The following is a 44,414-nucleotide window of genomic DNA, read 5'->3' as shown; positions in this document are numbered from 1 at the left end:
AATCAGGTGCACAATAGAAAAGGCCAGCTACAGGAGCTGGCCTAAAAACTGTCAACCTATCTTAGGACGGGACAAGTTTGTTTTAGGTTTTTTAGTGTGAATGTATTGAAAATAGAGGGAAGGGAAAATAGTGGGTTTTAAAACGTTTGGTATCTAATGGCGCGGATTGAATAAGGCTGTATTGAAAGGGGCTGTTTGTCTTAAAGCTACTCTTTGTTTAAAAGCTCATTTTTGTTTTAAAGCGATTTTGGGTTTTAACGCCACATCTTGTTTAAAGCAGCTTATTGAACAATCGAGTTTTGCCGTTATGAGTCTTCAAACACTGCCTGTTTCTGCGTGCGTATGTCACTTGCTACATTTTGTGTTTGCTTTGACTTAGCCAAACTGGGTTTGCTCTGATGAGGTTGACATGCATAGGTGACCACAGCCGCACCTTCAGGTGACAAGTCGAGCTCTAAATCTTCGGTAGGCACACAGCAGCAGGGCAAACATTCATCATGTTTGAGTTCAGCTAAGGGTTCGTTTAAGTAGCTGACTTTTCCGCTGATGACCCGTGTTTTGCAGGCGCCGCAGAAACCGTTGCGACATTCTGAGAAGATTTTGACTTTTTTTGCTTCGAGCGCTTGCAACAAGGTGCCTTGTTGCTCTGTAAAGAGCAACACCGGTTGACCTTGAAGGCGCACAATTGGCGCCTTCGCGAACAGATTTTGTGGCCGTTTTTTCGATGTCACTGTTGTAATGCCATTATTAACGTCACTTTTGAGCGTCTTAGAGATCGAAGTCGAGGAATTCATCGCCATCAACCGCTGAGTCGATTTGACCGACTAAGTATGAAGACACTTCCACTTCCTGTGGTGCGACTTGCACCGCATCGCTTTCTAACCAGTTTTTCATCCAAGGTAATGGATTGGTTATTTCAGGATAAGGTTGTGGCAGATTCACCGACTTCATGCGTTGATTAGTAATAAATTCAACGTATTGGCAAAGGATCTGTTCATTCAAACCTATCATAGAGCCGTCTTTGAACAGGTATTTTGCCCATTCTTTTTCTTGCTCTGCTGCCTTGAAGAATAAATCGAAGGCTTCGTGTTGGCATTCTGCGGCAATTTCACCCATTTCAGGATCGTCTTTACCACCTTGCATAATGCTTAAAATATGCTGAGTGCTGTTTAAGTGCAGTGCTTCATCACGGGCGATAAGGCGAATGATTTTCGCGTTACCTTCCATCAGTTTACGTTCAGCAAAGGCAAAGGAGCAGGCAAAGCTAACATAAAAACGAATCGCCTCTAGTGCGTTGACTGACATCATGCACAGGTACAAGGCTTTTTTCAGGGTGCGGGTGTTGACTATGACTTCTTTGCCATCAATAACATGGGTCCCCGCGCCGAGTAAGTGGAACACTTGAGTTAATTTAATTAAGTGATCGTAGTAAGCCGCGATATCGGTCGCACGGCTTAAGATTTCTTTGTTCACGACGATATCGTCGAAGATCACTGACGGATCGTTAACGATGTTACGAATGATATGGGTATATGAGCGCGAGTGAATCGTCTCAGAGAAAGACCAAGTCTCAATCCAAGTTTCTAACTCAGGTAGCGACACCAGTGGCAAAAAGGCCACATTGGGCGAGCGACCTTGAATCGAGTCGAGCAGGGTTTGGTATTTCAGGTTCGAAATAAAGATGTGTTTTTCATGATCGGGCAATGCACCGTAGTCAATCTTATCGCGACTGACGTCTACTTCTTCTGGGCGCCAAAAGAAAGATAACTGCTTTTCTATCAGTTTTTCGAACACTTCATATTTTTGTTGATCATAACGAGCCACGTTGACCGATTGACCTAAAAACATAGGTTCACGGGTGGCATCGTTGGGTGTTTGACAGAAGGTAGAGTAGGCCATGGTGCTATTTTCCAATGGATAGGGATCCACTCAATCGGGATCCCTATACTTTTTATTTGTAAGAGCCGCGTTAACGTTAAAGACTAGATTTTACACGCGCCGCCGGCGCAACCGTCATCTTCTTTCTCTAAATTGGTGATGTCATCGTGTGAATCCGATGCACCATCGCGAGTGTTATGGTAGTAAAGCGTTTTCACACCTAACTTGTAAGCATTGAGCAAATCTTTCAGCAGAGTTTGCATCGGTACTTTACGGCCTTCAAAACGTGAAGGGTCGTAGTTAGTGTTAGCCGAAATCGCTTGGTCAACGAACTTCTGCATGATGCCCACTAGCTGTAAGTAACCATCATTACTTGGCATTTTCCATAGTAATTCATAGCTATCTTTCAGCGTATCGAAATCAGGTACCACTTGTTTTAGCTGACCGTCTTTGCTCGATTTCACGCTGATAAGGCCACGCGGTGGTTCGATACCATTGGTCGCATTGGAGATTTGCGACGAGGTTTCTGATGGCATTAATGCCGACAGCGTCGAGTTACGCAGGCCATATTGCTTGATATCGCTACGCAGTGATTCCCAGTCTAAGTGCAATGGTTCGGCACAAATTTTATCTAGGTCACGTTTATAAGTATCGATTGGCAAAATACCTTGAGCGTACGTGGTCTCGTGGAATAACGGACACGCACCTTGTTCTTTGGCCAAGTTCATCGAGGCTTTCAGTAAATAAAACTGAATGGCTTCGAAGGTTCTGTGGGTCAGATCGTTCGCGCTGCCATCGGAATACTTCATGCCATTTTTCGCTAAGTAGTTAGCGAAGTTAATCACGCCTATACCTAAGGTACGGCGATTCATCGAGGCAAGTTGTGCTGCCTTGATAGGATAATCTTGATAATCCAGCAGATTATCCAGTGCGCGTACCGCGAGGTCGGCTAATGGCTCAATATCAGATAATTCTTTGATTGAACCTAAGTTAAGTGCTGACAGCGTACAAAGCGCGATTTCACCATTAGGATCATCGATGTTGTTCAATGGTTTTGTCGGCAGGGCGATTTCAAGACACAGGTTAGATTGTCTGATCGGCGCGACTTTAGAATCGAACGGGCTATGGGTGTTGCAGTGATCCACGTTCTGAATGTAGATACGGCCGGTTGAGGCGCGCTCTTGCATCATCAGTGAAAACAGCTCAACTGCCTTTATGGTTTTCTTACGAATACTGCTGTCTTGCTCGTATTGCACATATAAACGTTCGAATTCGTTTTGATCTTCAAAGAACGCATCGTACAAACCAGGTACATCTGATGGGCTAAACAGGCTGATATTTTCGCCCTTGATCAGACGTTGATACATGACTTTGTTCAACTGCACACCGTAGTCTAAGTGACGGATACGGTTATCTTCAACGCCGCGGTTATTTTTCAATACCAGCAGAGATTCGACTTCTAAGTGCCAAATCGGGTAGAAGAGGGTCGCAGCACCACCACGCACGCCGCCTTGAGAGCAAGACTTAACTGCGGTTTGGAAATACTTATAGAAAGGTAAACAACCTGTGTGGAAGGCTTCACCACCACGGATTGGGCTACCTAAGGCGCGAATACGACCGGCGTTAATACCGATACCCGCACGTTGACTGACGTATTTCACTATCGACGAAGCTGTCGCGTTGATTGAATCTAAGCTGTCACCACATTCGATCAGTACGCAAGAGCTGAACTGACGTGTTGGCGTGCGCACACCAGCCATGATTGGCGTTGGCAGCGAAATCTTAAAGGTCGATACCGCGTCATAGAAATCTTTAACGTATTTCAGGCGAGTTTCTTTTGGATAACGGGCAAACAAACAGGCCGCGACCAAAATGTAGAGGAACTGCGCGCTCTCGTAGATTTCGTGTGTCACACGGTTTTGAACTAAATATTTACCTTCAAGCTGCTTTACCGCTGCGTAAGAGAAGTCCATATCGCGCCAATGGTCGATATAGGTATCCATCACGTCGAGTTCTTCGCGGCTGTAATCTTGCAGAATGTGCATGTCATACTTGCCAAGCTCAACTAATTTCGTCACGTGGGTATACAGTGCTGGCGGCTCGAATTGACCGAAGGCCTTCTTACGCAAATGAAACACCGCTAAACGGGCGGCGAGGAACTGATAGTCCGGTGATTCTGGAGAAATTAAATCCGCCGCCGCTTTGATAATGGTTTCATGGATGGCTTCGGTTGGGATGCCATCGAAAAACTGTAGGTGCGAGCGCAGTTCAACTTCAGAAACAGAAACGTTTTTTAATCCCTTGGCTGCCCAAGTAATTACGCGGTGTATTTTTTCGAGATCGATATTCTCACGATCGCCACAGCGTTTTGTGACTGTCATAGTGCTATTCATTTGGAGATAGGCCTTGGTTCTTATATCTATTTAGGTGAGCAAGTTCACCGTACGTATCCTTGTAAAACAATCAATAACCGTCCCTTAAATACTGCTGACTGGTTGAAAACGAGTCAATTAAGCGGCGAGCTTCTAGTGTGTCTGATTGCTACCTATACACAAGATATGGTGTTTTAAATTATCTGGGATACAAGATAGTGAGGTTTGCCCCTATTTGCAAGTCTGAATTCAGGGGACATCTTGTGGATAAGTTGAGGATAAGCTTTCGCGTTAGTAACGACTAACCTTGAAGCTCAATTTCAGGTTAGCGTGTCGCACTCATGGGGGATTTTTAGGCGATCTTTTCTTTAGATCGCGATCGCGCACAAGTGCCGATCTTTTATCCGCCGACCTTTCGCAGCCTGATTTTATTCGCAGGTAAAAATCAGGCAAACACACTTATGTGCGTCTGCATAGTCACTTTAGCAAAAGGTTTATCTTTGAGTGTCATGGTGACGTCTGTTCGCCGTTTTATTAGCGAGCTTTTCTAGGAAAATGCGTCGACTAATGCCTGATGTAGCTCAGTTGGGCTGGCAAAGTGTGCGTGAGCTGGCCACTGTAATGGCTGGTCGTTGACACCCAGATAACCCCATAGGGCAACGCCGCCTAACATGCCCGCCGCCTTAGCTGCCAACAAATCCCGCTCAGCATCCCCAAGATACAAAATGTGCTCTGGAGCGCAGTTCAGTTGCTGAGCCCCTAATAACATAGGTGCTGTGTGGGGTTTTGGGTGTTTGGTTGAATCGCCACTGATGATAACGGGCATACGTAAGTGTAAATTCAGTTTTCGCAATAAGGGACGGGTAAAGCGGGCAGGCTTGTTGGTGATCACCCCAAATGGCAGCTGCATTAACTCGAGCCAGTCGAGTAATGCTGCAATGCCTGTGAATAGCGCACAGTGATCGCCATTAATGCGCTGATAGTGGGCGAGCAGCCCTTGCTGAACTTGAGTGCGAAGATCATCCGCTGCATTGGGGATCGCCGCATCGACTAAGGCAAAACTGCCGTGGGATGCGGCGTAGCGCATGGCCGCTAACGGCTGCGCGGCGATGCCGACGTCTTGAAGACTTAAATTAAGGGCCTGCACCAGATCCGGCGCGGTATCGGCTAAGGTGCCGTCGAGATCGAACAGTACGCCTTGGATCTGTGCCAAACTCATATTAATCAACCTTACGCGTCGCTATCATGTAATTGACATCAACTTTAGGCGTGTATTTAAAAATGCCCGTCAGCGGGTTGTAGCTGATGCCTAATGCATCGGTACAGATCAGATCGGTATTGTCCACAAGTTCAATCAATTCCGAAGGCTTAATGAATTTTTTATGCTCATGGGTACCAACTGGCAGCATCTTCAGTAAATATTCTGCGCCCAGAATCGTGTGCACATAGGATTTAATGTTGCGGTTGATGGTGGAGAAAAACACAAAGCCACCGGGTTTAACCATGTCACAGCAAGCCTTGATCACAGATTGTGGATCGGGCACATGCTCCAGCATTTCCATACAGGTCACCACATCGTAATAGGCTTGATGATCTTGGCTGTGGGTCTCGGCGGTATTTTTTACATAATTAATGCTTACGCCGGTTTCGAGGGCATGTAGGCGGGCGACTTCTAAGGGCTCATCACCCATGTCGAGACCATCAACCTCGGCACCGATACGGGCCATGCTTTCAGATAAAATCCCGCCACCGCAACCGACGTCGAGCACTTTCTTACCGAAAATGCCGCCAGCAGTTTGATCGATATAATTTAAGCGCAGCGGGTTTAATAGATGCAGCGGCTTAAATTCACCGTTGAGATCCCACCACGTTTCGGCCATACGTTCAAACTTTGCGATTTCCTGTGGGTCCACATTGGTATTCTGATGCATGCTATTACCTGAAGTAGCTGTATTGTGCGGCTATTATAACGACTATGTTTGATAAACAAAGTGTTCGACTGAGCTAAGCCCTTGTGGTTGAGTGAATTTTCAGCAGTTTTCTGCTTTTATGTTAATTGTTGTGCTCCGTATCGACCTTTTACTTTATCCCTTTGACGATTTTTTCTCATCCTAAGCCACGAATTTCAACGCTGGTTTATCGCTCACACGACCAAATTGACAGTGTTTTCATCTATTAAGCCACCAGACTCTCAATTCGATAATGATAGGTCTGGCGACATTAAATAACTGTGTTAGAATGCCAAATCACGTTTTTGGGCTAGGCAATGATACGGATTATACGTTGTCGGCTATTTTTCAGGGGAACGAGCAGTTTATGACTGATCTGGCATCATCTATTTCGCCAATTAATATCGAAGACGAACTAAAGAATTCGTACCTTGATTACGCCATGAGCGTTATCGTGGGACGTGCATTACCAGACGTGCGCGACGGCTTAAAGCCGGTTCATCGCCGCGTTCTGTTTGCCATGAGTGAATTGAAGAACGATTGGAACAAGCCTTACAAAAAATCTGCCCGTGTGGTCGGTGACGTCATCGGTAAATATCACCCTCATGGTGACTCTGCTGTTTATGACACTATCGTCCGTATGGCCCAGCCATTCTCACTGCGTTACACCTTAGTAGACGGCCAAGGTAACTTCGGTTCGGTCGACGGTGACTCAGCGGCGGCAATGCGTTATACCGAAATCCGTATGGATAAGTTGGCGCACCAATTACTGGCCGATCTTGAAAAAGAGACAGTGGATTTTGTCCCTAACTACGACGGCACAGAACAGATCCCTGCTGTACTACCCACACGCGTACCTAACCTGTTAATTAACGGTTCATCGGGTATTGCGGTTGGTATGGCGACCAACATCCCACCACACAACCTAACGGAAGTCGTGAAAGGCTGTTTGGCACTGATTGAAGAACCCTCACTGTCTATTGAACAGTTGATGGAATACATTCCAGGTCCGGATTTCCCAACGGCAGCAATTATCAATGGCCGTAAAGGCATTATTGATGCCTATAAAACCGGCCGTGGCCGCGCGATCATGCGTGCACTGGCGGATGTGGAAACCGAAGATAATGGCCGTGAACGCATTATCGTGACTGAAATCCCTTATCAAGTGAACAAAGCCCGTTTAATCGAGAAGATTGCCGAGCTGGTTAAAGATAAAAAGCTTGAAGGGATTAGCGGTTTACGCGACGAGTCTGATAAAGACGGTATGCGTATCGTTATCGAAATTAAGCGCGGTGAAGTGGGCGAGGTGGTATTAAACAACCTGTATGCTCAAACGCAAATGCAGTGTTCTTTCGGGATTAACATGGTGGCCCTGACCAATGGTCAGCCTAAACTGTTTAACCTTAAAGAAATGCTCGAATGCTTTATTCTGCATCGCCGTGAAGTCGTGACGCGCCGTACCGTATTCGAACTGCGTAAAGCCCGTGAGCGCGCCCATATTTTGGAAGCGCTGGCGGTTGCACTGGCTAACATCGACCCGATTATTGCGCTGATCAAAGCCTCGCCAACGCCTGCGGATGCCAAAGTTAAATTGGTTGAGCAAGGTTGGGAATTAGGCCACGTTCAAGGCATGCTGGAAAAAGCGGGCGATGACGCCGCGCGTCCTGAGTGGTTAGAGCCACAATACGGTATTCGTGACGGTCAATATTTCCTGACTGAGCAACAAGCTCAGGCGATTCTGGAATTGCGTTTACACCGTTTAACCGGTCTTGAACACGATAAGATCATCGCCGAATACGAAGAGCTGCTCGAATTTATCGCGGGTCTGCTGTTTATTCTGCGCAGTCCTGAGCGTTTGATGGAAGTCATCAAGGAAGAGTTAGTTCAAATCCTTGAAGAATACGGTGATGCTCGCCGTACCGTGATCAATGCTAACGAAGTCGATATGAGTCTTGAAGACTTGATCAACGAAGAAGACGTTGTGGTGACACTGTCGCACTTAGGTTATGCCAAGTATCAACCATTGACCGATTACCAAGCCCAGCGCCGTGGTGGTAAAGGTAAAGCGGCAACTAAAGTAAAAGACGAAGATTTCGTTGAAAAACTGTTAGTTGCCAATACCCATGACACCATTTTGTGCTTCTCTGACTTTGGTAAAATGTACTGGCTTAAAGTGTATCAATTGCCATTAGCGAGCCGTACGGCCCGCGGTCGTCCAATTGTTAACTTGTTGCCGTTATCCGATGGCGAGCGCATTACTGCGATTCTGCCAGTACGTGAATACGCGGCTGACAAGTACATCATCATGGCGACCTCACACGGAACTGTGAAGAAAACCGCACTAACAGCTTATAGCAACCCACGTGCAAACGGCATTATCGCCGTTAACCTGAAAGACGGTGACCAACTGATCGGTGTCGATATCACTAACGGTGATGACGAAATCATGTTGTTCTCGAACGAAGGTAAAGTGGTTCGCTTTGGTGAGAAAGTCCGTGATTCTGAAACCGGCGAAGTGAAAACCGATCCTGAAACTGGTGAAGAAGTTCTGTCGTTACGTCCTATGGGCCGTACTGCAACAGGCGTTCGTGGTATCCGTTTAGAAGAAGGTCAAAAAGTCGTGTCGCTTATCGTACCCAAAGGCGATGGCGCGATTCTGACGGTAACTGAAAACGGTTACGGTAAACGGACTCAATTGTCTGAATACCCAGCGAAGAGCCGTGCGACTAAAGGTGTGGTTTCTATCAAGGTGAGCGAACGTAACGGCGCAGTTGTTGGCGCAGTGCAAGTGGGTCTTAACGACGAACTTATGCTCATCAGTGATAAAGGCACCTTAGTGCGTACACCAGCGGGCGGCGTGTCAATCATTGGCCGTAACACGCAAGGTGTGACGATTATCCGCACTGCGGGCGACGAGAAAGTGGTTGGCCTGCAACGTATCGACGAAATCCAAAGTGATGAAGATGAAGTCGAGCTGGATGAAAACGGTTTACCGATTGTTCCTGTCATTATCGAAGGCGAATTAGCCGACGAGGCGCTTGATGAAGAGCTGGATGACGAAGAAGAGTTGGACGAAGATGAAGACGAGCTTGCTGATGATGAGCAAGACGAAGAGTAATTAAGTGCCATATTAACGAGCGTCCAATTGGACGCTCGTTTTTTTAATGGCATTGATTGTTGGTAGCATTATTCGTTTTAGAATGGTTTCGTATTTATCAATACATACATCATGGTTGGGATTAAGGAGAGTGTCAGTGAGCGCGATTTATAATTTCTGTGCTGGACCTGCAATGTTACCCGCAGCGGTAATGAAAAAAGCACAACAGGAATTACTTGATTGGAATGGCCAAGGCGTTTCCGTGATGGAAATCAGCCACCGAAGTAAAGAGTTCATCGCGCTGACCGAGCAAGCCGAGTCCGATTTACGTGAACTGATGCAGATCCCTGCAAATTACCATGTGCTATTTATGCACGGCGGTGGTCGCGGACAGTTCTCTGCTGTTGTGAATAATTTTCTCGGCGAGCAGGGTAAAGCCCTGTATTTAGTCAGTGGCCAATGGTCATCTGCCGCGTTAGCAGAAGCGCTGAAACTGGCGGGTGAAGCACAGATTGATAGTCTGAATATTGTTGAAAAACACAATGGACTCAATGCGGTTGTCTTACCTGACTTACATAAAATCGATGCCGATTATCGCTATGTTCACTACTGTCCAAATGAGACAGTAGATGGTATCGAAATTTTTGACGAATTAGACTCACCTTGGCCAATTGTTGCCGATTTATCATCAACAATCATGTCCCGTGAAATCGACGTCAGCCGCTACGGCTTGATTTACGCCGGTGCGCAAAAGAACATAGGTCCATCGGGTCTGTCGATAGTGATAGTACGCGATGACATGTTAAAACTGCCGAGTTTACCGCAGTCGTCCATCATGGACTATCGTCTAGCCGTCGAGCATGATTCTATGTTCAACACGCCACCAACCTTTGCTTGGTACCTTGCCGCTGAAGTCTTTGCTTGGCTGAAATCGACTGGCGGTATTTCGAGTATTGCGAAAATTAATCAACAAAAAGCGCAGATGTTGTATCAATGCATTGATGGTAATGCTTTCTACCGTAATGGTGTTGTTGCAGCGAATCGCTCACAAATGAACGTGACCTTCCAGTTAGTCAACGAAGCGCTCGATGGTGAGTTCTTAAAGCAAGCACAAATTGCTGGACTCGTTGCCTTAAAGGGCCATCGTATCGTAGGCGGCATGCGCGCTAGCCTTTACAATGCGATGCCACTCGATGGTGTGATAGCCTTAGTCAAGTTTATGAACGAATTTGCGGCTAAACACAGCTAACATTAGCAGTATTGCGTTACTCGCTTGCGGCGCTTAGGTTTCGCAGCTTACACATACAGGTTTTGCTGATTGAATGTTTATCAGCAGTTAGCTATCCCAAGTTAGCCATCCCAAAAGCGAATGCTCAAATGCATTCGCTTTTTTGTTGGCTGTAATTTATCGACAATGGCGTTTGGCGTTAAGCAAGATGAACTTCGGAAGAACCTTATATTAAAGTTAACTTGGATTAAAGATGCCTTGGATTAGAGAGGGCGGTGAGCAAGCCTGTGAGCTGACGCGCATTACTGGGGAATATTCTCAGCAATGTGTTGGGTTGGTTGCATACTATTGTTTATCATGCTTAAAAGTACGCATTTGAGTGTGCATAGAAGATAAATCAATAGGATGTCACAGATGGATTTGGCCAAGCTTTCGCGCATTAGTATGAAGCACTTGATCACTTTGCATGTGATGCTCGATACTCTGAGCGTAACCGCCAGCGCCGAACGATTATGTCTTAGCCCCTCATCCGTCAGTAAAACCTTAAGCCAGCTCAGGGACAGTTTGAACGATGAACTGTTCTACCGTAACGGCAACTCACTGGTTGCCACACCTTTGGCAAGACGATTGGGCCCAAGCGTGCAGCAAATGATCAATGATATGAATCAGATCATGAGTCAAGATGCGTTTAATCCAGCACATTTTGAGGGGCGTTTTTCGCTTGCGATGCGCGAAAGCACGTTCGAACTGCTGGCCGCCAAATTAAGTGCCCATATTCTGAGCTTGGCTCCTAATATCCATCTCGATATTTATAGCAAAGACAATATCGGTTTCGATGGTCTTATTAAAGGCTCGTTAGATTTTGTGCTGTTACCCCATGATCTGAGTCAACCTAATCCTCTTCAAGACGATCTGGTGTGGGAAACCTTGTTCAGCGATGAAATGGTCTGCCTGATGAATTCATCCCATCCCTTGGCTAAACAGTCGCAGATCAGCTTCGATGATTACCTAAGTTACCGCCATATTGGCATTACCGATACGGATCTGAGTACGCCATTTTTTGATATTTTGCTCGCCCAGCAATCTAAAAAACGTGCTGTACCCATTTCAGTCCCTGACTTTGGCAGCGCAGCGTTAATGTGTCACCACAGTGAACTGCTTTTCACCTGCTCGCGCCGCTGGGCATCTATTGCCAGCCAAGCTAAAGGCTTAACCGTTAAATCCTTACCCATAGAATATGGCAAAGTGGCTTACAGTCTCGTTTGGCATAGACAAAGTATGAAAGATCCCGCGCTACGCTGGCTGTACGAGCAAATTTTGCTTTGCAGTCGCTAAATATAGCAAGAGGGTAAGATAAGATTGGTGACGCCTCGCTTTGCAAGCTTTGCGGCTAAGCGTTCAATATCGGCTTGTGTGCAGCTTGGCCACGTTAACGCGTCGTCGACAACGCCATGGTGGTGAAAGGCATTTAACTTGACCCGTGTATCCGCACCTAGCTGAAGCAAATAGGTCGCCAGCGCTTCTATCTCCTGTTCATAATCCGTGATGCTCGGAATGTGCAGCAATCTCACTTCATACAGTTTTTGCTGCTGCGCCAATAGCTGAATGGATGTGAACACGGCATGGTTGTCCCGACCAGTAATGTATCTATGGGTATCTTGCTGCCACGCTTTGAGATCCACCATGGCGCCATCCAAAAAGGGCAGCAGTTTATGCCAACCAGTTAGACTCAAACTGCCATTGGTATCGAGCATACAACTCAAGTGTGATAACGATTCAGAGGCCTTAATCCCTTGAAACAACGCAATAATAAACGGTAGTTGCAGGCTCGCTTCGCCGCCGCTCACCGTAATGCCATTAATAAAGTGACGCTGACTATGGAGAATCCCTAATATCTCCTCGACTGTGTAATGCGTGACCTTAGGGCTCGCTTGTTTCGGGCACACGGCAAGACAGGTATCGCATTGACTACAACAATTCTTATCCCATTGAATGCGAGGCTTGTTATTGAGGTTTATCAATGTCAGCGCATTGTCAGGGCAGGCAGCGACACAATCGCCACAGGCATCGCACCCCCCTATGGTATGTGGATTATGACAGCTTTTGCATTGGTAGTTGCAGCCCTGCAAGAATAACACGAGCCTGCTGCCAGGCCCGTCAACGCAGGAAAAGGGCAATAGCTGACTGACCATTACTTGCCTATTCAAAGACACAAGGGGAGTGTTCATGGGCGATGACTCTTGCTTGGCGTTGTAATATTCCCGTATTAACCGCAGCTTCTGCGGCTAAGCCTGTAGTATTGAGGCGTGAGCCACATTGCTTAAATGCTTCAATGTCCGAGCGTTTTACCATATAGCCGGTCACGCGCATTAAATCGTTAGAGGCAACATTGGCGGTAAATTCCCTAAAACCTAACTCAAGCGCCGCTTTACACAGTTGGAACATGGCTTGTGGATTGGATTTTACGGTTTCATCGATAGTCAAAATATCGCTAATCCCCGCCGTATAATACTGATGATGTTGCACTAAGGCTTGAATGTGAGCGATGGGATTAGGTTCAGTACCATAGGGAATACGAACACCTGGGGTCACATCTCTATCGAGACTAATACCGCCCTGTGAATGCAGCAGTGCTCGCCCATGGTAACCATACGCGACGGGTGTGGATTTCACTATGGCATCGAGCGCAGCAGAAATACGATAGCCCAGCTGATTTGCATCCGTTTCATGGCCATATCTAGCGTGTTTAGCTTGCTTAACTTCTCCACTGGCTGTTAATGATTGCAGAATATTCACCGCTTCCGCCATGCCGTAAATGCCAAACATAGGCGCAAAACGCGACTCATCAATCAATTGTTCTTTAACTAAAAAGCTGTCAAAGAAGTGTGACTCTTGATGCAAAAATGCCGAGCGCGCCTCGATAAGTTCGAAGGTGAGCGAGCTGTAATAGGGCAAGACAGCATCAAAAAAATCACTGACTGAATCGGCCTTTAACGCGACCTCTTTAAGATTGAGCCGAACTAAGGTATTGGCGCCGCCCGCTAACGGCAAGGCATTGTAGCAACTGACAATACCAAACCCACGTGCATCAAAGGCGCTGGCATGCAGTGGGTAATTCGCGATATGTGGCTTACTGCAGTGACAAATATTGGTGGTGGCGAGCAGCAACAAATCATCTGGCGTAATGGCTGGGTCGTACATAAAGGTCAAATTGGGGGCAACTTGTTTTAATTCGGCATCAATACGCAGTAGGGTGCGACAAACAATGTTGTCTGTCGGGCCAATATTGACGTGCATAAAGGCATCGGGCAGGGTTCTGTCGAGCATGAGCCAGAACAATTTAAGTTTACGATAAAGTACCTCTGCATCCATTCCCTCGATGAAAGGCATTAATATGTCATCCAGCTGACCTAAATACACGGGGATATTGGTCACCGATGGCACATGATGATAAAGGATGGTCAAGGCATTGATGGCTTCATCTAAATCCTGCGCCGGTGAAAGCTCTAAATATTCTGAACCTTGCTTTAGATAGTGGGCATAATCTGGTAACACATAGCGTGGTTTAAATGGCGCATGGCCTTCAAACATGTCGCAAATAATACCATCATTCATCGCCGCTTTTACCTCAGTCGATATCGGCATGTAGGGCAAGCTCGCCTCAGCCTCCAACGCTAAGTAGTTGGATTTTTGCTTAGGTGAAAGCTGCGGGTTGGTGACGATTTGCAATAATTTATCTTGTAATAACATGGCGTAATATCCACAGGTTTTATGATGACCATTAATCTACTGGGCGACTCTGGCTTTAAAAAGTGAAAATAGCCGCAGCACTGATTGATGAAATGGAAATCCGCCGACCGAGGTCACAACTTGCGATTTATTTCATTAAACGACTGTTTTTTAAACGCGAGAAAGTAGTGTTTACCATTGAAAATAAAAGCTTGAACAGTGAGACCTAGCGTTGCTTGATAAGGTTTTGGGGATTTAGAACTGAAGGGAGGTTTGTTAACGCTGACGCAGTGGCATGATTGAAAAGCGTGACGCTTGTAAGGGCTTAATAAACTCTGCTGCATCCTGAATCGAAGCAATGCAGCAGAGTGAGCTGTGCAGATAAACTCAGCCGTGCTTAGAGCACTTTGGCGATCGATTGGGCTAAGTAATCGACGTTATCTTCACTGATCCCAGCAATACTGATGCGGCTTGAACCCACCATATAAATACTGAATTCTTTTTGTAGGCGCGCCACTTGCTCTGGATCCACCCCGAGGAAGGAGAACATGCCTTTTTGGCGGGCGATAAAGCTAAAGTCACGGTCTACGCCATTGGCTTTAAGTTTATCCACTAAAATGGCGCGGTTGCCGTTGATACGATCGCGCATTACTTTCAGCTCATCAAGCCATTCTTGTTTTAACTCCGCCGATCCTAAAATTGTCTCAACAATCGCGGCGCCGTGGGCAGGCGGCATAGAGTAGATACAGCGAACCACATAAAGCAGCACAGATTGCGCGACATTGGCAGTATGGGCATCTTTGGCAATCACAGAGCAGGAACCGATACGCTCGCGGTACAGACCGAAGTTTTTCGAGCATGAGCTGCAAAGGATCATATTATCGACCGCTGCCGCCATTTTGCGCACGCCGTAGGCATCAATATCAACGCCATCACCAAAACCTTGGTATGCCATGTCAATCAGTGGAGTAAAGCCTTGCTCTTTTGTCAGGGCAACCACTTTATCCCATTGTTCTGTGGTTAAATCCATTCCGCTCGGGTTATGGCAACAGGCGTGGAATAACACCACATCATCAGGACTCACCTGCGATAGGGCAGCAAGCATCTCATCAAATTTCAATGATTTGCTATCGTAGTCATAATACGGATAGGTTTTAACGGTAATGCCAGCCGCTTCGAACAAACCGATGTGGTTTGCCCAAGTTGGGTCGCTTACCCATAACACCGCATTCGGGTTGCAGCGTTTGATAAAGTCGCCGGCCACGCGCAGTGCACCAGTACCACCGGGTGTTGAAACGGTGCGGATACGGTTAGCGATAATGGCACTGTGGTCAGCACCGAAGGCTAATTCTGTCATTAAGGTGTTGAATTGTGGCGAGCCTGTTGGGCCGATATACACTTTGGTGGTTTCGGTATCGAGACGGAATTTCTCGGCTTTTTTCACGCAACTGAGGATCGGGGTAACGCCTGTAGGGTCTTTATAAACGCCCACACCTAAATCCACTTTTTGTGGGTGGGTGTCTTCGCGGTACTGAGTCAACAAGCCAAGGATGGGATCTGCTGGCATTGCGATGAGTGAGTTAAACATAGCTCCATCTACCTTTCTGGTTATAGTGCAAACGTGATTGTTTGTATCAGATATGCGTTATTTATCGTTTGGAGCTTAGAATAGCGCGGAAAGGTAAAGTATTTAAAGTGAAAACTGTGATTACACACCAGTTATCTTGGCAAAAAAGTCTGCAAAAAATACGGTTAAATCCTAAATTAACCGCTTAAATTTTGCGTTTTTGTTATTTTTACACTGAACTCAGTAAATAATCTGACCAAAATGCCATTTTTCTCGAAAAAACGGTTGAATCCTTAGCGACAATCGGTAATTTTATAACGACGAAGCACCAACAAGGCCCCAATCTCCTTTTATTTGTAATCTTAACTTGACGCTGTGTAGCGTGAAGTTGCCATTTTGCGTATTCAGTCCGCGTGATCGTGATGATGACGCCCTATAGAGAAAGAAGATTTATTCATGAAGCAATTACGTCTTGAACCTGTTGTGCAAGTCCGCGGTGAGATCAATATTCCGGGCTCAAAAAGTATTTCAAATCGTGTCTTACTATTGGCCACCTTAGCCCAAGGCACGACCACGCTCACCAATCTGCTCGACTCAGATGATATTCGCCACATGCTGGCCTCCCTCAAGCAGTTAGGGGTGAACTACCGTTTATCGCAAAACAATACTGTGTGTGAACTCGATGGCTTAGGCGGTGTGATTTCCTCAGAATCTGCGCAGGAATTATTTTTAGGTAATGCAGGCACGGCAATGCGCCCCTTGTGCGCCGCCTTAACTCTTGGCCAAGGCGAATTTACCCTCACGGGCGAACCGCGTATGGAAGAGCGCCCGATTGGCGACTTAGTCGATGCCTTAAGGCAACTCGGTGCCAATGTCGTTTACCTTAAAAATGACGGTTTCCCCCCGCTGACGATTAATGCGACGGGTCTTAATGGCGGCGATGTTGAGATTGCGGGTGACTTATCAAGCCAATTTTTAACCGCCCTATTGATGGTGGCGCCGCTTGCAAAGGGCAGCGTGAATATCCATGTCAAAGGCGAATTAGTTTCTAAGCCTTATATCGATATCACTATCGCCTTGATGGCGCAGTTCGGCGTTAAAGTCATTAACCATAACTATGCCCGTTTTGAGATTGTTGCAGGCCAGCGTTATATGTCTCCGGGTAAAGTATTGGTCGAAGGTGATGCGTCATCGGCATCGTATTTCCTCGCGGCAGGGGCGATAAAGGGCGGCGAAGTCAAAGTCACCGGTGTGGGCCGTTTAAGTATTCAAGGCGATGTGAAATTTGCCGATGTGCTCGAAAAAATGGGCGCAGATATCGAGTGGGGCGATGACTATATTATCGCGCGTGGATCTCAATTAACGGCGGTTGATTTGGACATGAACCACATTCCCGATGCGGCCATGACCATAGCTACGGCCGCGTTATTTGCTAAAGGCACTACGGTTATCCGCAATATCTACAACTGGCGTATTAAAGAAACCGACCGTTTAGCGGCTATGGCGACGGAATTACGTAAAGTAGGCGCCGAGGTGGAAGAGGGGAACGATTACATTAAAATCATCCCGCCTGCAGTGATTAACACCGCCGAAATTGATACCTACAATGATCACCGCATGGCTATGTGCTTTTCGATGCTGGCCTTTGCTGATTGCGGTATTACCATCAATGATCCTGATTGCACTTCTAAAACATTCCCAGACTACTTTAAGCAGTTTGCGAGTCTGCAAGGCTAATTCATTCTGTTTTGTTTTTGTAACAACAAGCGATGTCAAGAATAGTCAGCCGTATTTGCGCGGCTGCTAATCTTCATAAAAAATCCACGGATTTTGTTTGTCTTTTGTTGTACAATGCTGCGCGCTCATTTTCGGGGGCTCACTTGATGAACTCACGGATGATGGTAATTTTTTGCGGAGGAATGTATGTCTGAACGGGCTCCTGTAGTCACAATCGACGGCCCAAGTGGTGCTGGCAAAGGTACAATTAGTCAATTATTGGCTCAGCATCTAGGTTGGCAACTACTTGATAGTGGTGCTATTTACCGAGTTCTTGCGCTCGCAGCAATTCATCATAACGTTGAACTGGAAAATGAAGAATCGATCACGCTGTTAGCGGCACATCTCGATGTGAAGTTTTTAACAGGCAATGATACCGATCCGGTTCAAGTGATATTGGAAGGTGAAGACGTCACCACCGACATTCGCACTCAAGAGTGCTCGAATGCCGCTTCAAAAGTCGCCGCGTTTCCACGGGTGAGAGAAGCCTTATTACGTCGTCAACGGGCCTTTAAAACGGCGCCAGGATTAATTGCCGATGGTCGCGACATGGGAACTGTGGTTTTCCCAAGTGCGCCGGCAAAATTATATTTAACCGCCTCAGCTGAAGAGCGTGCCCAAAGACGCTATAATCAGTTGCAGGACAAGGGCTTCGATGTTAATATCGAGCGCCTTTTAAGTGAAATTATCGAACGTGATGACCGCGATATGAATCGTCCGGTGGCTCCTTTAGTCCCCGCCGAGGACGCGCTCATTATCGATACAAGCGGAAAGGGTATTGATGAAGTGTTAGCGCTTGCGCTTAACTTTATCAACCAAAAATTATCCGACACTAACTAAGTTAGCCCACCGGATAGGTATTCGTATTAAGGATGATACGGATAATTTGACTGACTCCACGTCTAGGACGGACAGTGGTTTAATAAAGAAAGTAACCTAAACATGACTGAATCTTTTGCTGATCTATTTGAACAATCCCTTCAAACTCTGGAATTCCGTCCAGGTTCTATCGTTCGTGGTACTGTTGTATCAATCAAAAACGGTATGGTACTGGTTGACGCGGGTCTGAAGTCTGAAAGCCCAATCCCAGCTGAACAATTCAAAAACGCTCAAGGTGTTTTAGAAATCGCTGTTGGTGATGAAGTTGACGTAGCTCTTGACTCTGTTGAAGACGGCTTCGGTGAGACTCAACTGTCTCGCGAAAAAGCGAAACGTCATGAAGCTTGGATCGTTCTGGAAAAAGCTTATGAAGATGCTGAAACTGTAATCGGTATCATCAATGGTAAAGTTAAAGGCGGTTTCACTGTTGAATTAAACGGTATCCGTGCCTTCTTACCAGGTTCTCTAGTTGACGTGCGCCCAGTTCGCGACACCGCTCACTTAGAGTACAAAGAATTAGAATTCAAAGTTATCAAGCTAGACCAGAAGCGTAACAACGTTGTTGTTTCTCGTCGTGCAGTTATCGAATCAGAAAGCAGCGCTGAGCGTGATGCACTGTTAGAAAACCTGCAAGAAGGTCAAGCAGTTAAGGGTATCGTTAAGAACCTGACTGACTACGGTGCATTCGTAGATTTAGGTGGTGTTGACGGTCTGCTACATATCACAGATATGGCGTGGAAACGTGTTAAACATCCATCAGAAATCGTCAATGTTGGCGATGAAATCAACGTTAAAGTACTGAAGTACGATCGTGAGCGCACTCGTGTGTCTCTAGGTCTGAAACAACTTGGCGAAGATCCATGGTTAGAAATCAGCAAACGCTACCCAGAAAACACACGTTTAACTGGTCGCGTTACTAACCTAACTGACTACGGTTGCTTCGTAGAAATCGAAGAAGGCGTTGAAGGTCTTGTTCACGTTTCTGAAATGGATTGGACTAACAAGAACATTCACCCATCTAAAGTTGTTAACTTAGGTGATGAAGTTGAAGTTCTGGTTCTGGACATCGATGAAGAGCGTCGTCGTATTTCTCTTGGTCTGAAACAATGTAAGACCAATCCATGGGATGACTTCGCAACTCGTTACAACAAAGGCGACAAGGTTTCTGGTAAGATCAAGTCAATCACTGACTTCGGTATCTTTATCGGTCTTGACGGCGGTATCGATGGTCTAGTTCACCTGTCTGACATTTCTTGGAACGGTACTGGCGAAGACGCAGTTTCTGAATACAAGAAAGGCGATGAAATCCATGCAGTGGTTCTGTCTGTAGATCCAGAGCGTGAGCGCATCAGCTTAGGTGTTAAGCAAACTGAAGATGATCCATTCAACGCATACTTGGCTGACAAGAAGAAAGGTACTATCGTAAACGGTACTGTTTCTGCTGTTGATGCTAAAGGTGTGACTGTTGAACTGGCTGACACTGTTGAAGGTTACATCCGTGTAGCTGACATTTCACGTGAGCGTATCGAAGATGCATCTACTGTCTATAATGTAGGTGATGCAATCGAAGCTAAGTTCATGGGTGTTGACCGTAAGAACCGCTCTATCAGCCTGTCAATCAAAGCGAAAGACGAAGCTGAAGAGAAAGAAGTAATGGCGACTCTGAACAAACAAGATGACGCTGTTATTAGCAATGCAATGGCTGAAGCGTTTAAAGCAGCTCGTAAATAATCGCCTGTTGTTTGGGGAGACTTCTCTCCCCATTAGGCGACTGTGTTTGGCTTGATAATAGGGGATAGCTAGGATGACGAAATCTGAACTTATCGAAAAACTCGCCACCAGGCAGTCGCAGCTGTCGGCGAAAGAGGTTGAAGGCGCAATCAAAGAAATGTTGGAGCAAATGGCAACAACATTAGAAAGCGGTGATCGTATTGAGATCCGTGGCTTTGGTAGTTTCTCGCTTCACTATCGTGCACCGCGGACTGGCCGTAATCCAAAGACTGGTTCATCAGTCGATTTGGAAGGTAAATACGTCCCGCACTTTAAGCCAGGCAAAGAACTGCGCGAGCGTGTTGACGCCGTTAATGTGTGATTGACCGCATAGTAAAAAGCCTCCGTTAGGAGGCTTTTTTGTATCTATTGCAAGGCAATGCTGGTCAGCTCAGTGAATTTCTTGGATAATCATTAAATTGAAACGCGTTTAGGGAGTGCAGCGTGAAATCATTTGTAGCAACTGTGCTTGTGGCACTGTTATTTATTCTGGCGTTGATCTTTGGCGCGCGTAACGAACAAGTGGTGACCATCAGCTATTTTGTCGCACAGGGTGAATATCGTTTACCTGTTGTGCTAGCGATCGTCTTTTTTGCTGGTTTCATCTTGAGCTGGTTAGTTGCAAGCTACTATATCGTGCGCTTGAAATTGAGCTTAGCGACAACGAGAAAGAAACTAAACCAAGTGATGGCTAAAGCCCCTCAGGATGTAGACGCCTAATATGCTTGAGATACTCTTTCTGTTGCTTCCCATTGCTGCCGCCTACGGTTGGTATATGGGGCGACGGAGCATAAGGCAGAATCAAAGCAATCAACGTAAACAATTGAGCCGGGACTACTTTACTGGCCTCAATTTCTTACTGTCGAACGAATCGGATAAAGCCGTTGATTTGTTTATCAGTATGCTAGATGTTGACGATGAAACCATAGATACTCATCTGTCACTCGGTTCGCTGTTTCGTAAGCGAGGCGAGGTCGACCGCTCCATCCGTATTCATCAGAATTTAATTGCCCGTCCAAACCTAGCCAATGAGCAGCGCGACATCGCTATGATGGAGCTGGGTAAAGATTATCTGGCCGCGGGTTTTTACGACAGGGCCGAAGAAATTTTTATCAACTTGGTTAGCCAAGATGATCACAGCGAAGAATCTGAAACTCAGCTGATTGCTATCTATCAAGTGATTAAAGAGTGGCAAAAAGCCATTGATATCACTAAGCGTTTGAGTCGTAAACGTCAGCAAGTCTTAAAGCCGTTAACGGCGCATTTCTATTGCCAGTTAGCCGATGAAGCCAGCGACGATGCACAGAAGATTAAACTGCTGCAACAGGCGCTGAAGCAAGATCCGCAATGTGGCCGTGCGTTATTGACCTTGGCGAAAAAATTCCTCGATATTCAAGATTATGCCCAGTGCAAGCAAATGCTGCTGCAACTGAAAAAAGCCGATATCGAGCTTTTTGCCGATGCAATCCCAACGGCCAAACAAGTTTATCGCGACACACAAGACAACGAAGGCTTCCAAGAGTTACTGGCGGGCGCCATGGCCGATGGCGCGGGGGCTTCAGTGGTTGTCGCCTTAGCGCAGCACATGATAAGTCTGGATGAGATTAAAGCGGCAGAGACCATGGTGCTCGATGCCCTATATCGCCATCCAACGATGAAAGGTTTTCAGCACTTGATGCAAATGCATTTGCGTCAAGCAGAGGAAGGGCAAGCCAAGCAAAGTTTAACTATGCTAGAGCAGCTCGTTGAGCAACAAATTAAATTCCGTCCAAGCTACCGTTGTAAAGAGTGTGGTTTCCCTTCCCATGCACTTTATTGGCATTGTCCTTCCTGTAAAAATTGGGGCAGTATCAAGCGGATCAGAGGCTTAGACGGCGAGTAAATAAGATAATATCTATAGTTAGTGTAACTCTGTTGGAGAGATGATGACGACTAAACCTATCCTCGTAGCGCTTGATTACGATAACAAAAACCACGCTTTACAACTGATAGAAAAACTCGATCCCAACATGTGCCGCCTTAAAGTTGGCAAAGAAATGTTTACCTTGTTTGGCCCGCAACTGGTGAAAGATATCCATGATCGTGGCTTTGATTTATTCCTCGATTTGAAATTTCACGATATTCCCAATACTGTCGCCAAAGCCGTGGCCGCTGCCGCAGAGTTGGGTGTATGGATGACGAACGTGCATGCCAGTGGTGGTTTAGCCATGATGGAAGCGGCTAAAAAGGCCTTGCTGCCATATGGCGACAAAGCGCCTATGCTGATCGCTGTGACGGTATTAACCTCCATGAGTGATGATGATCTTAAATTACTCGGCATCAATGTGCCTGCATTTGAACATGTTCAGCGTTTGGCGAAGCTCACGCAGCAAGCGGGATTTGATGGTGTGGTGTGTTCCGCCCAAGAAGCGACAGCGTTGAAATCGCTGTTAGGTCAGGATTTCAAACTCGTTACGCCGGGGATCCGCCCAGTAGGTAGCGATGCTGGCGATCAACACCGGGTGATGACGCCGCCTCAAGCGATTGCAGCGGGTTCAGATTACCTAGTGATTGGCCGTCCAATCACCAAAGCTGCCGATCCATTAGCGGCATTGCAAGCGATTCACCAATCATTGGCATAGACGTTTCAATAGCCGTCTCAATCGCGGTTTGACCGTCGTTTGAATAAAAAAGGCTTGAAATCGCTCGTTAGTAACCTTGATATGATGGATAAAAATTGAAATAGTATCTTGAATGACAATATAACATAATTAATCACACCCTGAGTGCATATCTCACAGTTCACGGAGAACGCCCATGTTTAACTATCAAGGTAAGAATGTTGTCGTTGTCGGTGGCACCAGTGGGATAAATCTCGCCATTGCAATTGCGTTCGCGCAGGCTGGCGCCAATGTCGCAGTCGCGAGTCGCAGCCAAGATAAAGTTGATGCCGCGGTATTGCAGCTGCAACAGGCCAATCCTGATGGTATTCATTTAGGTGTGAGTTTTGATGTGCGCGATCTTAGCGCCCTTGAAGTCGGTTTTGATAAAGTCGCTTCTGAGTTTGGTTTTATCGATGTGCTAGTTAGCGGCGCGGCGGGTAATTTCCCTGCCAGCGCCGCAAAGCTTTCGGCTAATGGGTTTAAGTCGGTGATGGACATTGATTTGCTGGGCAGTTTTCAAGTGCTAAAGCAGGCTTATCCTTTGCTACGTCGCCCCAATGGCAATATTATCCAGATTTCGGCGCCGCAGGCTTCGATTGCTATGCCCATGCAAGTTCATGTGTGTGCGGCAAAAGCGGGCGTGGATATGCTGACGCGAACCTTAGCGTTAGAGTGGGGCTGTGAAGGGCTGAGAATTAATTCGATTATGCCAGGCCCTATAGCTAACACTGAAGGCTTTAATCGCCTTGCACCCAGCGCCGCATTACAGCAAAAGGTTGCCCAATCCGTTCCATTAAAACGCAACGGCGCAGGCCAGGATATTGCTAATGCTGCGTTATTTTTAGGCTCTGAATTGGCGTCCTATATTACGGGAGTTGTGCTGCCGGTTGATGGCGGTTGGTCACTTGGCGGCGCCAGTATTGCGATGACAGAGCTTGGCGAACTGGCCGCGAAAATGTAGTTTGGTTTTAGATGTTTGGTATTCAAAATCGAGAACTTTGATTTTATAGAAATTAAGTAGGTAATGATCCATGGCTAATGCATTACAAGAGCAGCTACTCAAAGCAGGGCTTGCCAGTAAACAAAAGGTTCGCGACGTTAAGACCCAAAAACGCCGTGACAAAAAATCCCGAATTGATGATGGCTCCAGTGCTTTTAAGCAAGAAGTGGCCGAGCAAAAACGTCTGCAGGCGCTAAAAGATAAAGCGCTGAACGAACAACGTTTTGCAGAGGCATCAGAACGTGGACAGGTGCGCGGTTTAATCACTGAGTTCACTAAGTCTGCGATTAAGATCCCAACTTATGCTGAAGTGAAGTTTAACTATACTCTTGATAATAAAATCTATTCTTTATACATAGATGAAAAACTGCAGGCAGAATTGCTCAAAGGGCAGTTAGGCATAGTGCGCTACGAAGATAAGAGTTACTTAGTACCACATAAGTTAGCCGAGCGAGTGAAACTGCTGGTGCCGCAGTGGTGCGGTTATCTGTGGCAACAGGATGAATCTAAAGCTGTGGTGGTTGAAGATGATCCCTATGCGGATTATGCGATCCCAGATGATTTAATGTGGTAATAAGCACAAGCTTGTGAGCTAACGCTGCGACAATCCTGTGGTAAAGCTTATAAAATAGAGACCCTTAAGTTCAAGCTTAAGGGTTTTTTTATGGGTTGAATTTATACTTTGCTCACGTACCTCCATATTATTCGCGGCTGTATTTGTAATGAGATTGTTTTCTACAGTGAACTGGTATAAATTAAAACAACTGTTTTAATCCTACGTTTAAGAGTCTACCAATGAACCCTTATCAAGCCCCGTTGACGGATATGCGTTTCCTACTGGAACAGGTATTTGATGCCCCAAACACTTGGGCACAATTGCCTGAGATTGCTGAAATGGTCGATATCGACACGGCCAATGCCATTCTTGAAGAAGCAGCCAAGATCAGCAGTGAGTTGATCCATCCGCTGAACCGGACGGGCGATGAGCAGGGCGTGTTACATCAAGATAATCAAGTGATTACCCCTGATGGCTACAAAGCCGTTTATGAACAGTACTCGCAGGGCGGTTGGATTGGTTTGTGTGGCGATCCTGAATTTGGTGGCATGGGCATGCCAAAGATGCTGGGGATCTTAGTCGACGAAATGGCTTACAGTGCCTGTAATGCATTTACGCTTTATGGCTCGTTAACTGCGGGTGCGGCTTTATGTATCAATGCCCACGGCAGCGAAGCATTAAAACAAGCTTATTTGCCTAAGTTATATTCCGGCGAATGGGCGGGTGCTATGGATATGACAGAGCCGCAAGCGGGTTCTGATCTGCGTAATATTCGCACTCGAGCTTTACCGCAGGATGATGGTAGTTATGCCATTACGGGCAGCAAGATTTTCATTACGGGTGGCGATCACGATTTAACTGAAAACGTCATCCACTTAGTGCTTGCCAAGCTACCGGATAGCAAAGGGATTTCACTCTTCCTAGTGCCTAAAATATCGGTAAATACCGATGGCAGCTTAGCGAATGCGAATGGTGTATCAGTCGGTTCTATCGAGCACAAGATGGGCCTTAAAGGTTCAGCAACGTGTGTGATGAACTTTGATAATGCACAAGGTTTCTTGATTGGTGAACCCAATCGCGGTCTCGTATGCATGTTCACTATGATGAACTACGAGCGTTTAGCGATTGGTATACAAGGTCTGGGCAGTGCTCAGGCGGCGTATCAGATGGCAGCTGATTATGCTAAAGAGCGTAATCAAGGCGTTGCCGCTGGCGGCTCGCCGACGGGCAGTGAATCTGATCCTATTATCGTCCACGGCGATGTGCGCCGTATGTTGTTGACCATTCGAGCGATGACAGAAGCGGGCCGTGCTTTGTCTGTGTTTACTGGGCAACAGCTAGATTTGGCCAAATATGCTCAAGATGAAGTTAAAGCCAAAGCAGCGCGTTATGTGGGTTTATTAACGCCAGTCGCTAAAGCCTTTTTAACCGATCGCGGTCTTGATGCGACGATCATGGCGCAGCAAGTCTTTGGTGGACATGGTTATATTCGTGAAACGGGTATTGAGCAATTAGTCCGTGATACCCGTATCGCACAGATTTATGAAGGCACCAATGGCATTCAAGCCATCGATTTCCTCGGCCGTAAAGTCACGGGCGATAATCTTGCCGCATTAAATGAATTTGTCGCTGACTTGAAAGCACAAATGCGCGCATTTACTCACGTTGATGCGGTGAAAGTGGCGGCAGTATGCGCACGTTTAGATGCATTAGTTATAGTCGCTGAGTCGATCAATGAGCACAAAGTCGCTCAACCTGCGCTTATTAATGCTTGCGCGGTCGACTTTTTAGATGCCTTTGGTTATACCCTTTATGGTTTCTACTGGTTGGCTATGGTCGATAAAGTCGCTGATCATGAAGATAAAGCTTTCGCCGAGCAGAAAGCCTATTTAGCTAAGTTCTATTTTGATAAGTTACTGCCTAAAGCGGATTACCATATCGCTCAAGTCAGAGCCGGTGATGCGACCACTATGGCTATGCCTGCAGAGTTGTTTTAACAAGGCTTTGATAGATTCGTTTAAATAAAAACGAAATAAAAACGAGAAAAGCACTGATGACTCAGTGCTTTTTTGTTTTATATCATGCTGTTTCTACTCGGCAGTATTTAATCTTGGACCGAGTGAGCAGCGGTACTAAGCGCTGCTGTGGTGGGGGATGGCACTTGCAGCACTGAAATCAATTGCTTGAGAAACTCGGCATTAAACGATGGTTTATGCTGATGTTTAAGCTCGGGACTCATGCCATTCTCAAGCACCACAAACAGGGTGTCACTGTGCTCAGGCAAACGGATAAACCCCGCTAAGTTAGACACGCCTTGCATCGAGCCTGTTTTAGCAAAAATTTGCTGTTTCAGCGGCGGCTTGTTGTAACCCATGCGATACCTTAAGGTGCCGCTTATTCCTGCTTGCGGCAGACTGGTCATTAACGAGCTAAAGCGACTGTCCTTATGGATGAGTGCCAATACCGTCGCTAACTGCTGTGCATTGAGCAAGTTATAGCGTGACAGGCCTGAACCATCGACAATGTTAGCGTTACTCAGATCGACGCCTAACTCCGTTAAAATCCGTTGCATGGCTACCGCGCCATTGGTAAAGCTACCTTGGGCATTGAAATAACTTTTGCCAAGCTGTTTAAACAGGCTATCAGCAATCAAATTATCCGACTTGAGCAGCATAGTATCGAGCAATTCAGGCAGAGGCGCCGAGCTATGGCTGGCAATCAATTTCGCCTTTTTGGGCAAGCTTGTGCCGAGCTTAACTTTACCCGCGAGTGACATCTCGCCTTTGAGCAGCGAGGTGAGGTTATCTTGGGCAAATTTGAACGGATCGCTGACCGCAATCGCCAGCCCAATCGCTTCACCGCCCGGATAACAACCACGTAGATGATAGTTGTTTTGGCCTAGTCGCACCAAATCGAGCTGGCAAAATTCACGACTCGCCTTGGGATCAAATACCGCATCGCTGCTGACTTTTACCCCATAACTCCCCGTGCGCAGGCTCACCTGCGATGGTTTATTGGCCGTGCTGGGGTTGAACTGACCATAGACGCAGTTTTGATTGATAATGTAACTCGACACTGGCGCGGCAAAACAAATGCCTAAGTCATCCCAAACCCAACCAGGGGCCTGCATTTGCTCTTGTTTATCGCCGAGCAAATACAGATGTCCATCAATGCGATTAATGCCTTGTTTCACGAGACTGGCAAAAATGGCCTTGAGATCGGCTTGAGTGAACGTCGGATCGCCACTAAAACGCAGATAAGCGCTGCCGGCGATATGGCCCTTGCGTATTGGTGCGTCCGTCCATAATTCAGTGACATAACGAAAATCAGGCCCAAGCTGGGCCATGGCACTCACAGCTGTGAGCAACTTTTGCGTGCTGGCGGGAATAAACAGCGTCTCGGCCTGTTGGCTAAAGATCACTTGATTGCTCGACATGTCCATTGCCAGCAGTGCAATTTGCGAGTGACGAGGGCTGATTTTGCTGACCGCTTGGCTAAGCGAAGTGGTTCGGGTCTCTATCGCTCCTGCGTCGATTTGCTCAGCGCGGGCGATATTGTGGCTCGCCGCTAGGAGTAGGCTGGCATACAGAGTGGTTTTCAGTAACGTTTCCATGTTAGCTATTGACCATTTTGATTAAGAACATCATGGGCCTGCAGGTTAAGTTCGATGCAATGTGGGGCTAATCCTCACTGCTGCCGTCATCCTTTTCCATCAAGCGATATAAACGTAGGGTAACAAACAATACCAGTCCGATAAACAGTGGCAGGATCAGTAATCCCAACTGAGCTTTAAAATGGAAAATACCCCAAGCAAACAGCAGTGTCAGCGCTAACGTCAGCAGAATTTTTTTGTTCATGGTCTTCGTCTTTTATCGTGTTGGTTTAATCGCAAATAGGCGTTTTAGTTTACGCTAAATCACTGGGTTCGGGGTAAACGAAATAGGTTTGAAGATTATTTTGTGATTTGGCCGACATTTTAGCGGATCTTCAGTAAAACCTGCGATGGTTGGTATGGGCTTGTCACGTTAAACATCACTTAATCCAGGAACTGTCCGATTAATATCGAACTGTTAATATTCACATTTTTACATTGCCCTTAACATGATATGTGTGCCGAAAAAACAGCCCTTAAATGTGGTTGTAATCCTAGCCTAAAAGATGTGATTTTTAGCTAAATAGTGGCGCTACGGCGGGATTACATCGCGTGAGGTCAAATTACCAGCAAAACCGCGAGGTTTAAGGAGGCTTTTGGGAGAAAAGTCTTGCCGAGACGAGGTGAAGTCGGTAATTTCTACCCCTTACGATTTTAGGTTCTTAGGTAACAACTAAACCATGCCACATATTAGTATGCGCGGCTTACCACAAGCGGTCGTTGCAGCGTTCAGCCAAACATTACTGCAGTCATTGGCGGATATATGTAAAGGTAATGCAGAGAGTTTCACGTTAGATTGGATCCCAAGCATCAGTTTTCGAAATGGAAAAATTGATCAACGCTTCGTCCAAGTTGAGTTACTCTGGTTCCCTAAGGACCCTGATATCCATCTTAAAGTAGAACAAACGATCAGGCAGGCAGTGACAGAGGCCTATCCAGAGTTAACACATATTGCTGTGATGTTTCTATCACTGAACCCCAGTGCTTCCTATCGGGGTGGTCAGCATGATTAAAGGAGGATGCCTTGCTAGATAAGCTTGGTGGAATAGCCGTTCAACCCGAGGCTTTAACGTGGTTGCTCACGCCATGCCGTTTCAAGGCAGAATTACTCGCTCGTATCGCGAGCGCCAAGCACAGTATTTATATTGCGGCGCTGTATTTAGAAGATGACGAAGCTGGCCGTGAAGTATTACAAGCGTTGATGGATGCCAAAGCGGCAAATCCAGCGCTTGATGTCAAAGTATTAGTGGACTTTCACCGCGCAAGACGCGGCTTGATTGGCCATAAAGGCGATAGCGGTAACTATTTGATGTACCGCAGAGTGATGGCTGAAGCCGAACATCCCATCGATATCTTAGGTGTCCCCGTTAAGTCCCGTGAATTTATGGGCGTACTGCATCTTAAGGGTTTTATTATCGATGATGCGGTGATCTATAGCGGTGCCAGTCTAAATAATATCTATTTACAACAAAATGATAAGTACCGTTTCGACCGTTATCACTTGATTGAGTCGGCCGAATTAGCCCGCAGTATGCGCGCGATGATCCAGAAAAACATCATTGCTGATCCTGCAGTGTGTTCGTTAACCCAAGATGCTGAACAAGAAGTACTGCCGCCTAAGACGGACATGCGTAGCTTTAAGCTGAGATTGTCTGACGCTGAATATCAGTTTAAGGAAACCCGTGATGGCAATCGCATCACGCCGTTACTTGGGCTAGGGCGCAAGAAAAACTTGCTCAATAAAGTGGTTGTCGCCTTGGTGGAAGAGTCAAAAGACTCGCTGTTTATCTGCACGCCCTATTTTAATCCGCCGTATATTTTAGTGCGCGCCTTAGCTAAGCATTTACGCAATGGCAAACGCATCGACATCGTTGTGGGCGACAAGACGGCTAACGATTTTTATATTCCGCCTGAGCAGGATTTCTCCACTATAGGTGCCTTGCCCTATATGTATGAGCAATCATTGCGTAAGTTTGCTAAACGCCAACAGTGGGCGATTGATAATGGTCAGCTGAATATCCATCTGTGGAAACACGGCATCAACAGTTATCACCTCAAGGGCATCAGTGCTGACGGGAATAAGCATTTGATCACAGGCTCTAACCTGAATCCAAGAGCTTGGGCGCTGGATCTTGAGAATGGTTTGTTGATCCAAGATGAAATTGGCTGCTGGAAAGCCCAGTTTGAAGCCGAGCAGGCGCATATTCTTGAGCACACGCAGCGGTTATATCACTACAGCCAAGTGGATACCTTGCAGAGTTATCCCGCACCTGTGAAGAAGATCATGACCCGAATTCGTCGCCTTAAAGCCGACTTTTTACTGCGTCGTATTCTGTAACGCTGGGTTCTTTAGCACAACGAATTTGCCAATACTTCTGTTTAAGTACAGTTTGTTACCGATTAAAAAAGCCCACATCAATGTGGGCTTTTTTGTTAAATTGCGACAATAGATTTTGCTTAAGCTAAGAACGTTATCGCTTCAATTTTTCGGCATTAAATCTATGGTTTTAAATCTATAGTTTTAAATCTAGGATCTTAAATTTAGGACATTAAATCTGTGGCATCAAATTGTGGTGAGTGTCATTTTGATCTCTGGCGTAATACAAAGACAAAATCACTAACACCACCATGACAGCGCTTAATAAACCTATGCTCAACTGGCCGCCCATAGGCACTAAAGACATAGTCAATGCGGCAAGTCCGGCACCAAAATTTTGTAATCCTCCCAGTAATGCCCCCGCAATTCCTGCTTGACGTGGAAATGGCTCTAAAGCCGCCGAGGTCAGGGTAGGGAACAGCATACCGGCGCCACTGAAGAATAAAATCGATCCAACCAGTAAACTCCAACCGACGACTAAATTGAAAAGCCCCGGGATCAACATGAATAAGGCGCCAGCGCCAAGCAGCGCAACACCTTGATAGATAACTCTTTGCGGCTTATTTTGTCGACCTGCGATCAGCGCGCCCAGTAAATAGCCTGGAATAGGCGCCACAAAATAACAACTGACCATGAAAGGCGTCAGTCCAAGATATTGGCCATAGAGAACGCCGGCAATGGCTTCAAACGCCGCAATACCCGCAAAGGTCGCGATCAAAGAAAACAAGTAAGCTCGAAACGCTCTATGGCGCAGGACATGCCGATAGGATGCGATAACGGCTTGATGTTCCCGCTGCGCCTTAGGTAATGACTCTTTAAAGGCGAATATCAATAACAGCCAGACCACGGCACCGAATCCTGCTAACACCCAGTACACGGCTTGCCAGCCGAAGTAGGCCGCACTAGCGCTACCGATAAATGGTGCCAGTAAAGGTAAAAACACTACGGCCATAGAAACATAACTATTAAATTTAACCAGTCGGTCGCCAAAGTAATGATCGCGGGGAATGCTCCGGCATAAAGCGCCCGCGCTGGCGGTGCCTAATCCTTGGATAAGGCTCGCCATAATCAGTTGGTTAAAGCTTGTGGCCTGAGCCGCAAACATTGCACCTATAATAAAAATTGCGATACCCACGACGAGTGGCATTTTGCGGCCAATGCGATCTGACACTGGGCCATACACAAATTGAAACATCCCGTAGGAGAGTAAGTAACAGGCCATCACTGCTTGTAGCTGACTGGCGTCCACATTGAGCCCGAGTGCAATTTGCGGAAGGGCAGGCACAAAAATCGTCTGCGCCATTTGGCCACAGGCGACCATAAAGACAATCATTAACAGTAAACTAGACTGACTCGCCGCTGGAGCGACATCGTGATGAATAGGAGAGTGTGGCGTGCCTGACATGATATTTCCGAAAAAGGTCACTTAAGGTATTTGCGCGCATCTTACTCCCTAAAAGCGTAACTTCAAGTGTCAATCATATTGATTTGATGAAATAATTTTTAATGCGACGCATAAGTTTTTCTCTTCATTTTTAGCTGTAAAGCTAAACTTACGTAGGGTTATTTGTCTGTTAACTAGGTCGAATAATTGCAAATGAATTAATACTCAGATTAACCCTGCTCTGCCTATTTTCTTACATGGGAGTTTGCTTAAAAATAGTGGCTATTAAGAGATTGGAGGTAAGCAAGTGGATAAGGGGCCTAATACAAGCCACCCTAAATAAATCACGCTAAAAATATAGATAAGGAACAAATAAAAAAGGAGATAGCGAATCGGCCTATCTCCCTTAATAGTCGCGACTAGCAAGATGCTATTTTTGTAGTTTTTCTATGCCCGTTAAAATCTGATACCCCACTGTCACCCGTGGCGGAACGGGATAATTTTTATTGCTTAACAATACTATGCCAAGCTTTTGCGCGGGAATAAATGCTGCATAAGCGGCAAAACCGCCGGTTGAGCCGGTTTTATTAATCCACACATTTTGCTGCGGCGCGAGGGGCGGCACTATAGGTTTAACTGGCGTACTGCCAAACACCACTTCCTGAGTATGACCCTCAAGTATTTTATCAAGATCAATAGGATAGGAGTAATGTTCCCAAATCATATCTTGGGTCATCATGCCCACATCAAAGTATCCCGTGTGGGTCTCATCGAGTGCCGTTTGCAGTGGCTTAGCTAGCGGGTGCATTTGCATATTGGCCTCCACAAAATGCAGCAGATCCGTGGCTGTGGTTTTAACGCCATAGGCTTCATCGGCTAATACACCGGGATTGACCCGCACTGGCATGTCTTGCTTATCGTAGCCTTGGGCATAATCGGCCATTTTACTGCTCGGAACGTTAATGTAGCTGCTTGTCATACCCAATTGTGGAAATAGCGTTTGCTCAAGTGCTTGTTGAAACGTTTTATTTAAACTCTGTGCGGCAATCATGCCGAGCAGGCCAATGGTTGGGTTCGCGTAATTCCTGTGAGTCCCTGGGGCAAATGACGGTTGCCAATGCTTAAGGTAATCCATTAATTCTGGGTTATTCGTGACCTTATCAGGAACTTGCATCGGCAAATCACCCGCTGTGTGGGTGGCTAAATTGATGAGACTAATCTTATCAAAATGGCTGCCTTTTAATGCTGGAACATAATCACTGGCCATATCCGTGAGTGTTAATTTACCTTCGCCCTGTGCGTAGTTAGCCAGTGTTGCGGTAAAGGTTTTACTGATAGAGCCAATCTCGAACAGGGTATCTTCAGTCACACTTTGCCCTGTGGTTTTAGAACTGACCCCATATTGGTAAAAATACTGTTTACCCTCAATGGTGATGCCAATCACCGCACCGGGAATACCGTACTCGGCCATCAGTGGTTTGACTGCGGAATCAACAAGTGACTGGATGTCTTTGGAATTAAGCGTTTGGGCCGTCGTGACATTAGAAAAAAGCGTTGCAGTAAGCAGCACACCGCTTAATAACGGCATGGTAGCGAGCAGGGTATGTCGTTGCATAATTGACCTTTAATCGAAATTGCATTTATAGAGTAGAGATTGCACACGATATTACGGTAATTCCCCATTAAGTTAAGTCCTTACTGATATTTAGCGTCAATATTCACTCTGTAAGTAACTGGAAGGTTAACCTCGATAATCGAGTGTTAAATACTGCGTAATGACATGGACTTTGGCATTACAGCTGTTGCGTTACTCTAAGAGATTTCCTTAATCATCATACTAAGTTTTAGTCAGCAGCTTATACCCTCAAGCGCCGACGCTAATGTCTTTTATCCCGATAATGCATTGCGCAGATTGCGCCATTTACGACCAAGGGATAAACTGCGCCACCGCGAGAGGAAAGTGCTGAATAACTTAGCTGCAATCCCTAATAAGTTTGAAAGAGAATTGGTTTTTATGGCTTTAGCCCCACATGCAGTGCACCATTTATATCAGTACCGTAAGTCTATATCGACTAAGCCCTTCGGTGCCCGTGGTAAAAAACTGATCCGCTGTCCATTATGCCTATTAGGTGAGCAGTTCTGTACCTGTGCGCTGCGTCGTCAGTTACAAACTCAAGCCAGTTTCCTGCTGATCATGTACAACGATGAAGTGTTAAAACCAACTAACAGCGGGCGCTTGATTGCGGATCTTATCCCAGATACGCACGCCTATATTTGGTCACGCACAGAACCTGAAGCGGCATTGCTTGCCTTGCTCGATTCGCCGCAATATCAACCTTACTTAGTGTTTCCAGCCCAATATGCGGAGCAAGGACAAACAATACTGAACCAAGTGCCTATGTCGACGTTAGTCGAAGGTAAACGGCCGCTACTGATCATGCTCGATGGCAGTTGGCGTGAAGCGATTAAAATGTTCCGTAAGAGTCCTTACTTGCATTCCTTGCCACTGCTTTCCTTCGATCCCGACACGCTGGCAACCTATGCATTACGTAAAGGCAGCCATGACTTTCAACTTGGCACCGCCGAGGTGGCATCCTTAGCATTAGGGGCGATAGGCGAAGCGGCTAATGGCAAAGTCTTAAGTACGTGGTTTGATTTATTTGTTGAATCATCATTATTGGGCCGTAATCGACGTTGCCGTGAAGATCTTCAGCCAATCACAGATTTTACCGATGCCTTTGAACTAGCTTTTGAACTAGCTTTTGAACAGGCCAATAACGGCAAGCGTTAATTAATCTTCGAAATGAATGGGTAATATAAAGATTTAAGCCAGCGACTAACTTAAATAAAAACTCCCCTCACTTGAGGGGAGTTTTATATAGGCTAAAGTTTGCTCCGGCAAGAAAGTATTATTTGCGCTTTAACTAAAGCAAATATATTCCTTAAATAACGTCTTAAACTGCAACTTCTTTACCATCTATTTTTCGAATAACCACAGTGGCGGCGCGAGGCCGTAATGTGACTCCAGCTGGTGTTTGTTCAGCGGCATTAGACGAATAAGGCCAGTTACCTGGATGCTGAATGTTAGCAAATACCGAAGTGTAATCTGGGCTAATGGCAAAACCTGTCACTTCACAGTCGTTGGGACCGACGAAGAAACGCTTTAACTCCATTTGATTATCGGCGGTTACGCCTACTTGTTTCTCTTGGCCATCTACCAGTGTTGAAGGCACTATTGCGAGCATTTGATCGTTAGTTTCTTCGGCAACTTCTTTTGCGCCGTTGTCGGTTTGAACCCACAAGATACCGCGTTTATCAAAGGCTAAACCATCTGGGCTGGCAAATTGATTGAGATCGGTTAAGCCTGACAAGTTGGTCTCAGCATTGCCATCGCTGGGTGAGCCAAACACAAAAATATCCCATGTAAATTCAGTCGCTTTGTCGCCTTCATCCCAACGAATAATATGGCCGAAGTAGTTTTTCAATCTTGGGTTGGCAGGATTCGCTTCGGTACGTTTCGAGTTGTTGGTCAGGGTCAAATAAGCAGAACCTGTGAATGGATCGACTGCGCACCATTCAGGTCGGTCCATAGGTGTCGCGCCGACTAGGTCCGCTGCGCCCGCTGTGTTTAAAATAATGTCGGCCAAAGTTGCGAAGCTATCGCTTAAGGTTTTGCCGTCTGTGGTTTGGCTATCTAACGTCAAAGGCAACCAAATACCGCCACCATTTTCATTGAATTTAGCCGCGTATAAAGTACCTTCATTCATGTACTTATCGCCAGTTTGCAGGCGGTTGCTGCTGTCAGCATCTTTTGCATCCCAGACCGCAGCCGAGACAAATTTATAGAGGTATTCGAATTGAGAATCGTGGCCAGAATAGAACACCACTGGCTTGCCTTCGGTCAATTTACCAAAGGTACAACCTTCATGGCGGAAACGACCAAGTGCTGTACGTTTTACCGCGCGAGAGGTGGCGTTGTACGGGTCGATTTCAACAATATAACCGTGGCCGTTTGCTTCGTTACGGTAGTCATCCTGAGCACTTGTGCCCGATGGCGTGACATCGAAACGGGCAAATTCATCGAGACGTTCTTCATCATGACCCGCAAGATCGTCCCAGCCATAACGTGTACTGGTTTTACTGATCCCGATGCGACTCTGATCGGCGGTTAAGCTGCCACGATTGGCAAAATAGCCTGGCCAATTTTCTTCACAGGTCAGGTAAGTGCCCCAAGGCGTGTAGCCATTACCACAGTTATTTAAGGTGCCGCGTGCTTGGCTGCCATCGGGAGAATAGCGGGTTTCGAGTAGCGAAGAGTAGGCCAGAGGACCGCTGATATCCATCACAGTCGCGCCAGTGAATCGACGGTTATGACCATCATTACTGACTACTTCCCATTGATTATTCATCAGTTTTATACGAACAACCGACACGCCATGGGCGTTAATTTCTTTGCGCACTTCATCGATAACAGTGCGAAGACCAGAAGTGGGGTCAAATGTCTGGCCCGTAGGATGCAAGGCATCTTCGTCAATGTATTCGTGGTTAATGCAGAGTAGACCGTCATCACCCGCATCATTTAATGGGAAGAAATGCATGCCATCGTGGTGCATGCCCACTGAGTTGGCTTGGTCATCGGCCGTGTTACTACCATCGTTTTTCCATGGCGCCGCTTTTGCGTTTAATGGCGTGCCCCAAGGTGCTAACACCTGCGCTGTGTAACCTTCTGGCACGACAACCGCATCTAAGCGAGAACCCGCAACCGATGTAAAGTTAAGCTTAGCGCTACTTTTAGTCGGTGGCACAGGCGTGACTGGATCGACAGGTTTAGGAACAGTTTCATTGTCTGAACCACAAGCGGTTAAGCCAACACTGGCAAAAGCAGTCATAGCGCTGAGGCCTAAGCCACTTTTTACGAAATTACGGCGAGATAAATGCTTATCCAACACTTGATTAAAGGGGTCATTATTACTTTTATTATAAAGTGTAGGATCAAAGGTGGCCTTACTCATATTTTACTCCGGCTAGTACGATGAATTAAATTTCGTGCCTAAGGCTAAAGTACCAATATGACAATAAAGCTGATTTTATATTACAGGAATAATTTACATACTAACCAAGCTTATATGTTTTAAGAATGTTAAATTGGATGTGATAAGTATTTTAGGTTGGAAAGATATCAATCTTAAAATAACATTAATTAGATTTATTGCTCTAATTTGATATTTTTAATATAACTTAAATTATTAATTTATATAATTATCTAATGTGTTTCCATTAATATTTATTAGTTCTGTACATTAATGTCCTTTGAATGAAATCCTATTCCTTCTTAGAATAATCAAGTGAAGTCTATTTCTCAGTTTAAACTTCAGGTTAAAACGAAGGAGTTAATGCTTAACCTGTGGTAGTTAAGTTTCAGTCTTTTGGTTTTAAATAGTGACGAAGTGAGCGCGGATCGGTATGTCCGGTTCTGGCCATGATGTACAAGTGATCTTTATTATTTTCATGCAGTTGTGTTACGCAACCACTGCGTAAACTGTGAGCGCCATAAAATTTGGCGGGCAGTCCTGCTTTAGTACAATATTTTTTAATGATGCGATAAATATCATCGCCGGTAAGGAAACCACTATTTTTATTCAGTAATGAACAAGATCCGGAATGTCGGTCTTTCATTTGATACGGACGTAAATTTTTTCCATCACGGGAAAGCGATCTAAATAAATGTCCGTCTTCAATATTGGCTAACGATAACCAATTTTTCACTGCGTCGAGTGCTGCAAAGGGTTCATGGTCTGGCAGGTCTTTCCATTCCCGTTGGCCTTGCTGATTACTCTTCGAATAGGGCAGGCGCACTTTTAATTTGTTACGCAGAAAACTGACATACTGAACTTTTATATCTGCCAGTTCAGAACGACGAAACCCACCTTGTAATCCTAATTGAATAATCGCTTTGTCCCGCGCTCGGGTTAATGGCTGTACTTGCTCATCGATAGCTTGGATCAACATTTCCACTTCATCATACATAATGGGTTGTTGATCATAGTCACTCACATGGCGAGATTGATTTCTGCTCAATCCGCGCATTACTCTGATCACCAGAGGATGTTCGGTTGGCGAGTGAAATCCCGCTTGAATATGATGGTAACGAATTGCTGCCAACCTTGTGGTTAATGTTTGCTTAGAAAGTTGAACGCCAGTGCTTTCTTGGATCAATTCTTTTTGATGACCAATAAATGAAATCACGCTTCGTGGATCTGCGGGCAGGGCCTGCAGTTGGTGCTCGGCACAATAACGACTGAATACACTAAAGCTCGTATTATAAACACGGCGAGTGTTCACTGAAATTTCATATTCAGTTTCTTCGGCGGCGCTTAAATAATCACTTCGAACCGATTGTGGTAGGAAAGACTCTTCAAAAAAACGTGGCTGCTCAGCACGGTTATTCTGGTGATGATCTGAGCCAGTCGCTCTTTCATTCAATATATTGGCGTTATTTTGAGCATTAGTATTTGTCCGGATGATTTTAGACATGCCGTTGAAGTCACCTGATATTGAATTAAGAAGGCGTAATTATACGCAAATCATGGCTATATCTACCAGTGATAATCGTCATTATCACTGGTATAGTGCTTATTTGTTTAAATAATCCTCTTTTATCAGTGAAGGGGAAATTAAATATCATTAAGTTGGATTGTTTAGTTTAAAAAATAGCCAAGATAAACCCGTTATAACAATGGTGATTAATTCAGCAGAGTTATAATAAGAGCCAAATTTAGTATGAAATTTATACTTTGTATATGAGATAGTTTTGAACTCGGTTAGCCACAGATGCGCAGATTAAAAGAATGGTGTAACCATTTTATTTGCCATTCTTGAATAGAAGGCCGTTAAACTAGGCTTGTATGTTGGGTGAAATTTAAGCGAATAACGACAACCGCTTATCTGGTTATTGAGGTGATATGCATTGAGCTATTTCAGTCTAGGGTAAAATGAAGCATAAGGAATCGATCATTAATCAATAAAATGGTTGAACCATATATTAATACTTGTCGATTTGTACTAGCATGAGTTCCCATTTATTTTATCCGCATTGAACGCATGCTTAACTGAAGAAACGTATTTATGGAACCGCAAGCTTGGATATATCAACAAGACAAACCAACCTCAGGCAGAAAATTATTATTGCTTGAGGAAGCAGAATTGATTTTTGCCTTACCCTTAATTTATCGCCTTATCAATCCTGAAGCCGTCGCATCTAAACCAGATTGGTTTTGTGGCGCTGAGTTACAAACGGTTTTATATACTGAGTTGGTGACGCAATTAAATGAATTAGTCCGATTACGCAAAAAGGCACAGCGACTCGACAACGAGCTCATGAAGGTAAATAAAATGCTCAATCAGTATTTTACTGATTTGGGTTGGCGTATGGTTCGTAAAGAGTTATCACAAATAAAAAAACGTCAGAAAAAGTCTCATATCGAGGTAAGTAGGGATATTATTCTGAGATTAAAGCGTTATATGGAGTCTCAAAAGTTGGACAGTTTTGATCAGGCAATAGATAACTTATTGTCGGAGCATGATGCTGATAACTCACAAAATCATTTACAGCACTCAGATGACATTGTTGACAATATTATTGGCGTCGAGATACGTGATCAATAATCGCTTAAATGAGCAAGTAAGCCGTGACTTATCTGTGCAGACACGTAAAATTGCTGTTAAGTTTAAAGGGATATTTTAAGTTTAAGACTCGGTAACATGGGGCATCAGAAATGAGTGTAAGCATTGAAAATGATAGGAAAATTGCTGTCCTGTGCCGAATTGAGCCTGGCTGTCTCGGACCAGATGGTGTGGATCATATTGAGGCTTTTTGTGCTTTGGCTCAGAAAGCGATGCAACATTTCGATGTCGATGTTGGCACTTGGTTGCTGATCCCAAGATACAATAAAACCTTGGAAGAGATGCAATACAGTGTTGCCAATAAATTACTTTCTCGCGAACAAGCGACTAAGTATCTTGTCTCTATCGGACGTGATATCGATAGTTTTGAAGAAAGATTTCAGGATAAACTCACCTCGCTGATTAATTTATACCTTGCAAGAAAACCGTAAACTGAAGGCTTTACTTTGCCGAGATTAACCTCAGCTTTAGCCTCGGCGCATACGTTATCCATAGCTCAAATTTCTAAAGCCATTTTTATTTTTGCATTCAATTTTTTTATAAAAATGGCTATTTACTTCTCATAAAATCAATACATTAACCATCATTCTTCATCTGCGGTATCACGGATTCCAATCAATAAATTCAGCGTCAAAACTCAGTTGTCGGTAATTAACTCCGTCAAGTAGCTCAAAATTTGCTAGACTAGTCGACTCACTTAATGCTTAATCTTTTTCTTGCGGTATACCCGAATTTTTTGGGTGGTAAGGATGAGTGTAAAGGACGGTTGATGTTCAATCCCATTCCAGAAACCAATCCATACATTAGTTTGTTGCAGCAGGATTTCGGGTTTTCTGAATTTCGCCCTGGTCAAGCGCAAACGATAACACAACTGTTGGCGGGGAAGTCGAGTTTGGCTATTTTTCCCACGGGTTCTGGTAAATCCCTTTGTTATCAATTTACAGCATTGCAGTTACCCCATTTGAGTTTAGTGATTTCGCCTTTACTCGCCTTGATGAAAGATCAGCTGGAATTTTTACAATCTAAGGGAATTCATGCGGCCAGCATAGATTCAACCTTAAGCGCCGAGCAGAGTCAGCAAGTGATGGCAGATGCGCGCTCTGGCAAGCTGAAAATCTTGATGGTGTCGGTGGAACGTTTCAAAAATGAACGTTTTCGGCAATTTATTCAATCGGTTCCGCTGTCCATGCTGGTCGTCGATGAGGCGCATTGTATTTCAGAGTGGGGCCATAATTTTCGGCCCGATTATCTTAAATTGCCCGACTATCGGCGTGAGCTTGAGATCCCATTGGTACTGTTATTGACGGCCACAGCAACACGTAAAGTGAAACTGGATATGGCCAAGCGCTTTGATATTGCGCCTGAACACATAGTGCAAACGGGATTTTATCGACCCAATTTAGATTTGACTGTTCTGCCTGTATCAACGCAAGAGAAGAATGCCTTACTGGTTCAGCAGATTGCATCATTCTCAGGTGCTGGCATTGTGTATGTGACTTTGCAGCAAACCGCCGAAACGGTCGCACGACTCTTGGGCCAACAAGGTATAGTCGCCAGTGCCTATCATGCTGGATTTGAAGATGAAAAACGTCAACAAATTCAAAACGATTTTATGCAGGATAAGCTGCAAGTGGTGGTGGCAACCATCGCCTTTGGCATGGGCATCGATAAGAGCAATATTCGTTTTGTGATCCACTACGATTTGCCTAAATCCATTGAAAACTACAGCCAAGAAATCGGCAGAGCAGGGCGTGATAGGGCCTTATCCCATTGTGTCACTTTGGCCAATCTTGACGGACTCAATACCGTTGAAAATTTTGTGTATGGCGATACGCCAGAGCGAGAAGGTATAGCGCAAGTCATTGAGGCTATTCGACTTGAACAAGATTCCGGTCAGTGGGAATGTCAGCTCAATGGCGTGTCGACGGCGAGTAATATTCGCCAGTTACCGTTAAAAACGTTACTCGTTCAATTGGAGATTTTAGGTGTAGTAAAGCCATTATTTGCCTACTACGCTGACGTTAATTACAAGTTTTTGGTCGACAAACACGCCATTCTGAGCCGATTTAATCCCGAGCGGCAGGCATTTTTGACGCAGATTTTTAATCATACGCAGATGAAGAAAATATGGGGCGCGTTAGATTTTGATGCCTTGTACAGTGCAACGGATCATGAGCGTAGCCGCGTGTTGGCCGCGCTGGAATATTTAGCTGAGCATCAGTTGCTTGAATTAGAAACCAAACGAATTACCGATGTGTATCGGGTTGATGTTGCCGCATTAGCACGCCCCGAACTCATCGATGAGTTATACGATTATTTTATCGATAAAGAACAGAAAGAAATTGCGCGAATAGCGCAGTTAGTGCGTTTTTTTGAGCTTGATAAATGCTTAAGCCACAATTTATCTCGATATTTTGATGATAATGCAACACCGGTTGCATGCGGTCATTGCAGTGTCTGCCGCGGTCATTTTGCTAAGTTGAGTTATTCGACCGAACCGACGTGGCCGACAGATCTGCAGATATTGGCTGATTTGCGAGAGTTGAAACATCATTTAACGGCAAAGGGCATTGAGACTTTGTCACTTGATACCTATTGTCGTTGCCTCGCTGGTATGTCGGTGCCCTTGGTGAGTCGGTTCCAAGTGCGTAAGTTAAGTGGCTTCGGCCGCTGTGAAAAATTGAGATATGCTGAAATTAAACAGAAAGTTGAGTCACTGTTGTCGCAACTAGATGATAAAAGAGTTGAACATGAATAAGGCCGTAAAAAAGATGTTAGCCACCCATGAACATTTAGTTCACTCTGAAGGTGTAACTGTGGTTTCCCATATGCAAAGGGAAAAGGCTGAATGGGTGCAACATACTGTTATGATTGAAAATTGTGATGTGCCGTTTAAGTTCAGACGCGTAAAAAAGTATAAGAATCTACAAGGCCAAAAGGTTAATGTCATTTACTATCCAGAGACAGAAACGGTGGCAGGCTTTGAGATAGAAATCATGCAAGTTGTTAGAATTAAACGATTCTAGTTAATGTTCTTCGAGTCTTTGCTTTTATCAATCAGCAAAGACTCGAAGCGCATTCGATTGATGACTCGAGCGTTAAAATCGTGCTACTTACTTGGAATATTGATAGGTTGAATCCACTTTCCACGTTCTGAAACGCAGTTCCGCGCCTTCTGGTAGATAAAATACCTTAGGTAAACGACTGTCGTAGCGCATTTTCAGTTCACCCGGAATACGAACAAAAGCTTCTTTCTTCGCCAATTCGAAACAGGCCATCATAGTGCTCGGCCCTTCAGCGATTTCATCCACTTGATAGTAGTTATAACCCCAACCTTGTACTGTCAGTTCCTTCAATTCCCCGTTTAATCCATGCTTATTGCAATCGACCATTTGAGTCTGGCCAATTTGGATTTCGATCATGTAGTCATCTTCGTTTTCTAACTTAGGCAAACTCAAAATGTGCTGTACCATACCAGCCGCCGGAGCTGGGAACATCTTAGTCGCTTCCTGTGCGCGGTAATCATTTTTATCGAAACGTTGAATGTTAACCATAGGTGCATTTAACCCTGTTGGGTGTGGTGGACTGACTGCCGTGGCATTAAATGACAATAGTGCAAATGCAAGGGGAACGGCGCTAACGCTAAATAAGTTCTTAAATTTCATCTTGTTTCTCCTAATCGAACTGAATGGCTGTCGACAAATTTGTCGATGTTCTGCCCCTATAAACGCAGCAGAGGTAAAAAAGGGTTAAAATATTCAATAAAAAATCGATTTTTACCCAAATAATTTTTATCCATCTGAATAATAAGGCTGCAATAAAGCCAATCTTACTCTGCTGAATCAGCTGTTTTCACACATAAATCAAACGCTAATCCATTAAACCTTGCCTGATATCCTTTGCCTAGTCTAGTTGCCTATCTTAATTCACATATCTGCGTCTCGACTGATGACAGTAATACATGTGAATTATGGGGATCCACATACATGCTTAAAAGTTTGAAAACGGTATATCTTGATAAATAGTTAATTTGATCTCCATATATTTTGATTTTCAAACTATAATTCAGGCAACACGTTTTTTATCATTGATTGCGATGGACATGGAGTAGGAATTACACAATGAAATCAACTACAGCCGAGCAAGCGACAGGGCATCAAGCTTCAGCCCACCGCCAAGGGCACTCACTGGCCCAGTGGCAACACTCCCATGAGTTTTCGAGTCAGAACCGCGATGGCGAAAAGAACACGCGCTATGTACTGTATTTAACTGTGATCACTATGGTGGCAGAAATTGCTGCCGGAACCATTTACGGCTCTATGGCATTGCTCGCCGACGGCTGGCACATGGGCACCCATGCCGCGGCCTTTATGATCACACTGTTTGCCTATTCCTATGCCCGTAAACACGCTAAAGATCCTGCTTTTGCCTTTGGCACAGGTAAGGTGAGTGTGCTTGGCGGTTACACCAGTGCAATAGCCTTAGGTTTAGTGGCATTGGTGATGTTGATTGAATCGGGAATGCGGCTGATCAGTCCTGAGCAAATTCATTTCAACGAAGCTATTTTTGTGGCCGTTATTGGTTTAAGCGTCAATATACTGAGTGTGTTTTTACTTAAAGATCATCATACCCACGATCACGGGCACGCTCATGGTCATAGTCACGGGCATGGACATGATCATATTCACGACCATGATCATGAAGACGAACATGCTCACGCGCATGATAACAGCCAAGCACACACCCATGACGATCATGCCCATACAGCGCATTCACATGATGCGGATCTGCACCCGCACCATGACTCATATGCACACGATGAAAGTAATCATGATCACAGCCATTGCCAACATGAACAGGACCATCAACATAGTG

At 45.4% G+C, this 44,414-nt stretch carries 35 protein-coding genes and 1 pseudogene; 21 read left to right on the top strand and 15 right to left on the bottom strand.

Features of this window, described 5'->3' with window-relative positions:
• Positions 1 to 305 precede the first annotated feature (305 nt).
• The 5 genes from yfaE to ubiG all read right to left on the bottom strand — a co-directional run bounded on the left by yfaE (position 306) and on the right by ubiG (position 6,181).
• Positions 306 to 731, bottom strand: coding sequence for a class I ribonucleotide reductase maintenance protein YfaE (yfaE, locus tag Q4Q57_RS18920; RefSeq protein WP_311891709.1), 426 nt, complete (start codon positions 729 to 731; stop codon positions 306 to 308).
• Positions 732 to 768: 37 nt separating this feature from the next.
• Positions 769 to 1,899: a class Ia ribonucleoside-diphosphate reductase subunit beta gene (nrdB, locus tag Q4Q57_RS18915; protein WP_311891708.1), complete on the bottom strand. Its 1,131-nt coding sequence runs from the start codon at positions 1,897 to 1,899 to the stop codon at positions 769 to 771.
• 83 nt (positions 1,900 to 1,982) lie between these two features.
• A complete protein-coding gene (nrdA, locus tag Q4Q57_RS18910) occupies positions 1,983 to 4,271 on the bottom strand; it encodes a class 1a ribonucleoside-diphosphate reductase subunit alpha (RefSeq protein ID WP_220590317.1) in 2,289 nt (762 codons plus the stop codon).
• A 526-nt stretch (positions 4,272 to 4,797) separates the two neighbouring features.
• The gene (locus tag Q4Q57_RS18905) at positions 4,798 to 5,469 is read right to left on the bottom strand and encodes an HAD-IA family hydrolase (protein WP_311891707.1); all 672 of its coding nucleotides are present in this window, start codon (positions 5,467 to 5,469) and stop codon (positions 4,798 to 4,800) included.
• Position 5,470: 1 nt separating this feature from the next.
• Positions 5,471 to 6,181 (bottom strand): bifunctional 2-polyprenyl-6-hydroxyphenol methylase/3-demethylubiquinol 3-O-methyltransferase UbiG, encoded by a 711-nt coding sequence (gene ubiG / locus Q4Q57_RS18900; RefSeq protein ID WP_006086768.1) that lies wholly within the window; start codon positions 6,179 to 6,181, stop codon positions 5,471 to 5,473.
• 385 nt (positions 6,182 to 6,566) lie between these two features.
• Here ubiG and gyrA point away from each other — a divergent pair, with 385 nt between their 5' ends.
• From gyrA to Q4Q57_RS18885, 3 genes are all read left to right on the top strand, one after another.
• A complete protein-coding gene (gyrA, locus tag Q4Q57_RS18895) occupies positions 6,567 to 9,317 on the top strand; it encodes a DNA gyrase subunit A (protein WP_259509730.1) in 2,751 nt (916 codons plus the stop codon).
• A gap of 136 nt (positions 9,318 to 9,453) precedes the next feature.
• The gene (gene serC / locus Q4Q57_RS18890; protein ID WP_311891706.1) at positions 9,454 to 10,545 is read left to right on the top strand and encodes a 3-phosphoserine/phosphohydroxythreonine transaminase; all 1,092 of its coding nucleotides are present in this window, start codon (positions 9,454 to 9,456) and stop codon (positions 10,543 to 10,545) included.
• A 393-nt stretch (positions 10,546 to 10,938) separates the two neighbouring features.
• Positions 10,939 to 11,859 (top strand): LysR family transcriptional regulator, encoded by a 921-nt coding sequence (locus Q4Q57_RS18885; protein WP_259482388.1) that lies wholly within the window; start codon positions 10,939 to 10,941, stop codon positions 11,857 to 11,859.
• Here the strand turns inward: Q4Q57_RS18885 and Q4Q57_RS18880 are convergent.
• The 3 genes from Q4Q57_RS18880 to Q4Q57_RS18870 form a co-directional block, all read right to left on the bottom strand.
• The gene (locus Q4Q57_RS18880; protein WP_311891705.1) at positions 11,856 to 12,752 is read right to left on the bottom strand and encodes a YjjW family glycine radical enzyme activase; all 897 of its coding nucleotides are present in this window, start codon (positions 12,750 to 12,752) and stop codon (positions 11,856 to 11,858) included. The genes Q4Q57_RS18885 and Q4Q57_RS18880 overlap by 4 nt on opposite strands.
• On the bottom strand, positions 12,724 to 14,274 hold the full coding sequence (locus Q4Q57_RS18875) for a YjjI family glycine radical enzyme (protein ID WP_311891704.1): 1,551 nt from the start codon (positions 14,272 to 14,274) through the stop codon (positions 12,724 to 12,726). Before Q4Q57_RS18875 ends, Q4Q57_RS18880 begins: the two co-directional genes overlap by 29 nt.
• Positions 14,275 to 14,650: 376 nt before the next feature.
• A complete protein-coding gene (locus tag Q4Q57_RS18870; RefSeq protein ID WP_311891703.1) occupies positions 14,651 to 15,841 on the bottom strand; it encodes an amino acid aminotransferase in 1,191 nt (396 codons plus the stop codon).
• Between the two features lie 435 nt (positions 15,842 to 16,276).
• Here Q4Q57_RS18870 and aroA point away from each other — a divergent pair, with 435 nt between their 5' ends.
• The 10 genes and pseudogenes from aroA to Q4Q57_RS18820 all read left to right on the top strand — a co-directional run bounded on the left by aroA (position 16,277) and on the right by Q4Q57_RS18820 (position 26,440).
• Positions 16,277 to 17,557, top strand: a complete 1,281-nt coding sequence (gene aroA / locus Q4Q57_RS18865; RefSeq protein WP_311891702.1) for a 3-phosphoshikimate 1-carboxyvinyltransferase — start codon at positions 16,277 to 16,279, stop codon at positions 17,555 to 17,557.
• 186 nt (positions 17,558 to 17,743) lie between these two features.
• Positions 17,744 to 18,436, top strand: coding sequence for a (d)CMP kinase (gene cmk, locus Q4Q57_RS18860; protein WP_006081720.1), 693 nt, complete (start codon positions 17,744 to 17,746; stop codon positions 18,434 to 18,436).
• 99 nt (positions 18,437 to 18,535) lie between these two features.
• Positions 18,536 to 20,206 (top strand): annotated as a pseudogene (gene rpsA, locus Q4Q57_RS18855) (30S ribosomal protein S1); the annotation flags it as partial.
• A gap of 73 nt (positions 20,207 to 20,279) precedes the next feature.
• Positions 20,280 to 20,567 carry an integration host factor subunit beta gene (ihfB, locus tag Q4Q57_RS18850; protein ID WP_006081718.1) on the top strand — a complete coding sequence of 96 codons (288 nt, stop codon included), beginning with the start codon at positions 20,280 to 20,282 and terminating at the stop codon, positions 20,565 to 20,567.
• Between the two features lie 122 nt (positions 20,568 to 20,689).
• Positions 20,690 to 20,965 (top strand): LapA family protein, encoded by a 276-nt coding sequence (locus Q4Q57_RS18845; RefSeq protein WP_006081717.1) that lies wholly within the window; start codon positions 20,690 to 20,692, stop codon positions 20,963 to 20,965.
• Between the two features lies 1 nt (position 20,966).
• Entirely contained in the window at positions 20,967 to 22,127 is a 1,161-nt protein-coding gene (lapB, locus tag Q4Q57_RS18840) for a lipopolysaccharide assembly protein LapB (protein ID WP_259504172.1), read from the top strand.
• A 43-nt stretch (positions 22,128 to 22,170) separates the two neighbouring features.
• Positions 22,171 to 22,866, top strand: coding sequence for an orotidine-5'-phosphate decarboxylase (gene pyrF / locus Q4Q57_RS18835; RefSeq protein WP_311891701.1), 696 nt, complete (start codon positions 22,171 to 22,173; stop codon positions 22,864 to 22,866).
• Between the two features lie 175 nt (positions 22,867 to 23,041).
• Entirely contained in the window at positions 23,042 to 23,848 is an 807-nt protein-coding gene (locus tag Q4Q57_RS18830; RefSeq protein WP_311891700.1) for an SDR family oxidoreductase, read from the top strand.
• A gap of 70 nt (positions 23,849 to 23,918) precedes the next feature.
• Positions 23,919 to 24,461: a DUF2058 domain-containing protein gene (locus Q4Q57_RS18825; RefSeq protein WP_011846778.1), complete on the top strand. Its 543-nt coding sequence runs from the start codon at positions 23,919 to 23,921 to the stop codon at positions 24,459 to 24,461.
• A gap of 221 nt (positions 24,462 to 24,682) precedes the next feature.
• Complete coding sequence (locus tag Q4Q57_RS18820; protein WP_012089278.1) at positions 24,683 to 26,440, top strand: acyl-CoA dehydrogenase family protein; 1,758 nt, start codon at positions 24,683 to 24,685, stop codon at positions 26,438 to 26,440.
• A gap of 107 nt (positions 26,441 to 26,547) precedes the next feature.
• On the opposite strand, the gene dacB is transcribed toward Q4Q57_RS18820, so the two are convergent.
• Complete coding sequence (gene dacB / locus Q4Q57_RS18815) at positions 26,548 to 28,056, bottom strand: D-alanyl-D-alanine carboxypeptidase/D-alanyl-D-alanine-endopeptidase (RefSeq protein ID WP_311891699.1); 1,509 nt, start codon at positions 28,054 to 28,056, stop codon at positions 26,548 to 26,550.
• Between the two features lie 67 nt (positions 28,057 to 28,123).
• On the bottom strand, positions 28,124 to 28,300 hold the full coding sequence (locus tag Q4Q57_RS18810; protein WP_006086754.1) for a hypothetical protein: 177 nt from the start codon (positions 28,298 to 28,300) through the stop codon (positions 28,124 to 28,126).
• Positions 28,301 to 28,775: 475 nt separating this feature from the next.
• On the opposite strand from Q4Q57_RS18810, the gene Q4Q57_RS18805 reads away from it, so the two are divergent.
• The gene (locus Q4Q57_RS18805; protein ID WP_006081709.1) at positions 28,776 to 29,108 is read left to right on the top strand and encodes a DUF1904 domain-containing protein; all 333 of its coding nucleotides are present in this window, start codon (positions 28,776 to 28,778) and stop codon (positions 29,106 to 29,108) included.
• Between the two features lie 11 nt (positions 29,109 to 29,119).
• Positions 29,120 to 30,433, top strand: a complete 1,314-nt coding sequence (gene pssA / locus Q4Q57_RS18800; protein ID WP_259211938.1) for a CDP-diacylglycerol--serine O-phosphatidyltransferase — start codon at positions 29,120 to 29,122, stop codon at positions 30,431 to 30,433.
• A 211-nt stretch (positions 30,434 to 30,644) separates the two neighbouring features.
• Here pssA and emrD read toward each other — a convergent pair whose 3' ends face one another.
• A complete protein-coding gene (gene emrD / locus Q4Q57_RS18795) occupies positions 30,645 to 31,877 on the bottom strand; it encodes a multidrug efflux MFS transporter EmrD (RefSeq protein WP_311891698.1) in 1,233 nt (410 codons plus the stop codon).
• A 409-nt stretch (positions 31,878 to 32,286) separates the two neighbouring features.
• Positions 32,287 to 33,471 carry a class C beta-lactamase gene (gene ampC / locus Q4Q57_RS18790; protein WP_311891697.1) on the bottom strand — a complete coding sequence of 395 codons (1,185 nt, stop codon included), beginning with the start codon at positions 33,469 to 33,471 and terminating at the stop codon, positions 32,287 to 32,289.
• 399 nt (positions 33,472 to 33,870) lie between these two features.
• On the opposite strand from ampC, the gene Q4Q57_RS18785 reads away from it, so the two are divergent.
• A complete protein-coding gene (locus tag Q4Q57_RS18785) occupies positions 33,871 to 34,647 on the top strand; it encodes a tRNA-uridine aminocarboxypropyltransferase (protein WP_311891696.1) in 777 nt (258 codons plus the stop codon).
• Between the two features lie 163 nt (positions 34,648 to 34,810).
• Here Q4Q57_RS18785 and Q4Q57_RS18780 read toward each other — a convergent pair whose 3' ends face one another.
• Both Q4Q57_RS18780 and Q4Q57_RS18775 read right to left on the bottom strand, forming a co-directional pair.
• Positions 34,811 to 36,868 carry a PhoX family phosphatase gene (locus Q4Q57_RS18780; protein ID WP_311891695.1) on the bottom strand — a complete coding sequence of 686 codons (2,058 nt, stop codon included), beginning with the start codon at positions 36,866 to 36,868 and terminating at the stop codon, positions 34,811 to 34,813.
• 406 nt (positions 36,869 to 37,274) lie between these two features.
• Positions 37,275 to 38,390, bottom strand: a complete 1,116-nt coding sequence (locus tag Q4Q57_RS18775; protein WP_311891694.1) for a tyrosine-type recombinase/integrase — start codon at positions 38,388 to 38,390, stop codon at positions 37,275 to 37,277.
• A gap of 591 nt (positions 38,391 to 38,981) precedes the next feature.
• Between Q4Q57_RS18775 and Q4Q57_RS18770 the strand changes: the two genes are divergently transcribed.
• The 4 genes from Q4Q57_RS18770 to Q4Q57_RS18755 all read left to right on the top strand — a co-directional run bounded on the left by Q4Q57_RS18770 (position 38,982) and on the right by Q4Q57_RS18755 (position 42,565).
• Entirely contained in the window at positions 38,982 to 39,521 is a 540-nt protein-coding gene (locus Q4Q57_RS18770; protein WP_311891693.1) for a hypothetical protein, read from the top strand.
• Between the two features lie 110 nt (positions 39,522 to 39,631).
• The gene (locus Q4Q57_RS18765) at positions 39,632 to 39,970 is read left to right on the top strand and encodes a hypothetical protein (RefSeq protein ID WP_311891692.1); all 339 of its coding nucleotides are present in this window, start codon (positions 39,632 to 39,634) and stop codon (positions 39,968 to 39,970) included.
• A 338-nt stretch (positions 39,971 to 40,308) separates the two neighbouring features.
• Positions 40,309 to 42,297 (top strand): RecQ family ATP-dependent DNA helicase, encoded by a 1,989-nt coding sequence (locus tag Q4Q57_RS18760; RefSeq protein ID WP_311891691.1) that lies wholly within the window; start codon positions 40,309 to 40,311, stop codon positions 42,295 to 42,297.
• Positions 42,290 to 42,565: a hypothetical protein gene (locus Q4Q57_RS18755; protein WP_106650557.1), complete on the top strand. Its 276-nt coding sequence runs from the start codon at positions 42,290 to 42,292 to the stop codon at positions 42,563 to 42,565. The genes Q4Q57_RS18760 and Q4Q57_RS18755 overlap by 8 nt, the downstream gene beginning before the upstream one ends.
• 87 nt (positions 42,566 to 42,652) lie before the next feature.
• On the opposite strand, the gene eco is transcribed toward Q4Q57_RS18755, so the two are convergent.
• The gene (gene eco, locus Q4Q57_RS18750) at positions 42,653 to 43,204 is read right to left on the bottom strand and encodes a serine protease inhibitor ecotin (RefSeq protein ID WP_311891690.1); all 552 of its coding nucleotides are present in this window, start codon (positions 43,202 to 43,204) and stop codon (positions 42,653 to 42,655) included.
• A 456-nt stretch (positions 43,205 to 43,660) separates the two neighbouring features.
• Here eco and Q4Q57_RS18745 point away from each other — a divergent pair.
• A partial coding sequence (locus tag Q4Q57_RS18745; protein ID WP_311891689.1) for a cation diffusion facilitator family transporter occupies positions 43,661 to 44,414 on the top strand: 754 nt, incomplete at its 3' end.

Origin of the sequence: Shewanella sp. SP2S2-6 (genome assembly GCF_031931965.1) — a bacterium.
GTDB lineage: Bacteria > Pseudomonadota > Gammaproteobacteria > Enterobacterales > Shewanellaceae > Shewanella > Shewanella baltica.
This window is presented reverse-complemented; position numbering and strand designations above follow the sequence as displayed.

What these genes read in the sequence shown, in the direction of transcription:
- Q4Q57_RS18770 (WP_311891693.1), top strand. Translation starts at nt 38,982, where the DNA reads ATGGAACCGCAAGCTTGGATATATCAACAAGACAAACCAACCTCAGGC.
- Q4Q57_RS18805 (WP_006081709.1), top strand. Translation starts at nt 28,776, where the DNA reads ATGCCACATATTAGTATGCGCGGCTTACCACAAGCGGTCGTTGCAGCG.
- Q4Q57_RS18880 (WP_311891705.1), bottom strand. Translation starts at nt 12,752, where the DNA reads ATGAACACTCCCCTTGTGTCTTTGAATAGGCAAGTAATGGTCAGTCAG.
- Q4Q57_RS18870 (WP_311891703.1), bottom strand. Translation starts at nt 15,841, where the DNA reads ATGTTTAACTCACTCATCGCAATGCCAGCAGATCCCATCCTTGGCTTG.
- aroA (WP_311891702.1), top strand. Translation starts at nt 16,277, where the DNA reads ATGAAGCAATTACGTCTTGAACCTGTTGTGCAAGTCCGCGGTGAGATC.
- Q4Q57_RS18810 (WP_006086754.1), bottom strand. Translation starts at nt 28,300, where the DNA reads ATGAACAAAAAAATTCTGCTGACGTTAGCGCTGACACTGCTGTTTGCT.
- emrD (WP_311891698.1), bottom strand. Translation starts at nt 31,877, where the DNA reads ATGTCAGGCACGCCACACTCTCCTATTCATCACGATGTCGCTCCAGCG.
- Q4Q57_RS18875 (WP_311891704.1), bottom strand. Translation starts at nt 14,274, where the DNA reads ATGTTATTACAAGATAAATTATTGCAAATCGTCACCAACCCGCAGCTT.
- eco (WP_311891690.1), bottom strand. Translation starts at nt 43,204, where the DNA reads ATGAAATTTAAGAACTTATTTAGCGTTAGCGCCGTTCCCCTTGCATTT.
- Q4Q57_RS18765 (WP_311891692.1), top strand. Translation starts at nt 39,632, where the DNA reads ATGAGTGTAAGCATTGAAAATGATAGGAAAATTGCTGTCCTGTGCCGA.
- dacB (WP_311891699.1), bottom strand. Translation starts at nt 28,056, where the DNA reads ATGGAAACGTTACTGAAAACCACTCTGTATGCCAGCCTACTCCTAGCG.
- Q4Q57_RS18775 (WP_311891694.1), bottom strand. Translation starts at nt 38,390, where the DNA reads ATGTCTAAAATCATCCGGACAAATACTAATGCTCAAAATAACGCCAAT.
- Q4Q57_RS18825 (WP_011846778.1), top strand. Translation starts at nt 23,919, where the DNA reads ATGGCTAATGCATTACAAGAGCAGCTACTCAAAGCAGGGCTTGCCAGT.
- Q4Q57_RS18760 (WP_311891691.1), top strand. Translation starts at nt 40,309, where the DNA reads ATGTTCAATCCCATTCCAGAAACCAATCCATACATTAGTTTGTTGCAG.
- Q4Q57_RS18905 (WP_311891707.1), bottom strand. Translation starts at nt 5,469, where the DNA reads ATGAGTTTGGCACAGATCCAAGGCGTACTGTTCGATCTCGACGGCACC.
- ubiG (WP_006086768.1), bottom strand. Translation starts at nt 6,181, where the DNA reads ATGCATCAGAATACCAATGTGGACCCACAGGAAATCGCAAAGTTTGAA.
- lapB (WP_259504172.1), top strand. Translation starts at nt 20,967, where the DNA reads ATGCTTGAGATACTCTTTCTGTTGCTTCCCATTGCTGCCGCCTACGGT.
- pyrF (WP_311891701.1), top strand. Translation starts at nt 22,171, where the DNA reads ATGACGACTAAACCTATCCTCGTAGCGCTTGATTACGATAACAAAAAC.
- nrdA (WP_220590317.1), bottom strand. Translation starts at nt 4,271, where the DNA reads ATGAATAGCACTATGACAGTCACAAAACGCTGTGGCGATCGTGAGAAT.
- Q4Q57_RS18755 (WP_106650557.1), top strand. Translation starts at nt 42,290, where the DNA reads ATGAATAAGGCCGTAAAAAAGATGTTAGCCACCCATGAACATTTAGTT.
- gyrA (WP_259509730.1), top strand. Translation starts at nt 6,567, where the DNA reads ATGACTGATCTGGCATCATCTATTTCGCCAATTAATATCGAAGACGAA.
- cmk (WP_006081720.1), top strand. Translation starts at nt 17,744, where the DNA reads ATGTCTGAACGGGCTCCTGTAGTCACAATCGACGGCCCAAGTGGTGCT.
- ampC (WP_311891697.1), bottom strand. Translation starts at nt 33,471, where the DNA reads ATGCAACGACATACCCTGCTCGCTACCATGCCGTTATTAAGCGGTGTG.
- Q4Q57_RS18830 (WP_311891700.1), top strand. Translation starts at nt 23,042, where the DNA reads ATGTTTAACTATCAAGGTAAGAATGTTGTCGTTGTCGGTGGCACCAGT.
- Q4Q57_RS18785 (WP_311891696.1), top strand. Translation starts at nt 33,871, where the DNA reads ATGGCTTTAGCCCCACATGCAGTGCACCATTTATATCAGTACCGTAAG.
- Q4Q57_RS18780 (WP_311891695.1), bottom strand. Translation starts at nt 36,868, where the DNA reads ATGAGTAAGGCCACCTTTGATCCTACACTTTATAATAAAAGTAATAAT.
- nrdB (WP_311891708.1), bottom strand. Translation starts at nt 1,899, where the DNA reads ATGGCCTACTCTACCTTCTGTCAAACACCCAACGATGCCACCCGTGAA.
- Q4Q57_RS18820 (WP_012089278.1), top strand. Translation starts at nt 24,683, where the DNA reads ATGAACCCTTATCAAGCCCCGTTGACGGATATGCGTTTCCTACTGGAA.
- Q4Q57_RS18885 (WP_259482388.1), top strand. Translation starts at nt 10,939, where the DNA reads ATGGATTTGGCCAAGCTTTCGCGCATTAGTATGAAGCACTTGATCACT.
- ihfB (WP_006081718.1), top strand. Translation starts at nt 20,280, where the DNA reads ATGACGAAATCTGAACTTATCGAAAAACTCGCCACCAGGCAGTCGCAG.